The 47,243-nt window shown below is 40.5% G+C and carries 44 protein-coding genes; 14 read left to right on the forward strand and 30 right to left on the reverse strand.

Annotated features, from left to right (window positions below; translation table 11 throughout):
* The first annotated feature begins 407 nt into the window (after positions 1 to 407).
* On the forward strand, positions 408 to 560 hold the full coding sequence (locus L1068_RS19585) for a hypothetical protein (protein ID WP_157813512.1): 153 nt from the start codon (positions 408 to 410) through the stop codon (positions 558 to 560).
* A 42-nt stretch (positions 561 to 602) separates the two neighbouring features.
* Here the strand turns inward: L1068_RS19585 and speD are convergent, their stop codons facing one another.
* The 10 genes from speD to rpe form a co-directional block, all read right to left on the reverse strand.
* Positions 603 to 1,415 (reverse strand): adenosylmethionine decarboxylase, encoded by an 813-nt coding sequence (gene speD, locus L1068_RS19590; protein WP_010562122.1) that lies wholly within the window; start codon positions 1,413 to 1,415, stop codon positions 603 to 605.
* 97 nt (positions 1,416 to 1,512) lie between these two features.
* On the reverse strand, positions 1,513 to 1,917 hold the full coding sequence (locus tag L1068_RS19595; RefSeq protein ID WP_237131576.1) for an OsmC family protein: 405 nt from the start codon (positions 1,915 to 1,917) through the stop codon (positions 1,513 to 1,515).
* Between the two features lie 91 nt (positions 1,918 to 2,008).
* On the reverse strand, positions 2,009 to 2,347 hold the full coding sequence (locus L1068_RS19600; RefSeq protein ID WP_237131577.1) for a DUF3802 family protein: 339 nt from the start codon (positions 2,345 to 2,347) through the stop codon (positions 2,009 to 2,011).
* A 319-nt stretch (positions 2,348 to 2,666) separates the two neighbouring features.
* Positions 2,667 to 4,133 (reverse strand): succinylglutamate-semialdehyde dehydrogenase, encoded by a 1,467-nt coding sequence (astD, locus tag L1068_RS19605; RefSeq protein ID WP_237131578.1) that lies wholly within the window; start codon positions 4,131 to 4,133, stop codon positions 2,667 to 2,669.
* A 19-nt stretch (positions 4,134 to 4,152) separates the two neighbouring features.
* The gene (gene astA / locus L1068_RS19610; protein WP_237131579.1) at positions 4,153 to 5,175 is read right to left on the reverse strand and encodes an arginine N-succinyltransferase; all 1,023 of its coding nucleotides are present in this window, start codon (positions 5,173 to 5,175) and stop codon (positions 4,153 to 4,155) included.
* A 60-nt stretch (positions 5,176 to 5,235) separates the two neighbouring features.
* Entirely contained in the window at positions 5,236 to 6,441 is a 1,206-nt protein-coding gene (locus tag L1068_RS19615; protein ID WP_100914196.1) for an aspartate aminotransferase family protein, read from the reverse strand.
* 312 nt (positions 6,442 to 6,753) lie between these two features.
* The gene (locus tag L1068_RS19620; protein WP_237131580.1) at positions 6,754 to 7,914 is read right to left on the reverse strand and encodes an HDOD domain-containing protein; all 1,161 of its coding nucleotides are present in this window, start codon (positions 7,912 to 7,914) and stop codon (positions 6,754 to 6,756) included.
* 11 nt (positions 7,915 to 7,925) lie between these two features.
* Entirely contained in the window at positions 7,926 to 8,510 is a 585-nt protein-coding gene (locus L1068_RS19625) for an aminodeoxychorismate/anthranilate synthase component II (RefSeq protein ID WP_237131581.1), read from the reverse strand.
* Between the two features lie 65 nt (positions 8,511 to 8,575).
* A complete protein-coding gene (trpS, locus tag L1068_RS19630) occupies positions 8,576 to 9,580 on the reverse strand; it encodes a tryptophan--tRNA ligase (protein WP_237131582.1) in 1,005 nt (334 codons plus the stop codon).
* Between the two features lie 96 nt (positions 9,581 to 9,676).
* On the reverse strand, positions 9,677 to 10,351 hold the full coding sequence (gene rpe / locus L1068_RS19635; protein WP_237131583.1) for a ribulose-phosphate 3-epimerase: 675 nt from the start codon (positions 10,349 to 10,351) through the stop codon (positions 9,677 to 9,679).
* A 229-nt stretch (positions 10,352 to 10,580) separates the two neighbouring features.
* Here rpe and L1068_RS19640 point away from each other — a divergent pair, with 229 nt between their 5' ends.
* Entirely contained in the window at positions 10,581 to 10,892 is a 312-nt protein-coding gene (locus tag L1068_RS19640; RefSeq protein ID WP_237131584.1) for a hypothetical protein, read from the forward strand.
* Between the two features lie 11 nt (positions 10,893 to 10,903).
* Positions 10,904 to 11,074, forward strand: coding sequence for a DUF2970 domain-containing protein (locus tag L1068_RS19645; RefSeq protein ID WP_082428583.1), 171 nt, complete (start codon positions 10,904 to 10,906; stop codon positions 11,072 to 11,074).
* Here the strand turns inward: L1068_RS19645 and L1068_RS19650 are convergent.
* From L1068_RS19650 to L1068_RS19690, 9 genes are all read right to left on the reverse strand, one after another.
* Positions 11,071 to 11,907, reverse strand: a complete 837-nt coding sequence (locus tag L1068_RS19650) for a Dam family site-specific DNA-(adenine-N6)-methyltransferase (protein WP_237131585.1) — start codon at positions 11,905 to 11,907, stop codon at positions 11,071 to 11,073. The two genes, L1068_RS19645 and L1068_RS19650, sit on opposite strands and share 4 nt — an antisense overlap.
* Positions 11,908 to 11,984: 77 nt before the next feature.
* Entirely contained in the window at positions 11,985 to 13,247 is a 1,263-nt protein-coding gene (locus L1068_RS19655; protein WP_237131586.1) for an AAA family ATPase, read from the reverse strand.
* Positions 13,237 to 14,316, reverse strand: a complete 1,080-nt coding sequence (gene aroB, locus L1068_RS19660; protein WP_237131587.1) for a 3-dehydroquinate synthase — start codon at positions 14,314 to 14,316, stop codon at positions 13,237 to 13,239. The genes L1068_RS19655 and aroB overlap by 11 nt, the downstream gene beginning before the upstream one ends.
* An 18-nt stretch (positions 14,317 to 14,334) precedes the next feature.
* Positions 14,335 to 14,853: a shikimate kinase AroK gene (gene aroK, locus L1068_RS19665; protein ID WP_010562137.1), complete on the reverse strand. Its 519-nt coding sequence runs from the start codon at positions 14,851 to 14,853 to the stop codon at positions 14,335 to 14,337.
* A 142-nt stretch (positions 14,854 to 14,995) separates the two neighbouring features.
* Positions 14,996 to 17,047, reverse strand: coding sequence for a type IV pilus secretin PilQ family protein (locus L1068_RS19670; RefSeq protein WP_237131606.1), 2,052 nt, complete (start codon positions 17,045 to 17,047; stop codon positions 14,996 to 14,998).
* A 19-nt stretch (positions 17,048 to 17,066) separates the two neighbouring features.
* Positions 17,067 to 17,600, reverse strand: a complete 534-nt coding sequence (locus tag L1068_RS19675; protein WP_237131588.1) for a pilus assembly protein PilP — start codon at positions 17,598 to 17,600, stop codon at positions 17,067 to 17,069.
* Positions 17,597 to 18,202 carry a type 4a pilus biogenesis protein PilO gene (gene pilO / locus L1068_RS19680; RefSeq protein WP_010562140.1) on the reverse strand — a complete coding sequence of 202 codons (606 nt, stop codon included), beginning with the start codon at positions 18,200 to 18,202 and terminating at the stop codon, positions 17,597 to 17,599. The genes L1068_RS19675 and pilO overlap by 4 nt, the downstream gene beginning before the upstream one ends.
* Positions 18,199 to 18,765 carry a PilN domain-containing protein gene (locus L1068_RS19685; RefSeq protein ID WP_054981144.1) on the reverse strand — a complete coding sequence of 189 codons (567 nt, stop codon included), beginning with the start codon at positions 18,763 to 18,765 and terminating at the stop codon, positions 18,199 to 18,201. The genes pilO and L1068_RS19685 overlap by 4 nt, the downstream gene beginning before the upstream one ends.
* Positions 18,753 to 19,832: a pilus assembly protein PilM gene (locus L1068_RS19690; protein ID WP_100914204.1), complete on the reverse strand. Its 1,080-nt coding sequence runs from the start codon at positions 19,830 to 19,832 to the stop codon at positions 18,753 to 18,755. The genes L1068_RS19685 and L1068_RS19690 overlap by 13 nt, the downstream gene beginning before the upstream one ends.
* A gap of 135 nt (positions 19,833 to 19,967) precedes the next feature.
* On the opposite strand from L1068_RS19690, the gene L1068_RS19695 reads away from it, so the two are divergent.
* Complete coding sequence (locus tag L1068_RS19695; protein ID WP_237131589.1) at positions 19,968 to 22,424, forward strand: PBP1A family penicillin-binding protein; 2,457 nt, start codon at positions 19,968 to 19,970, stop codon at positions 22,422 to 22,424.
* A gap of 98 nt (positions 22,425 to 22,522) precedes the next feature.
* On the opposite strand, the gene metL is transcribed toward L1068_RS19695, so the two are convergent.
* Together metL and metB are read right to left on the reverse strand one after the other, a co-directional pair.
* Entirely contained in the window at positions 22,523 to 24,859 is a 2,337-nt protein-coding gene (gene metL, locus L1068_RS19700) for a bifunctional aspartate kinase/homoserine dehydrogenase II (protein WP_237131590.1), read from the reverse strand.
* A gap of 8 nt (positions 24,860 to 24,867) precedes the next feature.
* Positions 24,868 to 26,088, reverse strand: coding sequence for a cystathionine gamma-synthase (gene metB / locus L1068_RS19705; RefSeq protein WP_237131591.1), 1,221 nt, complete (start codon positions 26,086 to 26,088; stop codon positions 24,868 to 24,870).
* A 190-nt stretch (positions 26,089 to 26,278) separates the two neighbouring features.
* Between metB and metJ the strand changes: the two genes are divergently transcribed.
* The gene (metJ, locus tag L1068_RS19710) at positions 26,279 to 26,602 is read left to right on the forward strand and encodes a met regulon transcriptional regulator MetJ (RefSeq protein WP_010562146.1); all 324 of its coding nucleotides are present in this window, start codon (positions 26,279 to 26,281) and stop codon (positions 26,600 to 26,602) included.
* Positions 26,603 to 26,647: 45 nt separating this feature from the next.
* On the opposite strand, the gene L1068_RS19715 is transcribed toward metJ, so the two are convergent.
* Complete coding sequence (locus tag L1068_RS19715) at positions 26,648 to 27,889, reverse strand: malic enzyme-like NAD(P)-binding protein (protein WP_237131592.1); 1,242 nt, start codon at positions 27,887 to 27,889, stop codon at positions 26,648 to 26,650.
* A 398-nt stretch (positions 27,890 to 28,287) separates the two neighbouring features.
* Positions 28,288 to 28,503 (reverse strand): 50S ribosomal protein L31, encoded by a 216-nt coding sequence (gene rpmE / locus L1068_RS19720; RefSeq protein ID WP_010562148.1) that lies wholly within the window; start codon positions 28,501 to 28,503, stop codon positions 28,288 to 28,290.
* Positions 28,504 to 28,714: 211 nt separating this feature from the next.
* Here rpmE and priA point away from each other — a divergent pair, with 211 nt between their 5' ends.
* From priA to L1068_RS19745, 5 genes are all read left to right on the forward strand, one after another.
* The gene (priA, locus tag L1068_RS19725) at positions 28,715 to 30,889 is read left to right on the forward strand and encodes a primosomal protein N' (protein ID WP_237131593.1); all 2,175 of its coding nucleotides are present in this window, start codon (positions 28,715 to 28,717) and stop codon (positions 30,887 to 30,889) included.
* A 14-nt stretch (positions 30,890 to 30,903) separates the two neighbouring features.
* Entirely contained in the window at positions 30,904 to 31,425 is a 522-nt protein-coding gene (locus L1068_RS19730) for an SPOR domain-containing protein (protein WP_100914210.1), read from the forward strand.
* Between the two features lie 131 nt (positions 31,426 to 31,556).
* Positions 31,557 to 32,078 (forward strand): ATP-dependent protease subunit HslV, encoded by a 522-nt coding sequence (gene hslV, locus L1068_RS19735; protein ID WP_010562151.1) that lies wholly within the window; start codon positions 31,557 to 31,559, stop codon positions 32,076 to 32,078.
* A gap of 6 nt (positions 32,079 to 32,084) precedes the next feature.
* A complete protein-coding gene (gene hslU / locus L1068_RS19740; protein ID WP_237131594.1) occupies positions 32,085 to 33,413 on the forward strand; it encodes an HslU--HslV peptidase ATPase subunit in 1,329 nt (442 codons plus the stop codon).
* A 63-nt stretch (positions 33,414 to 33,476) separates the two neighbouring features.
* Entirely contained in the window at positions 33,477 to 33,845 is a 369-nt protein-coding gene (locus tag L1068_RS19745; RefSeq protein ID WP_237131595.1) for a gamma-butyrobetaine hydroxylase-like domain-containing protein, read from the forward strand.
* On the opposite strand, the gene L1068_RS19750 is transcribed toward L1068_RS19745, so the two are convergent.
* From L1068_RS19750 to L1068_RS19760, 3 genes are all read right to left on the reverse strand, one after another.
* Positions 33,835 to 35,715 (reverse strand): methyl-accepting chemotaxis protein, encoded by a 1,881-nt coding sequence (locus L1068_RS19750; RefSeq protein ID WP_237131596.1) that lies wholly within the window; start codon positions 35,713 to 35,715, stop codon positions 33,835 to 33,837. The genes L1068_RS19745 and L1068_RS19750 overlap by 11 nt on opposite strands.
* A gap of 76 nt (positions 35,716 to 35,791) precedes the next feature.
* Entirely contained in the window at positions 35,792 to 36,841 is a 1,050-nt protein-coding gene (locus L1068_RS19755) for an MJ1255/VC2487 family glycosyltransferase (RefSeq protein WP_237131597.1), read from the reverse strand.
* Complete coding sequence (locus L1068_RS19760) at positions 36,838 to 37,347, reverse strand: phosphatase PAP2 family protein (protein WP_237131598.1); 510 nt, start codon at positions 37,345 to 37,347, stop codon at positions 36,838 to 36,840. The genes L1068_RS19755 and L1068_RS19760 overlap by 4 nt, the downstream gene beginning before the upstream one ends.
* Positions 37,348 to 37,671: 324 nt before the next feature.
* Between L1068_RS19760 and rraA the strand changes: the two genes are divergently transcribed.
* Together rraA and L1068_RS19770 are read left to right on the forward strand one after the other, a co-directional pair.
* Positions 37,672 to 38,172, forward strand: a complete 501-nt coding sequence (gene rraA, locus L1068_RS19765; RefSeq protein ID WP_237131599.1) for a ribonuclease E activity regulator RraA — start codon at positions 37,672 to 37,674, stop codon at positions 38,170 to 38,172.
* Complete coding sequence (locus L1068_RS19770; RefSeq protein ID WP_237131600.1) at positions 38,165 to 39,214, forward strand: formimidoylglutamase; 1,050 nt, start codon at positions 38,165 to 38,167, stop codon at positions 39,212 to 39,214. The genes rraA and L1068_RS19770 overlap by 8 nt, the downstream gene beginning before the upstream one ends.
* 37 nt (positions 39,215 to 39,251) lie before the next feature.
* Here L1068_RS19770 and L1068_RS19775 read toward each other — a convergent pair whose 3' ends face one another.
* Positions 39,252 to 41,057 carry a GGDEF domain-containing phosphodiesterase gene (locus tag L1068_RS19775; RefSeq protein ID WP_237131601.1) on the reverse strand — a complete coding sequence of 602 codons (1,806 nt, stop codon included), beginning with the start codon at positions 41,055 to 41,057 and terminating at the stop codon, positions 39,252 to 39,254.
* Positions 41,058 to 41,081: 24 nt separating this feature from the next.
* Positions 41,082 to 42,335: an imidazolonepropionase gene (hutI, locus tag L1068_RS19780; RefSeq protein WP_237131602.1), complete on the reverse strand. Its 1,254-nt coding sequence runs from the start codon at positions 42,333 to 42,335 to the stop codon at positions 41,082 to 41,084.
* Between the two features lie 170 nt (positions 42,336 to 42,505).
* Here hutI and hutC point away from each other — a divergent pair, with 170 nt between their 5' ends.
* Positions 42,506 to 43,213 carry a histidine utilization repressor gene (gene hutC / locus L1068_RS19785; protein ID WP_054981127.1) on the forward strand — a complete coding sequence of 236 codons (708 nt, stop codon included), beginning with the start codon at positions 42,506 to 42,508 and terminating at the stop codon, positions 43,211 to 43,213.
* Positions 43,214 to 43,231: 18 nt separating this feature from the next.
* Here the strand turns inward: hutC and L1068_RS19790 are convergent, their stop codons facing one another.
* On the reverse strand, positions 43,232 to 44,023 hold the full coding sequence (locus L1068_RS19790) for an NAD-dependent epimerase/dehydratase family protein (protein ID WP_237131603.1): 792 nt from the start codon (positions 44,021 to 44,023) through the stop codon (positions 43,232 to 43,234).
* Positions 44,024 to 44,135: 112 nt separating this feature from the next.
* Between L1068_RS19790 and L1068_RS19795 the strand changes: the two genes are divergently transcribed.
* Complete coding sequence (locus L1068_RS19795; RefSeq protein WP_237131604.1) at positions 44,136 to 46,169, forward strand: methyl-accepting chemotaxis protein; 2,034 nt, start codon at positions 44,136 to 44,138, stop codon at positions 46,167 to 46,169.
* Between the two features lie 34 nt (positions 46,170 to 46,203).
* On the opposite strand, the gene L1068_RS19800 is transcribed toward L1068_RS19795, so the two are convergent.
* A complete protein-coding gene (locus L1068_RS19800; protein ID WP_237131605.1) occupies positions 46,204 to 46,863 on the reverse strand; it encodes a transporter substrate-binding domain-containing protein in 660 nt (219 codons plus the stop codon).
* Positions 46,864 to 47,243: the final 380 nt, after the last annotated feature.

A 47,243-nucleotide genomic window follows, 5' to 3' on the forward strand; every position in this document is an offset into this window, starting at 1 on the left:
ATTGGTTAAAAATCTACCAGAAAAACTAGGTTAGCCATAATTTTTTCATTGTCAATTAAAATAGTTCACATGAGTTAGGGTATCATCATGTTAAGTTTATCTGTTGTAACTTTTTAGCACTTTTTCCTATACTAACTCTCGAATATTCGCACCAAACACACATCGTCTAGCTATTTGTGTTTTCAAATCATTTTTATCTGCTTAGTAGAAATATTTAACTACGGCTATCAACCACCTCAACCCGGCAATAAAAACAACAACCCGTTTACATTTGTTTATATTTCAGATGATTAAGATGTAGACGCAGAACAAAAAATGAGCAAGTATAAATTTACTTAGATAACAACTAAGTACTCTTTTCGGGTAGCAGCAAACATTTAGAACAGAATTTATAATAAGGATGCGGAATGATAAGCTTAATTCTATATTTCACACTGCAGTTACAAGCAAGTGGTATTGCTATGGATACAGGCGCAATACTTTCAGATGTTGGTGGTGCGGAAATTATGGCGTCAAATCCAAAAGATAAACCTCAAAGACCAACTAAGCCACCAGAGTAATACTGGATTATTGGAATAAAAAAGGCGCTTTAAGCGCCTTTTTTAAAATGCAGAATCTGCTGGGTAATTTCTACCATAGAATATTTCATGCATTTCGCGCGAAAGCTTATGACGAATTTCCTGCTGCTCAGCTTCAGATAAATCATCTGTTGTAATACCAAATAAATACGCATTTAAATCGGTTTCTTTAAGCATCATTTTGGTATGGAACAAGTTTTCTTGGTATACGTTCACATCAATCATTTGATACGCGTCTTGCGTATCTTCAGTCATAAAGTTCTGAATTGAATGAATATCATGATCAATGTAGTGCTTTTTGCCGTCTACGTCACGCGTAAAGCCGCGTACACGATAATCGATTGTCACAACATCAGACTCTAATGAGTGAATTAAAAAGTTTAACGCTTTAAGTGGTGAGATAACACCACAGGTTGATACTTCAATATCCGCTCTGAAAGTACAAATACCGTCATGAGGATGCTCCTCAGGGTATGTGTGTACACAAATATGGCTTTTGTCTAAGTGTGCAACAACTGAGTCAGGTAATGGACCTGGCTCTTCTTGCTGAGCTGTCGCATCGGCCACTGGCTCTTCAGAGATAAGAATAGTTACACTAGCACCTTGAGGGTCGTAGTCCTGGCGAGCAACGTTTAGAATATTTGCACCGATGATATCAACTACTTCACCTAAAATATCGGTTAGGCGTTCAGCACTGTACTGTTCATCAATGTATTCAATGTATTCTTTACGTTGTTGTGGTGTCTTTGCATAACACACGTCATAAATACTAAAACTAAGGCTTTTTGTTAAGTTATTAAAACCGTGTAACTTTAGCTTTTTAAATGGCTTTGGCACTATAAACCACCCTCAATTGTATAAAATAATCGCGATTTCGCTTTTGAAGAGGGCGGATTTTATATGAAAATCCCCCCGCGAAAAAGTACTATTTTTGCTATTCTTCAATGATCTCGTAACTGTGTGTAATATTGACTGTTTTATCTAGCATAAGTGCTACTGAACAGTACTTTTCAGCCGACAAGCTAATTGCACGTGAAAGATGTTTTTCAGACACATCTTTACCAGTAACTACAAAGTGTAGATTAATTTTAGTAAAAACTCGTGGAGTTGTTTCTGCACGCTCTGCAGAGAGTTTTACTTCAAGGTTGGAAAAGTTTTGTTTTGCTTTATTTAAAATGCTAACAACATCAACAGAAGAACAGCAGCCTGCTGACATTAAAACCATTTCCATAGGGCTTGGCGCAGCGCTATCACTGCCTGTATCAAACACCACATTGTGGCCCGAGTTAGAAAGCCCAACGAAGGTATCTCCGTCGACCCATTTCACATTTGCTTGCATTGTTTACACTCTTGTTTATTAATCTACAAACGATTGTATGTAAGCAACACAAGATAGCAATAAAAAGCGCTAACTAACAGTGTGAATATAGCTAGGAAACAGCTGAATCAAATAAGTTTTTAACGAGCCCTGAAAACTCATCAATAAAGGCATGTTGTTCAATCGTAACAGGTTGATTAATAACGCCCGATAGCACTTCCTGTAGATCGTACACAATACCGTCAACTTCACGCATAATCACACTGCGGTCATCAACACTTAAGTCTTCATGCTGCATGCAAAAATTAATGATTTGCTCAGCAATATCATCTTCAATCAATGCCATTACTGTAGGCGCGCCTGGTCGAACTTCCCCTGGCTTTTCGAACAAGGATAAGTGTTCTGTTAAGTACATGATAAGCTCATCATAACCTTGCTGATCAATTACCATTTATTTATCTACCTACTACGTGTATTTGATATGACTATTTTAAGCAGATTAGTTAAATAAATACTACCCTGCACTTTTTTATTACTTCTAATACCAACTCTGCTAATTATGTGTTTAGCTATTACACTGATTAACTCAAATGTTCGCAACGCGAATTTTTAATGTAGCTAGGCTACATCAATAAATTTCAGCGCAATTCGCTCTTCACCTAAATAGCCAAAAAAAGTAAGCTATTTAAGTAAATTGGTATCACCTTTCTTCCAATAACTATAGACATAAAAAAAGCAGCTTGCGCTGCTTTTATCGTTAAAACTTATTACTAAATTTTAATGCCTGGGCTTAATGTTGCTGGCATTGCTACTTTTTCAAGCTCTACCGAAGCAACTGGGTATGCACAGTAATCAGCTGCATAGTATGCACTTGCTCTGTGGTTACCTGATGCACCAATACCACCAAATGGTGCGGCACTTGAAGCACCGGTAATTGGACGGTTCCAGTTAACAATACCCGCTCTGATGCGACGTAAGAAATGGTCGTAATCAGCTGCATTATCACTTAATAAGCCTGCTGAAAGGCCGTAATCTGTATCGTTACCTTTATCGATTGCTGCATCGAAATCAGTGTAACGGAATACTTTTAGCAATGGACCGAAATGCTCATCATCAGGGAAGTCAGCAATATTTGAACACTCAATAATCGCTGGTGTAACAAAACCTGTGCCCGCAGTGTGTGTCATTTCAATTAGTGACTCACCACCTAGAGCTTGAAGCTCAGCTTGCGCATCCATCATTGATTTAGCAGCGGCTTCTGAGATCATTGAACCCATAAACGGTTGATCTTCATCGTCGTAAAAACCAACTTTAATTGCTTTAGTTGCTTCAATTAGCTGTGACAAAATCACATCGCCTTGTTCACCTGCAGGTAAGAATAACTTACGTGCACATGTACAACGCTGACCGCTCGATACAAACGCTGATTGAATGATATCGTGAACAACTGCTTTAGTGTCTGCAACATCTTTAACGATTAGTGGGTTATTACCACCCATCTCTAACGCTAAAATTTTGCCTGGCTGGCCGCCGTATTGCTGGTGAATTAAATGACCAGTACGCGATGAACCAGTAAAGAATAAACCATCAATACCACGATGAGATGCTAGCGCCTTACCTGTTTCAACTTCACCTTGAACTAGGTTGATTACACCTTTAGGTAGACCCGCTTTTTCCCACAATTGCAGAGTTAACTCGGCAACCATCGGGGTTAGTTCTGATGGCTTAAAGATAACTGTGTTACCTGCAAGCAATGCAGGAACAATATGACCGTTAGGCAGGTGACCTGGGAAATTATAAGGACCAAATACCGCAACAACACCGTGTGCTTTATGACGAATTACAGCACGACCTTGAGGCATCGGGTTTTCAACAGTACCTGTGCGCTCTAAATACGCTTTTTCAGAAATACCGATTTTGCCGATCATTGCGCCAACTTCTGTTGCTGTCTCCCAAAGCGGTTTACCCGTTTCAAGTGCAATGGCTTTGGCAAGCGCATCTTTATTTTCAGCAAGCTGTTCAGCAAACTTTTTAACAATCTCTAAACGCTGTTCAAATGTTAAATCTGTCCAGCTATAAAACGCTTCGCGTGCTGCCTTAATTGCTGCGTCAACTTGATCTGCTGTTGCAGACGTTGCTGACCAAATTACTTCCCCTTTTGCAGGGTTTAACGAGCTGAATTCAGCTCCTTCACCAGCTAACCACTGGCCATTTATAAACTGAGCGGCGTGAGTCATCTCAATTTCTCCTAACTATTTAAAGTGGTGCGATAGTGATCACATCACCTTCTGAAACATGTAGCGCATTTGCAAGTTCAGCAGACAAAGTAACTGTCTCGCTGTTTGCATCCAAGGTCATTGTCGATAGTAACGCTCTAAAGTCAACCAACTTGTGGTTTGACAGCATAAAACTTGTCTCTGAGCCTTGTGCCATATCACCAATTACCACAGTGCGGTTTTGGCAGTCGCGGATTGTTTTGATATTACTAATATCTGCTTCTACCGTTGGCCCTGCATCAAAAATATCTACATAGCCGTTAAACGTGAAGCCTTCGCTTTTTAATAACTCAATTGCTGGACGGGTTTTATCATGTACCTGACCAATTACCGCTTGTGCGTCTTTACTAAGTAAATTTACATAAATTGGGTATTTTGGCATTAATTCAGCAATAAACACTTTCTGGCCAATACCTGTCAGGTAGTCTGCTGTTGGAAAGTCCATTGAGAAGAAGTGCTCTTCTAACCATTGCCAAAACGGGCTTTCGCCGTTTTCATCAGATACACCGCGCATTTCAGCTAATACTTTACTAGCAAAGCGTTCTGCATGCGCATTCATAAACATAAAGCGCATTTTTGATAATAACTTACCATTTCCACCTTGACGGTAATGATCTTGTAGGTACAAAGTACATAGCTCTGTTGCACCGGTGTAATCATTACATAAGGTAAGAATATCTACCGCTTTGTAAACATTAAGTTCACGCGACGAGTGGATCACCTTGCTTAAGTGATAATGGTAAAAGGCATCATCTAAGCCAACTGCCGCTTCAATTGCAGATGTACCGACAACTTCGCCAGTCGCCAAATCTTCCATTACAAACAAATAACCCTCATCCTCAGGATGAGCAACCGATTTGCTAAAGCTTTGCTCTGAACGCGCTATTTTGCGCTTAAGCAGGTCTTCATTTTGTGGCAAAGACGTGAAGCCATGACCTGAATCTTCAGCTATCTTCATTAAAGCTGGATAATCCGAGCTTTTAATCGGACGAACGATAATCATTAGTAGCCCCTATATTAAAATTAAGAAAAGCAGCCAAATGCTGCTTTTCTGTCTTTGCTCTTAGCCTTTAACAACCTGTGCTACTGCTTTTGCAAAGCGAGCCATACCTTCGCGGATATCAGCTTCTGGAATTACCAATGATGGTGTGAAGCGAATTACGTCTGCACCGGCAACAAGCGCCATAACACCGTGCTCAACACCCGCTGTCATAAACTCTTTTGCACGACCTTTGTATTCGTCAGTTAACGCTAAGCCAAGTAGCAAGCCTTTACCACGTACTTCTGCAAATACGTTGTGTTCAGCATTAATTTCAGCAAGTAGCTCTTTGAAAAGTGCTTCTTTAGCCGTTACACCTTCAAGTACTTCTTTTGTGTTTACGGTGTCAAATGCTGCTTCAGCTACTGCACATGCAAGCGGGTTACCGCCGTATGTAGAGCCATGCGTACCCACTTTTAAGTGTTTAGCAATCTCAGTTGTTGTAAGCATAGCACCAATTGGAAAACCACCACCTAGCGCTTTAGCTGTAGATAAAATGTCAGGTGTTACACCTAAGCCTTGGTAAGCGTATAAATCGCCTGTACGGCCTACACCAGTCTGTACTTCATCAAAAATAAGTAACGCATTGTGCTTATCACATAGCGCACGTACACCTTGCATAAATTCGCTAGTTGGGCTTACAACACCACCTTCGCCTTGTAGTGGCTCAAGCATTACTGCACAGGTGTTATCTGAGATAAGTGCTTCTAATGATGCTAAGTCATTGTAGTCAGCATGCGCGATGTCACCAGGTTTAGGACCAAAGCCATCTGAGTAAGCCGCTTGACCACCAACCGTTACGGTAAAGAATGTACGACCGTGGAAACCTTTATTAAATGAAATAATTTGTGATTTTTCAGCACCGAAATTATCAAGTGCCCAACGACGTGCTAGTTTTAGTGCTGCTTCGTTAGCTTCTGCACCTGAGTTTGCAAAATATACTTTATCTGCAAATGTCGCTTTAGTTAGCTTTTCAGCTAGGCGAAGTGCTGGCTCGTTAGCCCATACATTTGAAAGGTGCCATAATTTTTCGCCTTGCTCTTTCAATGCTGAAACAAGCGCTGGATGACAGTGACCTAAGCAGTTAACCGCGATGCCACCGGCAAAGTCGACATACTCGTTATCTTGTTGATCCCATACTCGTGAACCTTCACCTTTCACCGGAATAACCGCTGATGGCGAATAGTTAGGTACCATTACTTGGTCAAATAATGCTCTTGAAACTGTCATTTTAACTCCTCATTAATTTTTCGGTACACAAGGTTTTATTACACTTTTGTGTTACCTAAGCCCGCTAAATCGGGCAAAATTCGGACTGACATTATTCCAGAAAATTCCCCTACTGTCTTCCTTAAAAATAGCTCCAACACCTTTAAATACAAGGGTTTCGGATAATATTTCATGTTATATGAATAACTATTTTGTTTAACACACCTATCTTCTACCAAACTTCACTATGTAAGCTAGTGAATTACTTTGTTTAGTGAAATTTATTCACATTGCATGAATAGGCGTAAAAAATTACGAAAAAAGTAAGGATAATTATCGCTCAATGCGTAATTGCAGATTCTGCAAGCTGGTACTTGCTAATAATTTGAGTTCTTTGCCGCTAAATTGATAATGCGTAAACAACGCTTTTGCTTCGTCGGGTTCGATTAAGGTATGTTTTTGTAAAAACTTATAATAACTGTATGCGCGCCCTTTCAATACTATTTGCGCTAATGGTAAACACTCGTCAAATGGCTTATTTTCGGCGATATCATGCATAGCCTGCGCAATAGGAAGGTATTTTAAGCTCATATGCTCTATCAACTTACAGGACAAACGCGCGCCTTTCTCTACCATCAAATTTCGTAAAAATAAGGCTTCAGGTTTTATTTCTGAAAGCGCGGTATGGCGATCTTTATTACCATTTTCACGCGCTTCACGGGAGTTTTTCTCCCACAGCGCGTCAAATAATCGAAGATAGAGACGAATTAACGCCATATTTCCTAAACCATGAAACATTCCCAGTACGAATGGTTTGTAGCCATCTTCTCCCTTTTCTTCAGCTAAACTACGCGATGCAATTCCCGCAGCCATGCCGGTTTCCCATAGCTTGCGTTTTAACATTTGGAATGGCGCGGTACTGTGAGGTGTCCAGTGCTTTAATGAGAATGTCGGTACAATCAACTTTAAATTTTCAAGGCCAATATAACGCAGCGCAAGCGATGGGTTATCGACTCTTACTGCTTTAGCTGGGTCTTTTTCAGGGCGGTATTGGGGCAAATTAATAAACTTAAGGATCTCCTCACCTAACCAATGTAAATCGGTGATAAGTGGGTCGATACGACCAACCGAGGCTGATTTAACTGCCAAAATGTCTAAGGTTGCAGGAATATTGTCTTGAATTAGAATAATTTCTTTATAAATGTATTCAACATTATCCATGCATTTATCAATTTCATCTTCGATTTGCTGGTGCAGGTCAGCATTTACATCGGCAATAAATTGATGATTACGAGAGTCTTGTTTTTCACGGGCTTTTGCTGCAACTTGCTCAACTTCTAACAGCTTTCGTACCGGTAGAGGCTCACCGTAATTAACATCGAGTGTATGAATATAACCAATTTGCTGCTGTGCAAACTGCTGACCTAACAATAAGTCATGAAATCGACCAATTAGCATTTCTGCTTGCCATTTTTGCTTTGTCGCTTTATTCATGTAAAAAACGATTACCGATACGTAGTTATAAAGTTGTTTAGTAGTGCTAACCCAGATTGCGTTAAAATGGCTTCAGGGTGAAATTGAACCCCTTCTAATGCCAAGTTCTCATTCTTGAGACCCATTATTTCGTCTTGTTGTCCATCTGCATCCACGCTCCACGCCGTAACACTTAAATCTGTTGGTAAACTTTGCTTTTCAACAACTAAAGAGTGATAGCGGCAAACCTCCAATGGGTTTGGCAAATTAGTGAATACACCTTGATTAGTATGGATTATTTTTGATGTTTTACCATGCATTACTTGTTTTGCTCGCACCACATTAGCACCTAACGCTTGTGCGATCGTTTGATGACCAAGGCAAATTCCGAGTATTGGCAACTGGCCTTTTAATCGGTGAACAACATCAAGCGAAATCCCTGCTTCGTTTGGCGAGCATGGGCCAGGTGAAATAACTATATATTGCGGTTTTAACTTGGTTATTTCAGAAACTGAGAGCTCATCATTACGCACCACTTTCACATCAACATCAAGGCGCTGGAAGTACTGCACTAAGTTATAAGTAAACGAATCGTAGTTATCGATCATTAACAACATGGATGCACCTATGTATAGAAAAGCCAGGCTAAACCTGGCTCTTGCTTGGCATTATGTGGCCAAGATTATGGGCGTGGGATCATACCTAACGCATTGTAAACCGATTTAAGCGTTGCTTCTGCACGCGCACCAGCTTTTTCAGCACCAGATTTCATGATGCTGTTAAGCAATGTTTGGTCTTCGCGAATTTCTTTAAAACGCGTTTGAATCGGCTCAATCATACTAACCACAGCTTCAGCTGTGTCTTTTTTCAGGTGGCCGTACATTTTATCTTCGTACGCTGGTACAAGCTCTTCAATCGATTTTCCAGTTGCCACAGAAAGCAAGGTTAATAAGTTTGAAACGCCGGCTTTCTCTTGCGGGTCAAAATAAATGCGTGCTTGCTCGTCTGAGTCGGTAACGGCTTTTTTAAGCTTCTTCTCAATCTTTTTAGGTTCATCTAATAACATGATGTAACCATTTGGATTGTCGTCAGACTTTGACATTTTTTTGGCTGGATCTTGCAGGCTCATCACGCGTGCGCCAAATTCTGGAATGTATGGCTCTGGAATTTTAAATACGTCGCCATATAAATTATTAAAACGTGTTGCGATATCGCGCGTTAATTCTAAATGCTGCTTTTGATCTTCACCTACTGGCACCTGATCCGCTTGATACAACAAAATATCTGCAGCTTGTAATACTGGGTAGCTAAATAGACCGACATTAATGTTATTCGCATTTTTAGCTGACTTATCTTTAAACTGTGTCATGCGATTAAGCTCACCCATTTGTGCATAACAGTTTAACACCCAGCTAAGCTGTGCATGCTCAGGTACTTGTGATTGTACAAATAGCGCTGATTTTTCAGGATCAATGCCACACGCAGCATAAAGCGCAATGCCATCTAATACACGTTGCTTTAACACTTCAGGTTCTTGACGAACTGTAAGCGCATGCAAATCAACAAGCATAAAGTAACAATCATGATCTTCTTGTAATTTAAGCCACTGGTTAATGGCACCGATATAATTACCAATTGTCATACCGCCGGTGGGCTGAATGCCACTTAACACTACAGGCTTTGTCATGATTTTCCTTTACTAATTTAATTTACAAATAAGGCCGACAATTTTAAATGCTTCAAGATTGGAAGCAAGCATTTGTCGACCTGAATTTCACATTTTTTAAGATTTTACGTGAGACAGTTGTTCACGCATTTGCTCGATTATGTGCTTGTAGTCAGGCTGATTGAAAATTGCCGAACCTGCAACGAACATATCTGCTCCCGCCTCTGCAATTTCAGCGATATTATTCACATTTACACCACCATCAATTTCTAAGCGAATATCGTAGCCAGATTGATCGATCAACTTGCGAACTGCGCGCAGCTTATCAAGCGTATTTGGAATAAATTTTTGTCCACCGAAGCCCGGATTAACTGACATTAATAAAATAACGTCTAGTTTATCCATAACATATTCTAGACAACTTAGCGGTGTTGCTGGGTTTAGTACTAAACCTGCTTTGCAACCATGTTCTTTGATTAATGAAAGTGTACGGTCTACATGCTCGCTTGCTTCTGGGTGAAATGTAATTATGCTTGCACCTGCATCGGCAAACATTGGAATAAGTGTATCAACTGGCTTTACCATTAAATGCACATCAATCGGCGCTTCAATTCCGTAATCACGTAATGCCTTACACACCATTGGTCCAATTGTTAAATTGGGTACGTAGTGATTATCCATCACATCGAAATGCACCACATCAGCTCCAGCTTTTAAAACATTGTCGACTTCTTCACCTAGACGCGCGAAATCAGCTGACAGAATAGAAGGTGCAATTAAATACTGCGACATAACACTACCTCAAATTTTTTTGTTAACACATTGAACGGGAAGAGAGAATTGCTCAATTATAAGCAGTACATACTGTAACCTATTTTTTCTTAAAATTCACCTTTACAAATGGTTAACATTTATAACATAATTTGAGATGGAGTAGTTGTATTTTGCGTTAAATTACCGTTGTTTTGTCCCTAAAACTTGGTTAAGCTTTAGTCATGTTACTAATAGGAAGAGGCAGAACATGATGTTTAGCAAATGGATAAAACACACGGTGTTGGCAACAACTATTACGGTGTTTTCTGCAGCTTCGTATTCATTAATTGCAAAAAGTAACACCACATCACACGGCTGTAACTGCCCTCCAAAACTCCAAGTCGCGAGTACTGGATATTTCCCAACTGGTAGCTGCCAAGCTCGAGCCGCGAATCAAAGCTGGTTTTCTTGGTTCATTGGAAAAAGTCGCAGTTCTCAATTTCATTATCTAGACTTACTTGAACTGCTTGAGTCAGGCAAAAAAGAAGCACAAGCGAATTATTCAACGCACATAAGATAAGGATCGTTATAATGCAGTATTTACAAGCCGTTTTAGCTGCATTATTTGGCGTACAGAGTAGCAAGCGACAACATCATCACTTCAAAAACTTATCGGTAAGGTACTTAATTGTGCTTGGGATTGTACTAACAGTTGCCTTTGTTTTAACAATTACGTTTGTTGTTCAGCTGGTTGTGAGTTAAATCTCGTAGTCCACGTCAGCTTTATATAACGCCATTAATTCACCCACTTTATTACGCTTATTTCCTTTCGGACTAATTGTGCGCTTTACTTGGATCACATCAAGGCTCGCTTGCGCGTAAATTTTACGTGTCCATAACGTGTCATGGTTAGAGATTAAAACGGAATTACCTTGGTTAAACGCCTGAGTTTCAGCTAGGTTAGCAAGGTTAGCTTGATCGTCTAGATCAAAGCCGCCTTTAGCATAACTAGTAAATGACGCAGTTTTGCTTAAGGGAACATAAGGTGGATCGCAATAAATAACCGCATTTTCCGGAATAGCTTGAAATACTTCTTCGTAGTTTAAGCACGTAAAAGTTGCTTGCTGCGCTTTTTCTGCAAAAAAATACAATTCGTTTTCAGGGAAATAGGGGCGTTTATATTTGCCAAATGGTACGTTGAATATGCCTTTTTTATTATAACGGCAAAGACCGTTGTAGCCGTGACGATTCATATATAAAAATAGAATCGCACGCTCATAGGCATCTGATGACGCATTGAATTGTTTACGATACTCATAATAAACATCAGCATCATTATTTACATCAACAAACAATTTCCGCGCATCGGCAATAAACTCATCTGGATTATCTTTTAATTCATTATAGAGATTGATGAGATCTGCATTAATGTCATTCAAAATATAATGCTTAAATTGCGTATTTAAGAAAACAGAACCAGCACCAACAAAAGGCTCAACTAACGTATCTGCTGTTGGTAAGCGCTTAGAAAGCTCTTCAACTAAACTGTATTTGCCGCCTGCCCATTTTAAAAATGCGCGTGTTTTTTTGTTCATGCTAGCTGGTATTTATTGTTTATAATTCACGTCGAGGGCAGCTATTCTACACTAGCTCACACTAGTAAACTATGGCTTTAGTTATTTGCTTGAATTTGCTGTTGAATTTTACCTACTGATTTGACAAACGCGCCCTGGTTTAAAAGCGTTGCTGGTAGCTCTACTCTCGCTTTTTGTGCTTTTGCCATTGAGCTATATAAGCCATAGGTTAAACCATGTAGACTCGCTTGATTGCTCTTTATTTCAAATATATGTGTGTTATCTAAATTCAGGTTTTCAACTGTTTGTGATATCACTTCTAGATCGCGCACCACCATAAGCTGAATTGTAAAATAATTTGCTGGCTGTGCAATAAACCACTCGTTACCGGTTAAGCTTTTTGGCTGCTGCTCTGGCTGCTGCTCTGGCTGCTGCTCTGGCTGCTGCTCTGGCTGCTGCTCTGGCTGCTGCTCTGGCTGCTGCTCTGGCTGCTGCTCTGGCTGCTGCTCTGGCTGCTGCTCTGGCTGCCCAGAAGTTTTGTCGGGTTTAGCTGTTAAGTCAACAGGTTTAGATAATGAAACATCTTCAATAGCAATTGCAGTTGTCGGTGGATTGCCAACTGAAGCAGCTTGAATATTCTTTTTATCAAAAAAGTACCAAGCTAAGGAAGTTAACAGTCCAATCAGTATTAATATGCTAATCAACAAAAGGTAGACTCTATACTGCCTGCTGCGTTTTTGTATCGCTACCTGTACCTCGGAGTTATCTTTTTTCCAAGCTAATAGTAGCTGAGGATTACCATTAGAAGCTTCAATAAATGCTTTAAAAATAGGTTCATCAACACTTGGTAAATCACTAAAATACATTTTCATCAGGGTTAGACTTTCAATCTGATCTAATGCTTCAATATGCATGTTAATCGCATCAGCCACTGGAAGCTGTCGAGTTGAAGTTAATAAAATACGAATCTGACCTTGGTAAGATTCGGTTAGTTGGAACAATTCATTTGCAAAATCATCACTGATAAAGTGAGCATCATCAATAACAATCAGCAATGGCTCTATCGATTCACCTGTTAACCCAATAAAGTTTTCAACTATAGTCAGATCATAATCGATCAATGGATTCGAAAAGCTTTGCTCAATAACTTGCCCGATTAGATGACGGTCTTGCGCACTGCGCGTTGCTTTAACATAAGCTTTGTTATGCTCTGTAAATTTTTCGGAAATGAATGTCTCAGCAAGATAACTTTTTCCAAGTCCAACTTCTGAAATGAGACAGATAAAATTATTACCGTAGGCAAACTGCAGTTCAACTCGATCAACAAGTGCTTGCCTACTGGGCAATATTTTAGTTTGCATGCAGCTTAAATAACTCTTCTAGCTCTTGCGGTGTAACATCATCAACTAGCTCACTGCCGCCAAATTTGCTTGGAATAATGAATCGAATGACGCCTTGCTTGTTTTTCTTATCTTTAACCATGTGTTTTACAAAGTCAGCACACGACATTGAAGCTGGTGCGCTGACCGGCAATTCAAATTCTGCAATCAAGTTTACAATGCGTTTCAATTCTACCTCAGATAGCTTGCCTCTTAGATATGCTAATTGGGATGCTAAAACCATACCAGTTGCAACTGCTTCGCCGTGTAACCAGTTACCATATCCCATCTCTGCTTCAATTGCGTGACCAAAAGTATGACCAAGGTTTAGCAATGCACGTAAACCTGCCTCTTTTTCATCTTGAGCAACGATTTCGGCTTTTATTTCACAGCAACGATAAATAATTTGGCTTAATTGTTCCGAGTTATGTGCTTTTATTTCAGCGACGTTATCTTCAATGTATTTAAAGAAATCAACATCGTAAATTAAACCATATTTAATCACTTCTGCGATACCTGCAGCGAATTCTCTGCTTGGTAACGTATTAAGTGTGTTGTTATCGATATAAACCACTTTTGGTTGGTAAAACGCACCAATCATATTTTTACCGAGTGGGTGATTAACCGCTGTTTTCCCGCCGACCGATGAATCCACCTGTGAAAGTAGTGTGGTTGGTACTTGGATAAAATCAATTCCACGCTGATAACATGCAGCGACAAAACCAGTAAGATCACCAATCACACCTCCGCCAAGCGCAATAAGGCAAGTATCACGGCCACAATTATGCTCTAACAGAAAGCGATTAATGAATTCAAAGTATTCTAGAGATTTAAATTGCTCACCATCGGGAATGATGCAAGAGAGAAAGTCATGATTTGGTAGTTGGGATGTGAATTTATCTAGATAGATAGGAGCGATTGTTTCATTTGAAACAATCACTACTTTACGACCTGCCAAAATATTGTATAAATTTGGACTGTCAGTAAGATTGTTTTGTGCAATATAAATCGGGTAGCTGCGCTCACCCAAATTAACTGATAATTCAAGCATGCGCATCCCCTTTTATATTTAGAAATTTATCTTTTCGATAATTTGATTAGCAACTACTTTTGCACTTTGTTCATCAGTACGAACAACAAAATCTGAAACTTCAACGTAAAGAGGGTTACGCTCATCAGCAAGACGAACTAACACATCTTTAGGTGCTTCTTCAGTTTGAAGCAACGGACGTTTCTTATCGCGTTGTGTACGCGCTAGTTGTTTCTCAATTGGTGTCTCTAAGTAAACAACAATACCACGAGCAGATAACTTATTACGTACATCTTTACTAATAATAGAGCCACCGCCTGTTGCTAGTACGATCCCTTGCTTTTCTGTTAAGTCGGAAATAACAGATTCTTCTCTGCGACGAAACCCTTCTTCACCTTCAATATCAAAAACCCAAGCGATATCCGCACCTGTGCGACGCTCGATCTCTTGGTCTGAGTCAAAAAACTCTAAATGAAGTTGGTCTGCAAGGTGACGACCAATAGTGCTTTTACCTGCGCCCATTGGGCCCACTAGAAATATATTACGTTTTTCAGCCATATCTTTTAGTACAAACGAACTCTAAAATTAAAAAAAACCCCGCTTATTAGCTGGTCCCCAAAAGTAAGGCAGGGATTATCTCAACAAACAGGCAAGGTTTTCAAGTGTTATACATTAAAAAGGGCCATTCAGCCCTTTTTAATTACAAAGAATCATTAAGAATTTTAGGAGTTACAAAGATAAGCAACTCTTTCTTCTCATTAAATTCACTATTTGATTGGAACAAGTAACCAAGATAAGGAATATCACCTAATAGAGGAACTTTCTTAGTGTTACTCACAATCTGCTGTTGATAAATACCACCCAACACAATGGTTTGCCCATTATCAACAAGTACTTGTGTACGGATTTCTTGCGTATCAATCGCAACAGCTGGGCCTGTTGGCGTTTGCACCGTATCACCACGCGTATCCTGAGTGATAACAAGATCTAAGATAATCTTATCATCAGGTGTAATTTGTGGTGTTACCTCTAAGCTTAATACAGCTTTTTTGAACTCTACCGTTGTTGCACCACTTGAAGCTGCTTGAACATAAGGAATTTCAGTACCTTGTTCAATGCGTGCTTCTTTTTGGTTTGCCGTGGTAATACTTGGGCTTGCAATGATTTCCGCTTTATTTTCTTGTTCTAGCGCCGATAGTTCTAGATCAATTAGCGTGCCATCTGCAAGTTTAGCTACGTGAATACCAATACTACCTGCTGGGTTAGCAATTGGTAAGTTAACATTCAAGCGGTCGCTTAACGCTGGAATAATACCGTTACCGATGCTATTTGCCCCTTCAAGCGTACCTGAAACACCATCAGAATTTTGCTGGTCGCTAAAGCCCCAACGAATGCCAAGATCTTCTTGTACGTTGTCGCGTACAGTTACCATGCGAGATTCAATTTTAACCTGCTTAACAGGAATATCTAGATTCTCGATCATGCGGCGAACACTTTCGATACTAGCTGCAGTATCTTTAATTAACAGTGTATTTGTACGCTCATCCACTGAAACAGAGCCACGACTCGATAAAATGCTGTTGCCTTCGAACTTAAGTAGTTCAGAGAAGTCTTTTGCCTTTGCGTAGTTTAATTGAATATATTCACTATACAGAGGTTCTAATTCAGCAACTTTTTGCTTCACTTCTAACTCTCGAGCTTCACGCGACGCTAGCTCTTCTGTTGGTGCAACCATTAAGATTGAACCATCCATGCGCTTATCAAGGCCCTTCATACGAAGTACTACATCAAGCGCTTGGTCCCATGGTACACCATCTAAACGCAGTGTAATGTTACCTTCAACTGAGTCACTTGTTACTAAGTTAAAGTTGTTATACTGCGCAATAATTTGCAGTACTTGACGAATAGAAATATCTTGGAAGTTAAGCGACATCGGCTTACCTTGGTAATCTTTACCGTCACCTAAGAAGCTGCGCTTTGATTCATCTTTTTCAACTGTTAACGTAAAGATATTATCCAATTGTTGATAGTTATAATCAAAGCCAGTTGTTGTATCAATAACGATACGGCTATTAATACCATCTTTAAATGTTTCAACGGTGCTAACTACCGTACCAAAATCCATAACATCTAACTGATAAAGAAGATCATCAAGGATGTCTGTATTGTGGAACTCAGCAACAATTTTACCCGCCTTTTCGCTTACATCGATAGCTGCCATGTTTTCTTGTAAGAAAATCATAACTCGAGCCTCACCACTTTCACCGCGACGGAAATCAATTGCTTGAATTTTGTTGATATAACTTGAGCTGTCTTCAACTGCTGACGTTTCAGCTACATCTTGCGTTGGGTTATCGCTCACATGTAAATAGAAAAGGTTCTTGTCTACGCGTGTTTGATAAATTTTAAGATAATCTAAAAATACAGTTACTTTAAAACCATCATTCTCAAATGCATGAGTAACACGTTTAACACCGGCTTTGTTGATCAAAACTTCTGTTAAGTTTTCCTCAAAGTCAGCTTCATCGAAGAATAGTTCAATACGAGCAGGCTCAGAAAAAACCTGAATTTTTGGTTCTACATAGATTTCTTCATCAAATACGAATTCGATTTCTGTTTCGCCATCGAGTAATGGGTTATAGCGCACATCATATAGCAGCGGAACAGCCGACGCCCCAAATGAAAGCACCAATAAACCTGCTGCTAGTAAAGTTGAAAAGCCTTTACGAAGTAGACCTACTGCTAATCGCATATTATTAAACCCTTTATTATTAACTTGACGCATTGCTACCTGCCTCCACGATTTCCACTTTCGTCAGGCGTTCTTTCCAACATCCTGCACCATCAGGTATTAATTCTAGCAGCTCAATAAAGCCATTTTGTACCTGAGTTACCTTGCCATTAAATAGTCCCATTCGCTCACCAACACCAATTTCATGCAATGAGTTATCAGGAGCTGTAATAAGTGCTAACAGCTCTGTTGCTGAGCCAATTGTGCCACGCATTTGTAGATTTTCTAACGGGAAACGCTCTAGCGCATCCTTTCTACGACGAGGATCAGGGTGCAAGCAGTTTTGAACTTGCAATAATCGATCCTGAATAACCTCTGGTTTTGGTGCTACAAAAGGGCTTCGCTTTTCGCTGGCAGTGTAAGCAAAGTGGTTAAAGTTCTTAATTTCAGGAATTGGCTCTACGTTATTATTAGTATTAGCACGCACCTGATTAATAAATTCTTGTTGTTCTGTTAAATCATCAAAGCAGCCACTAAGAATTAGAGGCAAAGCTAAAATAGCTAATTTTTTCATTCGCGCTCCCCTTCGTAGCGGTAGGTCTTAGCAACAACGCTAAACTCTAACTGCTCTTGTTGTTCTCCACCTTCAATTGTGAAGTCATGTAAGCTGATAATACGAGGTAACTCAGCTACTTTACTTACAAACTCACCAAAATCATGGTAACTACCTACCACTTCAATTTTAATTGGTAACTCAGTGTAGAACTCTTTTTCGATCTCTGGCATCCATTCAACTTTGTGGAACGTTAAACCGCTTGATGTTCCAATGTAAGATAAATCTTCAATTAAGCCAGGTGTTTCACTTGAAGTAGGAAGACGTTTCAAAAGCTGTGAAAACTTCTCTTCCATTTCAACCATTTGTTGACGATAAATTTCTAACTTACTAGCTACGTCATACTTTTGACGATAAGAAGCTCGCAATTCTTGTTCTTTCTGTTGCGCTCTTTCATAGGCTTCAATTTCACTTGAAACCAACATTGAATATGTAAAAAATGCAACTAAGCCTGCTGCGATACAACAAACGATCACTTTAACAGCAAGTGGCCAACTACCAACATTCTCTAGGTCTAATTCATCTAAGTCGATTTCATTTAGCGATTTTAAATCGATATTCATTTTTGAACCTCGCTAATTTCTTCGAACGGTTTAACTCTAAATCTTAAGTTGAAATCGTTAAGCAAGCGCAGTTCTTGGTCGCCTGCTTCAATCACTTGCATAATTGCATCTTCAAATAAATATGACTCTTCAAGCTTACGTAACATTGCAGATACACGGTTATGAGATTCACTTTTACCTACAATTTGAAGCGCACGGTCGCGACGTTCTAAGCTTGTTAAGTAAACGCCTGAAGGAACTACCAGTGCAACCTCATCCATAATCTGTGTACCAAGGTTTCGGTTACTCTGTAACTCTTCGATAAGGCGCATGCGTTGCTGCAAACTAGCTTTTCGCTTATCTAGCTCATTAATATCTTTAATTCGCTGATCTAGTAGAGCTATTTCTGAAGTAAGGAAGTTATTACGAACATTTTGGCCATCTTTTAATGCACCATAGAACATACTTAGTGCAAACATACTACCAAACGCAACAATAACAACGAGCACAAGAATCGTAACAAACTGCTTTTGTGCTTCCTTGCGCGACGCATCACGCCACGCCAAGAGGTTTATATGTGGCATGGTGAAAAACTCCTTAGTGCTAAGCCCGTCGCTACTGCTAACTGTGCTTGGTTCTTCTCTAAAGATTCACGGTCCACGCCAGGTGCTAGCTCCATTTTCTCAAATGGATTCATAATGACGGAATGAATACCTAACTCATCAATCAGTAGCTTATCTAAGCCAGAGATTAACGAGGTACCACCAGATAATACAATATAGTCAACTTGGTCTTTGCCACTTGTGGTTAAGAACATTTGAATAGCACGACGAACCTGTTGCAAAAATGATGTTTGGAACGGTGCTAATACTTCAAACGTATAGTTTGGTGGTAAGTCACCTGACGTTTTTGCAAGTTCCGCTTCATCGAAACTCTTATTATAGTAAGAAACAATACTTTGAGTATATTGTTCACCACCAAAAACCTGATCTCGGGTATAAAGTGTCTCACCATTCTGCGTTACGCTGATAAGCGTCATCGTTGCACCTACATCAATAAAGGCAACGACCTTGTTTGCAGCGTCTTCTGGCAAGAAGTCGTAGCACAGTTCAAGGTTACGACTTAACGCATATGCTTCAACATCAACAACTTTAGGCACAAAACCACCTGACTCAACGGCTCCAGCACGCGCTTCAACACTTTCAGTACGCGCAGCTGAAAGTAATACGTTTACTTTTGATGGATCAGCATCGTTCACGTCAAGCTTTTCAAAATCTAGACTCACTTCATCAAGTGGATAAGGAATTAAGCTGTCCGCTTCAATTTCTATTTGAGATTCTAATTCAGCATCCGTTAAGGCTACATCCATAAAAATAACTTTCGTGATAACCGCCTGACCAGATACTGCAGTTGCCGCTTCTGAAATGTTTTTGGGGAGTTTTTTACGAATTTTATTAATTACACGACCAACAGCTTCAATATCTTGGATCGTCCTTTCAGCCATCGCCCCTTTAGGCATTGGCTCGACAGCAAACGCTTCAAGTCGATAATGAGTGTCTTTTTGGCTTAATAGCACGGCTTTAACCGAGTGAGAGCCAATATCAATACCAACCATCAGAGGCTGTGGTTTTTTAAACAGTTGACCTATCATAAACCTAACGCTAATCCTTTTTTTTATAATTATAATAACTTTATAAAATCTAGCGAAAAAATTTTATTCAAAAATTAATCAGGATATACTACCAGTGTTATCTTGTAATTGGGAGTCCATTCTCGGGAATTTTCTGTGGCTTTTATAAAAAACTTTTTACGTTTTATTATCATATGTACCATTCTTGGTACTTTTGCAGTAGTTATCCTTTACTTTTACGTAAAGCCCGAACTACCCAGCGTTGCCGTTTTAAAAGACGTGCAACTTCAAACACCTATGCAAGTATTCACCAAAGATGGCCAATTAATCAACCAATTTGGTGAAAAAAAACGTATTCCGGTTACGATAGATCAAATTCCGCAAGATTTTTTAAACGCCATACTCGCGACTGAAGATAATCGTTTCTACGATCACCCTGGCATCGACCCAATCGGCATTGTCCGCTCTGCAATCGTACTAATTACAACAGGCGAAAAGAAACAAGGTGCCAGTACCATTACCATGCAAACGGCGCGTAACTTCTTTTTAACGCGCGAAAAAGCATACATGCGAAAAATAAAAGAAATTTTTATTGCGTTGCATATTGAGAGCCTAATGACAAAAGATGAAATATTGGCACTTTATCTCAATAAAATAGAACTTGGTCATCGTGCATTTGGTGTTGGCGCAGCAGCGCAGGTTTACTACGGCAAAAATTTAGATCAACTTAATTTGCCACAGCTTGCGATGATTGCTGGTTTACCAAAAGCCCCTTCATCATTAAACCCTATAAGTAATCCAACTCGAGCAAAACACCGCCGCAATGTTGTTCTTTCTCGTATGTTAGTTGAAGGATACATTTCACAAGCACAATTTGACGAAGCAAGTAAAGCGCCAATAACAGCGAAAAAACATGGTGCAGAAATCGAGTTTTCTTCACCTTATATTTCAGAAATGATTCGAGCAGACATGGTTGCACGCTTCGGGTTAGACGGCGCGTATAACAACGGCTATAAAGTTTACGCAACCATCACAGCTAAAAACCAAGCGGCTGCGCAAAAAGCGTTAATGGATAATATTCATAACTATGACCATCGCCATGGTTTTAGAGGAGTTAACATTTATTTATGGAACTCCGAAACTGACGCTGCTTGGCAACGCAATGAAATCCTCTCTTATCTCGAATCAGTAAATGAAATCGGATATTTAAAAGCAGCTGTTGTAGAGCAAATTGATGAGCAAAATGCTTATGCAGTACTTAAAAACGGCAATTCAATCACAATTCCATGGGACGGATTAAAGTGGGCTCGTCCATACATTTCACATTCACGCCAAGGAAAGCCACCTAAAACAACCTCAGATATACTCTATCCTGGGGCGTTCGTTTGGCTACAGCAAAATGAAGATGGTCAATATAAACTATCTCAAATGCCCGACGTGAGCAGTGCAATAGTGTCTCTTAATCCTCAAACCGGTGCAATTGAGTCACTTGTTGGTGGTTATAGCTTCGAGTTATCACAATACAACCGCGCAACCCAAGCAAAACGTCAAGTGGGTTCAAACATTAAGCCATTCCTTTATTCAGCTGCAATTGAGCACGGCTACTCATTAGGCTCAATAATTAACGATGCACCAATAAATAGCTGGAACTCCGCACAGCGCATAGCATGGCGTCCAGAAAATAGCCCACCTAATTACGATGGCCCAATTCGTGTGCGTCGCGCATTAGCACAGTCTAAAAACGTGGTTGCAGTTCGCCTGTTACGAGGCATAGGCGCACGCGAAACAGTTGACCATTTACTTAAATTTGGCTTTTCGCCTGAAGACATTAAACCACATGAGGCACTTTCACTCGGTGCTGCTTCGTTAACGCCTTTAGAAGTGGCACGTGGTATGGCAACGTTTGCCAATGGCGGGCATTTAATTGAACCTTATTTTATTGACCGTATTGAAGATGCCGAAGGCAACATCGTATATAAATCTCAACCGTTAGTAGTTTGCAATCAGTGTAGCGCTGAAGAAGTGCGTGATAGCTTTCATTACGCACCTCGCGTAATTAGCGAACAAAATGCCTTTTTAATTGCCGACGCGATGAACACTGCAATCTATGGAGAACCAGGTTGGGTTGGCACTGGTTGGCGTGCAAAAAATTTAAAACGTAATGACTTATCAGGTAAAACCGGTACTACAAACGATATTGTAGATACTTGGTTCTCAGGCTTTAACAGCCAAGTAATTACCACTGTATGGGTCGGCTTTGATGATGCCGGCAAGCGTTTAGGCAGAGTAAGTTACAACAATAATTTAAGTCGCAATCAATTTGCAGGCGGTGAATCTGGTGCACGAACGGCGCAGCCTGCATGGCTTGATTATATGCGTGAAGCACTAAGAGGTATGCCTAGTACACCTATTGAACAACCTGAAGGGCTCGTCTCTGTGAGAATCGACCGTAAATCAGGATTACTAACTAAAAAAACCGATAACTCGTCACGATTTGAGTATTTTATAAAGGGAACAGCACCAACGCAGTATACTCAGCAAGAAGTACAGAATTTATTTGACCCTTATACAACAACGACTGATTCAGGAAAAACAACTGAAGAGCTATTTTAACGGTATCAATTCATTTATATAAATCAGTTTAAATAAAACAAAAAGCCGCTAACACTGTTAGCGGCTTTTTAATATTAATTACCCTGAGTTAAGGTTAATTACTCTGATAGCTTATGGCAAAGCCAATATAAATCAGAATGCACTCCCGCAGCGGTAACTTCACGCCCTGCTCCAGGTCCTTGAATAATCAATGCGTTGTCAGCATACCAAACACTATTGATCACAAAAATGTTATCGCTCGGAGTTAGTGTTGCAACCGCAGCTGATGGAGCAACAGCTTTTAACCCCACTTTTGCCGTAATAGGTGAGGTTGTGGTATCAAGCTCAGCCACATACCTAAGCGTTTTACCTTCTCTTTGTGCATCTAGAGCGAGCTCTTCCACAAATGTATCAAGTGACTCACGTTTTGCTAATGCATCTTGCCAAGACCCTTCGGCAAGCTCTCCTGGCATCCACGCCGATAACTCAATGTCGTCTAGTTCAAGTGATAAACCAAGCTCTCTCGCCAAAATAAGTAACTTTCTTTGCACATCACGACCAGAAAGATCTTCACGCGGATCAGGCTCGGTAAAGCCCAGCTCTCGTGCTTGCTCAACTAAATCTGAGAACTTTTTATCGAGCGAATAATTTGCCCCTAACCAAGACAATGTGCCCGAGAACACACCACTAATTTTAGTGATTTTATCGCCTGAGTTTTGCAGGTCTTTTAAAGCAAAATTAATTGGTAAACCGGCACCTACACTTGTGTTGTAACGCCATAGTAAATTTTTCTCTGTCTGCAAGCGGCGTAAATTTTCATACCAATTTAGCTCTGCGGTGCCCGCATATTTATTTGCTGAAATAATATGACAATCGTGCAACGCAAATTCAGGGTATAACTTACTAAACGCTTCACTTGCCGTGATATCAATCACCACTTTATGACCATAATCAAGCTCTTTAATAAACTCGATAATCTGCTCAGGTGACGACGCTTTTGCATTATTTTTGAAGTTTGCACTGGCTGTTGCCAGCTCGATACCCTGGCCATTTAACAAACTCGTACTTGAGCGCAATAAGCCTACTAACTTAACTGGTAACAAAGTATTTAGACGCGCTAACTGGTCATTAAGCTGTGATAAAAACACCTCTCCAACATTACCAATACCCGCCACAATCACAGCTAATTCTTGTTTAGCGGTGATCAATTCTTCATGTAATAATGACAGCGTATCGCTTTCAAGCAACTGGTCGCCAAGTAAAATAGCAAAGCCATTTTGACTCCACGCACCACGTAATGTCATGCTTTGCTTCTCTAATAATGCTTTTGCACTTTCAAGTAACTGCGATTCACTGCCGGCCTCGCTCACGATTGCCACACCAGAAACATTCGATTCAATAAGCACCGCATCTTGTAAATAATATGACGCAACTTGCTCGCCAAACTGACTTGGTACAAGCAGTAACGTATTTCCCTCTACCTCAAGCGGCTGAAGCGGATGCTGCAGAATAATGCTTAACTCTCGAATGCTATCTTTATTGTTATGAGTAAGTTGAAATACATCAACACTGGCTAGTGTCGTTAAAAAACGTTTTGCTTTCGCTTGTTCGTTAGCAACCACTTGCGTGCCATCACTATGGCTATCGTAGCTACTACGAACGACTAATTTAATATCGCTGTCTTTTAATGGTGTAAGCGTTTTAGCATGCAATACAGGGTTACCCAATCGCGCTAATTGTTGTGCTTGCTGCTGGCTAATTTTATTGTATTTAACCGCCTTCTCTACTTTACGTGGATCGGTACTGTAAACGCCTTGAGTATCTGTCCAAATTGTAACACTGCTGGCATTAATATATTTACCAAGCAAAGTCGCACTGTAATCGCTACCATTTCGGCCTAGCGTCACCGTGTTACCCACTTCGTCACTTGCGATAAATCCTGTCACCACATTAAGTTGATCGCTCTTTAATGCCTGACAGCGTGCAGTATTTTCTTGATGCTTAAGATTATTTTGTGCAACAACAAATAGCTTGCGGCTATCAAAGTGAGTCGCAGCAACCCCTTGCTTATTTAAATAATGCGCAAGTAATCGGGCAGACCACAGCTCACCGTGAGCAAGCAACCACGCCTGCTCTAACTCTGCACAGCCAGCACGTTGAGAGATTGCATTAATATCATCAATAAAGTGAGCATACACTTCACTTTTATCACCTAGTAATTCAGAAATCAGTGCGCATTGGTGATCTTTTAGTAACGCAATTACCTCGCCAACACCTTTATGATCTTGATTGTGATAACACGACCACAAGCGCACAAGCGTGTCGGTCGTTTTACCTGCTGCAGATACAACAATGGCATCGCCATACGCTAGTTGCTGACAAATATTGGCAACTGCATGGTAGCGCTTAGCACTGCTTAGGCTTGACCCACCAAATTTATATACTTGTTTTGTCATTTAAATAATCACCACAATGCAGGTCGTGCAGCGCAGCATTGAGTGCTTTTTTCTCCACCAGCAGCGACATCTTTGTTAATTGTTTTTGCAAATGCTTGTTCAAGATCTGCGATTAAATCTTCAACATCTTCAATACCAACAGAAATACGAATTAACGTATCGTTTACGCCCGCTTTAATGCGTGCTTCAGGCGCCATGCCGGCGTGTGTCATGGTAGCCGGGTGGCAAATTAAGCTCTCTACACCACCAAGTGATTCAGCAAGGCTAAACTGTTCTACACTCGTTAAAAATTTAGCCGTATCTTCAATTGTGCCTTTAATACTAAAGCTCACCATGCCACCAAAACCTTTTTGCTGTGCTTTTGCTAAGTCATGTTGTGGATGACTTTCAAGGCCTGGGTAATAGACTTTCTCTACATGCTCACATGTCTCTAAGTAACGAGCGATGGCAAATGCGTTTTCTTGGTGCTGTTTAATACGCACATTTAAAGTACGAATACCACGCAGCGTTAAATACGCATCAAATGGCGCACCTGTAATGCCAATATTATTTGCCCACCAAGCGAGCTCTTCACCTAACTCCGCAGTGCGTGTGATAACCACGCCACCAACAACATCTGAGTGGCCATTGATGTATTTTGTGGTTGAGTGGATAACAATATCTACACCAAATGAAATTGGGTTTTGTAATGCAGGAGATAAAAACGTGTTGTCAGTTCCCACTAACGCCCCTACCGAATGAGAAACTTCCACTACTTTGGCAATGTCAGTTAAACGTAAAACTGGGTTACTTGGCGTTTCAATCCACACTAGCTTAGGTTTAATTGCTTTAATCTGCTCATAGCAAGACGCTTGTGTAAAGTCGACAACCGCTACTTTTAATAAACCGCGTTTTTCAAGGCTCGTGAATAAACGGTAACTGCCGCCATAGCAATCATGAGGAATTAAAATGGTGTCTTCTGGTGTTAAGATTTGTGTGCATAAGTGAACAGCAGCCATACCTGTTGCAGTTACAATCCCCTTTTTACCACCTTCTAGCTTAGCAAGCGTATCAGCCAAAATATCGCGATTAGGATTACCGCTACGGCCATAATCATAATCACGCTTTTTATCAAAATCGGCGAACGAATAAGTCGTCGATAAATATAACGGTGGAACAACCGCACCATGATGCTTATCTGCGGTAATGCCATTGCGAACAGCAAGGGTTGTTTGTTTGTTCTGCTTCATAACTCTGCCAATTAGATGTTTAGACGTCTAAAAGGTTAAACCACTAAACAGTGGAAGTCAAAACTTTTACACGTCTATATAGCCAAATAAATGATATTTGACTATATATTTTAAAACGATAAAATTTTGCCTCTTAATATACAGGCTATCGTCAAAATTAAATCGTAACAGATATAGGCTAGTACACTTTATGGCAACTGAATGGAACGGTGAATATATTCACCCATATGCAGAACACGGTAAAAAATCAGAACAAGTGAAAAAAATTACCGTATCTATCCCACTTAACGTATTGAAAGTACTGACAGACGAGCGCACTCGTAGACAAGTAAATAACTTACGTCATGCAACCAATAGCGAACTACTGTGTGAAGCATTTTTGCATGCGTTTACAGGTCAGCCATTGCCAGACGATGAAGATTTGAGAAAAGATAACCCTGAGCATATTCCGCAGCGGGTAAAAGAAATTCTTGCTGAACGCGGCTTACCAGTTCCAGAGCTTGAAGATGAATAAAAAAAACCTCAGCAATTGCTGAGGTTTTTTTTGCTTTTAATCAAGTTAAAGCATGTAGTTTTCTGGCATTTCAATCTGCGCAACGCCCGACTCAACCGCGGCTTCAGCAACAGCACGCGCTACACGCGGAAGCAAACGCGGGTCCATTGGCTTAGGAATGATGTAATCTTTACCAAATTCAAGATTTGATTCACCAGACGCTGACAATACCTCTTGCGGTACTGGCTCTTTAGCAATTTCGCGAATCGCATTTACCGCCGCAATTTTCATTTCGTCATTAATCGCTGTTGCGCGCACATCAAGCGCACCACGGAAAATAAACGGGAAGCACAATACGTTGTTAACTTGGTTAGGGTAATCTGAACGACCTGTAGCCATAATTAAATCATTGCGCGCAGCATTCGCCACTTCCGGTTTAATTTCCGGATCAGGGTTAGAACACGCAAATACTACTGGCTTATTTGCCATCAGCTTTAAATCTTCAGGAGCAAGTAAGTCAGGACCTGAAACACCCACAAATACGTCTGCTTCTTCAATAACATCTTGTAAGGTGCGCTTATCTGTATTGTTTGCAAATAGCATTTTGTATTCATTTAGGTCTTCACGACGCGTATGAATAACCCCTTTTCTATCAAGCATATAAATGTGCTCACGTTGTGCACCACATTTAATTAACAGCTCCATACACGCAATTGCTGCTGCACCTGCACCTAAACATACAATTAATGCATCTTTTAACTTTTTACCTTGGATCTCTAACGCATTCAGCATGCCCGCCGCAGTTACAATCGCGGTACCATGTTGGTCATCATGAAATACTGGCACACTGCAACGTTCAATAAGCGCTTTTTCAATTTCAAAACACTCTGGCGCTTTAATATCTTCTAGGTTAATACCTCCAAAAGTATCTGCAATATTTTCTACAGTATTAATAAAGTCTTCGGTAGTACGGTGCTTAACTTCAATATCAATTGAATCTAAACCAGCAAAACGCTTAAATAATAACGCCTTACCTTCCATAACAGGTTTTGATGCAAGCGGCCCTAAATTACCTAAACCTAAAATTGCAGTACCGTTTGAGATAACAGCGACCATATTACCCTTTGCAGTATATTTGTATGCATTGTTCGGATCTGCTGCGATCTCACGAACCGGTTCAGCAACACCAGGACTATAAGCTAATGCAAGATCATTAACTGTCTCTGCTGGTTTGGTTAATTCGATGCTGATTTTTCCAGGAACGGGTTCAGAATGGTATTGTAGCGCTTTTTCTCTTATGTCAGACATGCGTGCCTTATCCTACGATGTTAAAAGTGAGAGATACTGGTTTAATAGTACGGCATTTAGAGTAAATAGAAGTTAAATGCGGTTATATCTTAACCTAAGACCATAGTTGAATTTACAACAATAGGCTTGTGGATATTTTCTGCTAAATCATTACCAGATTGAAGTTAATTCAGATCCGACCAGATTCACAGCCATCTATTTTTTACACTCGACAGATACTATTTTGCCAACAGATAGTAAAAATAATGAATATTGAAGCTATCTATAATCCAGTATATAGCCATCTATTTAGAATAAAAAGACATAGAAAAACCATATAACATGACAAAAATTCATATTAAATTTTAGATACAAAAAAAGCACCCTTAGGTGCTTTTTTGAAAGAACTAAAATAGCTCTTATTTTTTGCTTGAAAGCGCGCCAAAACGCTTGTTGAAGCGATCAACACGACCACCTGTATCAAGCACTTTTTGCTTACCAGTGTAGAACGGGTGACACTCTGAACAAACATCTAAGTGGATGTCTTTACAAAGAGTTGAACGCGTTTCGAATTTGTTACCACAAGAACAAGTAGCATTGATTGCTTCGTACTTAGGGTGGATACCTTCTTTCATAGTAAACCTCTAATTAGGCCGCATCGCTCTCCAAACCCGAAGTCTGGCACCATACGTTGTTAAACAAAAATATATAGGGCGCGAATTCTAGCCAACTAACATATCAATAGCAAGATCTTTAACCATCTTCAGATAAATTTTGTTTAACACTAGCCGCAAACACAATGCCATGATTTAATTTCCACAAATGCGCTCTAAAAATAAAAGTTGAATGACTACGCCTGTTGTTGCAGAAATTGCCTTAAATATACCGCTTTACCGTAACTTTGATTACCTCGTAGAACCTCAGTTTCAAACTAATATTGCGGTGGGTTGTCGTGTTGCAGTTCAATTTGGTCGTCAGCAACTTATCGGCATTGTTGTTGCGTTAAAATCAAATAGTGAATTTCTCGATAAACTAAAACCTATTTCACGTTTAATTGATAACAACGCGATTATTGATCGCCATATGATTAGCCTGATCGAATTTGCGAGTCATTATTATCAAAACCCGCTTGGAGAGTGCTACCAAGTTGCACTACCAACTCTGTTAAATAAAGGCGAAGCACTTGATAAGTCTGCGGTGCCCATCATTAAACTGGTCGATGAAAATGCATCAGTGAATGGTAAAAAACAGCGCCAACTAATCGAGCATTTAGTTGATTCGGGCAGTACGCCAGTTACCGAATTGAGTGCGCTCGGGTTTAGTAGTGCAACCGTTAAATCACTGCTGGAAAAAGCGATTATTGAGAAAACGGTTGAATATAATCGTGATTGGCAATCAAAACCTATCGCAATCGGCGATAAACCCAAACTTAAGCGTGAACAAGCTATTGCACTTGCAGCAATTAATCAAGCTACAGGCTATACGTGCTATTTGCTTGAAGGTGTAACTGGCAGCGGAAAAACAGAAGTTTATCTGCAAGCTTTAGAAAAGCCATTGCAACAAGGTAAACAAGCGTTAGTACTGGTACCCGAAATTGGCTTAACGCCACAAACCGTTAACCGCTTTCGTAGGCGCTTTCCTAATGTGCCTATTATGCTTTGGCACTCAGCAATGACGGATAATGAACGCCTATCAACTTGGCGTGCAGCACAAACTCAAAGCGCTGCCATCGTAATTGGCACCCGCTCTAGTGTGTTTTTACCATTTGCCAAACTTGCGATAATTATTGTTGATGAAGAGCACGACTTGTCATTTAAACAGCAAGATTCTCTGCGCTACCACGCCCGTGATTTAGCTTGCTTCCGCGCTGCTAAACTTGCTATTCCACTAATTTTAGGTAGTGCAACGCCGTCGCTCGAAACGATTCATAATGCCACAAATAATAAGTACCAATTGCTTACATTAACTGAGCGAGCACAAACACAAAGCGATAATCAGTATGTGCTACTTGATATGCGAGGGCAGCATCAGCAGTCTGGTCTTGCGCTTGCAACGCTTGATTACATCAAAAAAGAGCTTACTAAAGGTAAGCAAATTATGGTGTTTTTAAATCGTAGAGGTTTTTCGCCTAGTCTTATTTGCCACGAATGTGGCTGGTTAAGCCAATGCCAACATTGTAGCGCCAATGCCACCTATCACAAACATATTCGCAATTTAATTTGCCATCATTGCGGTGCGCAAGAGCATGTGCCAACACAATGTCCAAGTTGTGGTAGTACGCAAATTATCCCTGCAGGACAAGGTACAGAGCAAGTTGCTGAGTTTTTAGCTGAGAGCTTTCCAGACACCCCAATCACCCGAGTTGACCGCGATTCAACCCGCAAAAAAGGCAGTTTGGAAAGCGTATTGCACGACATAAACAAAGGCGAACCACGCATTTTAATTGGCACGCAAATGCTCGCTAAAGGACATCATTTTAGTGAAGTGTCGTTAGTCGTCATTATGGATGTCGATAGCGGACTCTACTCTTACGATTTTCGCGCTACAGAGCACCTAGCCCAATTAATTACCCAAGTTTCAGGTCGCGCAGGGCGTAGCGGTGAAGCCGGCACGGTATTGCTCCAAACGCATTTTCCAGAACATCCGCTATTACAAGACTTAATTAATAATGGCTACCAAGACTTCTCCCGTTATGCTTTGCGTGAACGTCAAGAAACCTTGCTCCCCCCCTACACTAGTCTTGCAATCATTCGTTGCGAATCGCATAAGCTAAACGACATCAATAATTTTTTATACGACCTTATTCCAGAACAACTGCCTTCTGGTATACAATTGCTCGGACCTGTTCCTGCAGCACTTGAGCGCATTGCAGGCAAATACCGCTACCAGCTCCATATTCAAGGTAATGAGCGCAAGAAATTGCACTTATACCTACATCAACTTGTTAGCTACATAAGTCAAAGTAAGCTAGCAACAAAGGTCCGCTGGAGTATCGATATCGACCCAGTTTCAATGGCATAAGAAAATAGTAAACAATGGCCCAAAGAGATTACGTAAATAAAAAACGTGCCCCTAAAAAAACAACCCCAAGCAAACGCCCTTTTCCTGTTGCTGCGTTAGTAGCCGCGGTTGTTTTAGTGTCGGCCGGTATTTATGGCTTGTACTTTATTACCACTAATAGCGATGTAAAAGCATCGCAGCAAAAAGTTGCCAAAGAACAGACAAAAGCACCTAAGCCTAAGCCGAAAAAGCCCGATTTCATCGAAGAAATTGAAAATGCCAACATTGAAGTTGAAGTTACAGAACAAGAACAAAAAGGCCCCTACTATATGCAATGTGCATCGCTACGTAATCGTGATGATGCAGAAGCGTTAAAAGCACAAATTGCGTTTAAGACCGGCCTCATTGCCGATGTAGACCGTACAGAAGGTAAAAATGGCGTATGGTATCGCGTAAAAATAGAACCGTTTGCCACCAAGCGTCTTGCTGAAAGTGCGAACAACCAAATTAAACGTGCGCGCATTTCTCGCTGTCGCATTTATCTAATGCCTAAGTAACACAACTAACACAAATTAAAGCTTGGTAGTTTTGTTTTGCTACCAAGTTCCCTCGCCAAGCCTTGAAATCCTTTGTTTACTCCCCATATCAATAACAATTGAAATTAACAGATTAAACCTAAGGTTTATTTATGACTACGATAGTTTCTGTGCGCCGCGAAGGCAAAGTAGTGATTGGCGGTGATGGCCAAGTTTCACTGGGCAACACAGTAATGAAAGGCAACGCAAAAAAAGTGCGTCGTCTTTATAACGGTAAAGTACTTGCCGGATTTGCGGGCGGTACAGCCGACGCTTTTACACTATTTGAACGTTTTGAAACTAAACTTGAAATGCATCAGGGCCACTTAACCAAAGCGGCTGTTGAAATGGCCAAAGATTGGCGAACTGACCGCGCATTAAGAAAACTCGAAGCGCTACTAGCCGTCGCAGATGAAACTGCATCACTGATTATCACAGGTAATGGTGATGTAGTGCAGCCTGAGCATGACCTAATCGCTATTGGCAGTGGCGGCAACTTCGCCCAAGCATCAGCAACCGCATTACTTGAAAATACTGACTTAAGCGCACGCGAAATTGTAGAAAAAAGCCTTAAAATTGCAGGCGATATTTGCGTTTTCACGAATAACTTCCAAACCATTGAAGAACTGGGGTAATTAAATATGTCTGCAATGACACCAAGAGAAATTGTACATGAGTTAGACCAGCACATTATTGGTCAAAACAAAGCTAAAAAAGCCGTTGCGATTGCCCTTCGTAACCGCTGGCGTCGTATGCAACTTGACGAAGCGCTGCGCAGTGAAGTAACGCCAAAGAATATTTTAATGATTGGCCCAACGGGTGTAGGTAAAACTGAAATTGCACGCCGTTTAGCAAAACTAGCTAACGCGCCATTTATTAAAGTTGAAGCAACGAAATTCACTGAAGTAGGTTACGTTGGTAAAGAAGTTGAAACCATTATTCGCGATCTTGCTGATATTGCAGTGAAGATGACACGTGAACAACAAACCGAAAAGTACAAATTCAGAGCTGAAGAAGCCGCGGAAGAGCGCATTTTAGATGCCTTATTGCCACCAGCAAAAGATGCATGGGGCCAAGCGCAAGATTCTGAAAATAACGCAACACGTCAAGCATTTCGCAAGAAATTACGCGAAGGTCAATTAGACGATAAAGAAATCGAAATTGATGTTTCTCAAGCGCCTGTTGGCGTTGAAATTATGGCGCCTCCAGGCATGGAAGAGATGACTAATCAGCTACAAAGCATGTTCCAGAACATGGGTGGCGAAAAAAAGTCTAAGCGTAAACTAAAAATTAAGGACGCGTTTAAGCTACTTACTGAAGAAGAAGCTGCAAAGCTAGTAAACCCTGAAGAGCTAAAAGAGCAAGCTATCAACGCTGTTGAGCAAAACGGTATTGTGTTTATTGATGAAATAGACAAAATCTGTAAGCGCGGTGAATCATCAGGTCCAGATGTAAGCCGTGAAGGTGTTCAGCGCGACTTACTACCACTTGTTGAAGGTTCAACAGTAAATACTAAACACGGCATGGTTAAAACTGACCATATTCTGTTTATTGCATCAGGTGCGTTCCAAATGGCAAAACCATCGGATCTTATTCCTGAGCTACAAGGCCGTTTACCAATTCGTGTAGAACTAGAAGCACTAACATCATCTGATTTCGAGCGAATTTTAACTGAACCGCACGCATCGCTTACAGAGCAATATCAAGCGCTAATGGGCACTGAAGGTGTTAACGTTGAGTTCCGTGACGACTCAATCACTAAGATTGCGGAAGCTGCGTGGCAAGTAAACGAAAAAACCGAAAACATTGGTGCACGTCGATTACACACAGTAATGGAACGACTAATGGAAGAAATTTCATATGATGCGAGCGAAAAATCAGGTGAAAGCCTGATTGTAGATGCAGCCTACGTTGAGCGTTTCTTAGGTGAATTAGTTAAAGATGAAGATTTAAGTCGTTTTATCTTATAATTTGACTCGTCTTTTATAACAATAGAAAAGGCGCTCATTGGCGCCTTTTTATTTGGGTATTTTATGTTAGTTTCTAAATTGCATTATCACCGTGTTTCAAACTTGCTCGATGTGTATTTTGAGGGGCAAACTCAGCACACATTTACACCCGAATTTTTACGTGTTAATTCGCCTTCTGCAGAGGTGCAAGGTCATGGCAAACCGATTTTAGTAACCAACAAAAAAGACGTTACCATACAAGCGATAGAGCAAGTCGGTCACTATGCCGTGCGCATTATCTTTAATGATGGTCATAATACCGGGCTTTATAGTTGGGATTATTTGTTTCACTTAGCTCAAAATCATGATGCGCTATGGCAAACATACTTAGCCAACTTAAAACAAGGCAAAGCGTCTCGCGACGCCTTGATCCCAATTAAGATTACACATTAAATTTTTCAATTGCTCTGTGCAGTACTTCAGCCTGAGTCGACACTTCTTCACTGGTTTGCGCATTCGTTTCTGAATGCGCTGCCGCTTGCTCCGCAATATCACGAATTTTAATAACGTTTTTATTCACTTCAGACGCCACCTGATTTTGCTCATCTATTGCCGTGGCAATTTGTGTGCTCATATCCATAATCGTTTGTACATCTTCACTAATCGAGTAGAGCAAGGTACCCGCTTGTACTGCTTGCTCTGAACTTGAACTCCCCTGCGTTTTACAGCGTTCCATTACACTTACAACCTCTTGCGTGCGCTGTTGTAATGTCGAGATAATACTTTCGATTTCTTGTGTTGAATCTTGCGTTCTTTGTGCCAGTGAGCGTACTTCATCAGCAACTACCGCAAAGCCGCGCCCTTGCTCACCTGCACGCGCCGCCTCAATTGCCGCATTAAGTGCAAGTAAGTTAGTTTGTTCAGCGATACCACGAATAACATCAAGCACAGAGCCAATTGTTACGGCATCTTGCTCTAGTTGAGTTACAACATCAGACGCATGAGTAAGTGAATTAGTCAATTCAGAGATACGCGCTACTGTAGAGTCAACCTCTTGCTTACCTTGCATTGCACTTTCGTTAGTTGACTCTGCTTTTTTAGCTGCAGCCTCAGTATTGTGTGAAATATCTTGAATTGTTGCCTGCATCTCAGTCGCGGCTGTGGCTACCATATCCGCTTCATGTAATTGTTCACGCATACCTTCACTGGTTTCAGCTGTGGTATTGGCAAGGTTTTCTGTTGCCGAATTTAGAATGCCGAGTGCTTGCTTGACCTCAAAAATAAGGTTTTTAAAGTCATTAATAAAGGAGTCAAAATCACCTGTCATTCGTGCAATTTCGTCTTGACCTGCACTTTGCACACTGCGCGTTAAGTCATTAGTGCTCCGGATAGTATGAATAATGTCGCAAACCTTATTTACAGGTAAAATAATTGAGCGACTAGTCATATAAACCAATGTCATTACAACAATCGTTGACAATACAAATATAATTATAGCCACAGTTGAGGTAAAGTCGGCGCTTTGTTCAATAGCCTTTTTTGTCTCAGCAATCATTTGATCGACCAGTATATCGCTTTTCGCTACACTGGCGGCCATTTTGCCCAAGGCACCTGACTCTAGGTCTAGCCCTAGCGCCTCTTGTGCTGATACTAAAGCTGAAAATTCCCGCTGATAAGTATCTAATAGGGTTGAGAGTTGCGATTGATAACTCGAATCTAGGTCAGCTTGCTGGATATTTCCTTTAAATTTATCAATATTGTTGTTAAAACGCGTTAAGTATTTTTTGTCGAGGCGCAACATAAAGTCTTTCTCGTTGCGGCGTAACTGCAACATATCGGCGAGTAACTGATAGTTATTCTGCTGCTTTAACAAGGTTTCAACTTGATGAACTGCAGCCCTTAAATTACCATAAGCTGCATCTTTCGGGTGCAAACCAATGCGTCGTTGCAGTGCCACCACCTCGTTAAAATCGGCATTGTATTGGTCGATTATGCCGTTCAACTCAGCTAATGTTTTGTTTGATATATCAAGCTCTTGCAGTAGATCATTTAAGTTGCTCGATTTATTTTTCAGTAACTTAAACTCATTATCGAACAGCTCTAGCGATTCGACGTTTTTATAAAATAAAAAATTCTTTTCATGTTTACGCAAAACTCCTTCATGAATAGCCAGCTCTTCTGTTAACTGAATCGCTGTATTCAGTTTAAGCATCACTGATGCTTCATAAAGAATCACTAGCAGCAATATAAACATTGCTGCACCCACAAAAAAAGCATTTAACTGTAGCCGAGCTTTAATTGTTAAGCGTTGTAGCAGCTCCATATAAACCTCTGTTTCATATAATTTTTAGAAAGCTTATAAAAGTATAGATGCTATATAAAATTGTGCTAAAAGTAGATTAGCTTGCAAACATAGGAAGCTGAATGTTTTGCCATAAGTTATCTGATAAGGCTTTTACATCACTTGCACCCGCTGCTATCCAGTCGGTTAACGGACTAGGATCACTTGGAAAATTAATCGCTTGTTTGTTATTAACCGAGAGCCAATCGTCCACTACATCGGTATTTAAACAAGACATACTAGTAGCAAGCCCAGCATTGACTAAGGTAAATGCATTTGACGCTTGCTCAAATTGGCCATCGAGCGGTTTTAGTAGTAACTTTTTACCATAACGCAGCGCTTCGCTTGATAACTCAAAACCCGCGTTACCTATCGTGCCAGAGGCAGAGACCAAATCATTTAAAAAACCAACCCGGCACGGTGAGCGCAGATGAATGTGGTGATTAATGCTTTTATTACTTAACTGTGGGTGATAGCAATAAAATTCGTATTCTGGAAAATGCTGTAATAACGCAATGATCTTCTTTGGATCTTCAAAAGGTAAATAAACCAAGATCTTATTTTCAATAAAGTTGTCTTTTTGCCAGCTTTTAACTGGCTCGATAAATGGCGGAATAATATTTTGATGATACGGAAACCAGTGAACGCCCAAGTAACAATCAGCAGGTGCAAACAACTTTAAACCCAAACGCGTTAACAAGGTCGCCCCTTGCGACGGTACTTTGTTTGATAAAAAAGAGGCTTGGTGACTAATGCCAATGCAAGGTACTTTAGCAAGTTTCGCTGCCCACGCTGAGATGGGCTCAAAATCATTAATAACTAAGTCATAGCCCGATAAATTAAACTTTTTAACATCGTGAATAAATTGACCAACGCGAATATTTTTAAGGGTTTTGAGCTTATTTACACACCCGTTTTCGATGGCAAAAGTAAAACCATCTCGTGTTTGGTAGTCATTAAAGTCAGACATATCAAAATACTTATTTGCAGGTCGGCCGCTAAAAAAGTAATCCACTTTAATACTGCTTTTTGCGAATGACTTAGCCATTGCCCGAGCACGTGTAATATGCCCATTACCAGTACCTTGAATGCCATATAAAATTTTCATAATGAAGCTCCGAAAATACCTACAAACGCAAACCCTGTACCTAGTATAGCGCCTACGATAATGTCGCATGGATAGTGCACACCAAGCATTACGCGTGACAATGAAATGCCAACTGCCAAAAATAATACGTAACTAAATTCAGGAAAATACCAAGTAATAACGCAGGCAAACAGCCATGCAGCGGAGCTATGGCCTGATGGCAAACTAAAACGGTCACTTGGCACCACAAAGCCTTCGACAATTGACTGGCTAGGCCTTTCACGCTTTAAGGTATTTTTCAAAAAGAAGTAAACGGGTCGCTCCACTGAAAACCCTAAAACCAAAGCAAATAATGCTAACTTACTGGTTTCAGTATCAATCAAATAGCATGCTGCCCCAACAAGTAAATACAAAAAGCCATCCCCCAATTTTGACACCGCTTTTATGACGTATAACCTGCGTTTAGACGCTTGGTGATTAAACAATTTAAAAAATGCTTTTCGGTCTAACTGTGAAATGGTTTGCATAGCAATTCTCAATTGCAAGGAGTTAGTTTGACTTTAGATTCACTAAGTAACAATCAGGTGACAGTTTCACGTAATTAAGATGGAAGTTTGATGACCTATTTATGACAGCCAATAACAGAGGTTATTTGTCGGAAGTTATATTCAGTTTAATTCATTGCGGGCCATTTATAGAAACCTAAACATCAATAACTTAAACACACTGACTACAACCCACAATAAAACCTAACGAGCATAGATAAATCATTTACAAAACCATACGAGATCAATTGTATTAATCATGCTGCAGGGTATACTGAGAAAACTATTTAAGCCCTTGGAGCTAATATGGAAATCAATACATCAGACCTGTGTGATCAGTTTGCTGATAGCATCGACGTACTAGAACCTTTGTTTGTTAATTTTGCTGGCGCAACTGCTTTCGCTGGTCAAATTACCACAATAAAATGTTTTGAGAACAATCAACTTGTCCGAGAGACTTTGTCACAGGATGGTTCTGGCAAAGTACTGTTAATCGATGGAGGCGGCTCTACGCGCCGCGCATTAATTGATATTGAACTTGCTGAACTTGCACTTGATAACAACTGGGAAGGATTGGTTGTTTACGGCAGTGTTCGCCATGTTAGCGACCTTGAAGAGCTTGATATTGGTATTCAAGCAGTAGCATCTATTCCAGTAGCGGCAGACAGCGAAGGTTATGGCGAATTAGGTGCTCCGGTTAATTTTGCAGGTGTGTCTTTCTTTGAAGGAGATTACATCTATGCCGATAGCACGGGCATCATCCTTTCTGCTGAAGAGTTGTCGATTGATTTAGACGAAGATGAATAAGCTTAAGATATATACCGAGCAAAGCATTGCTGATTTATGTCAAGCGCGCGCAGGTGAGCAGCGCGTTTGGCAAAGTATTTCGTTTATTAATCAGCAACAATCAATTGAAAATGCACTCGCCGATGCATCTGCCTATGGTATTAAATACGTTCTTGTTGGTATTCCGGAAGATATTGGTCCTCGCGCCAATTTAGGTAATGGTGGTGCCGAACTTGGTTGGCAGGCCTTCCTGAGTAAGTTCTTAAACTTGCAAGCAAACCAATTTATTGCCAGCAATAAAGTACTGTTACTTGGTGAAGTCGATTGTGCCGATATTATGAAACGCGGTAATGGGCTGAGTAACAAAATACCAGCCGAACTCGATACACTGCGCACACTGTGCGGTGAAATTGATGATATCGCCAGCCCAGTATTACAAATGATTTTTGATGCGGGATTAGAGCCAATCGTGATAGGTGGTGGACATAACAATTGCTACCCTATTATCAAGGCACTAAGTGAAAGCAAGCAACAAGCCTGTTGCGCCATAAACTTAGACCCTCATGCTGACTTTAGAGCCACTGAAGGCAGACATAGTGGCAACGGCTTTAGTTATGCACACCAGCAAAACTATTTACGTGACTATCACGTAATCGCTATGCATGAGTTAAAGAACAATCAAGCCATCATTGACCGTATGCATGATGCTGGGTTCTCTTATGATTCTTATCAAGCGATTAAGGTAAGACAAGAGCTTAGCCTGAACGAGGCAAATAAAGCCGCGCTTGCACGAATGCAAGGCTATCAATTGCCTATGGGGATTGAGGTCGATGTTGATAGCATTTCTTATATGCCTGTCAGTGCCTTTACCAATTGTGGTTTGGCAGTGTATGAAGCTGAGCAATTTGTTTATCAATTAGCGCTAAATCCATACACCCGCTACTTGCACCTTTGTGAGGCTGCACCAAGCGAGCATGCTAGTGGTGTAAACCAAGGAATGAATGAGGCCGGACAAATCTTAGCTGCACTTGTTGCCAGCTATTTAAGTGGTCGTGAAGCTTAACTAGCTTACAAAACAGATTTACAAATAACATGAGCGCCTAATAAGGGCGCTCACCGTTGGCAAGACGTTTTTGCCACTGCTTTAACCATCCCAACAAGCCTACATTCGGTAATGGTCTTGAGAATAAATAGCCTTGCGCAGCATGGCACTTCATACTATTGATATAGGTATATTGAGTTTCAGATTCGATCCCCTCACACACCACCTTAATACCTAAGCTATTACTCATATCAATAATGCCGCTTAATAAGCTGCGCGTATTTACATTTTCCGTTAGCTCTTTAACGATTGAACCATCAACTTTGACATAATTTAACGCAAGACGAGGCAATCTAGATAATTGCAATGGCTCAATACCTAAGTCGTCTAAACACACCGCAATGTTATTTTCTTTAAGGCGTCGTAAAATCGATTCACCAAAATCAGGCAACCCCATAAACACATTCACTGGCGCTTCGATAATAATATCGCCTTCGGTTAACCTGTGCTCTACCAGCACATCAGCAAGGTGATCAATAAACTCATCTTGCAGCAATTCTTTACCAAATAAATTAACGCTTATCGGTACATTAATCTCTTCAAGCTTAATTGCTAACGCTAATTCTGCCGCTTTCTCTGACACCCAACGTGCAATCGGTAATGTTAATCCCGCGGCACTAATTTCATCAATAAAGTGTTTTGCCTCTAAAGTACCAAACTTTGGATGATGCCAACGCAACAGCAACTCGATAAACAAAATTTGATTTGTTTCGATATCAATAACCGGTTGAAAATAAAGCTGAAAATCTTTATCAAAATCAAGCACTGATAAATCAGATAGTAGCTGTCTACGTTTGTCTGCTCGCTCTGCTATCTCTTTTTGGAAGGTAATTAACCAATCTATTTCTGACGTAAATTCGATTGCTAAATGCGCTTGTGCGAGTAACTGCTGTGCTGTTAATTGTTTTTTGTCTTCAACAATCGCAGCTCGTAAAGAAAGCTCTGAATCGATGTTGTCAACTTGCGTAGGTTTGTTGTGCACTACGTCGTATATACGGTGAATTAAACGCTGATGAATATGCGCTTCATTCGTAGTATCAACGGCAAAGGCAAAATCAACCCCACCTAAATAACAAAGCTGCACGTCTTCATTAAATAACGATAACGACAGTACATCACCGGTATTTAATTCATCATTAATTTTTTTGCCGAGCTTAGCAATTAATAAATCACCAAAGTCATGGCCCACCATACGATTAATTTGACCCAACCCCTCAAGCTTAATTAAAACCAAAACACGGTTGAGTGATTGAACTTGCCAATTGTCATAGCCATTTAGAAATAAGCTGCGCTCAAGTAGCAACTGTTTGTCGTTATGGGCTTCATTGGTGTGCAATTGCGAAGACAAGGCTATTCTAAGGCGCTTTTCACGTCTAAAGTAGGTATCAAGGTTGGCAAAAATATAGTGAAATACAACTGCAACAGGTGGCCAAGCGCCACTTAAGTAATCTGTAAAGAAAGCGACTGAAAAGCCAAGGAATAGCAATAAACTAACAACGTTTAGCCATAGCGCCATACGCTGTGCCTTTTTTTGCTGCGAAAAATAGCATTCAGCTAACAAAATCAAGGCGCAAATAATAATAGCAACAAGGTTATGGGTTGAAAGAAATGCCAGTGTTGCCACACCAAGCAAAATATCCAACACACGATTTACTGCGTTGCCAGCTTGCAGAATCGCTAATAACCAGCTCACAAGCAACATCCCAGCCACTAAACTAGGAAATGTAAAGATGCTCGTTTCTGTTGCTGCAAACAATGAAAACGAACTAAGCGTTAAACCGCTCGCTGCTATTACTTTTTTCATACGCCTCTCATAGGAAATAGCTTCCTACTTTAATTGCTGACCATCTTTCCATAGTCCCTTCAAAGGGTTGACGCCATATTGATACGATAACTGCGCCGGAGAATCAATATCCCAGAGCACAAAATCAGCGTTTAGTCCTACTTTAATTACGCCTCGGTCCGTTAACCCCAACGCGCGAGCTGCATTAACCGTAACGCCCGCAAGTGATTCAGCAGGAGTTAATCTAAATAATGTACATGCCATGTTAAGCATTAATTGTACCGAGCAAATGGGTGACGTACCAGGGTTGAAATCGGTGGCAATAGCCATAGCTACTTTATGTTTACGCAGCAGCTCAATAGGTGGTAATTGTGTCTCACGTAAAAAGTAAAAAGCACCTGGTAGCAGCACTGCGACTGTATTAGCTTGCGCCATTGCCACAACACCCGCCTCATCAAGAAACTCAATATGATCCGCCGACAACCCGTTATACTCTGCAACTAATTGGGCACTTTTCAAGTTTGAAAGCTGTTCTGCATGAAGTTTTACAGGAAGATTAAGCTTTTTCGCTGCATCAAATACACGGCGAGTTTGTTCGTTTGAAAAACCAACCCCCTCACAAAACGCATCTACAGCATCGGCTAAGTTAAGCTCAGCCACTTTTGGCATCATTTCATCACATACTAAGGTAATGTAATCATCAGCTTTATCTTTATATTCTGGCGCTAATGCGTGCGCACCAAGAAACGTTTTTTGTACATCAATTGGGTGGTGTTGATTCAGTTGCTCTGCGACTTCGAGCATTTTAATTTCACTGTCTAGATCTAAACCGTAACCTGACTTAATTTCAACTGTAGTAACACCTTCGTTCAACAATGCATTTAAACGATCTTTTGCGCTAACAAATAGTGCTTCATGATCAGCCTCTCGTGTCGCTTTTACTGTTGAGATAATGCCACCGCCTTGCGCTGCAATCTCTTGATAGCTTGCACCATTTAAACGCATTTCAAATTCGTTAGCACGATTACCAGCACATACAATATGAGTATGGCAATCAATCAAGCTTGGCGTAATCCATTTACCGTGACCATTTACTACAGGGGTTTGCAAACTATCAAACTCCGGAAAATCCGTTGCATTTCCACACCAAGCAATTTTGCCTCCTTTAATACCCAAAGCAGCATTTAGCACCGTGCCATAGGTATCGTCTATTGCACTGTCCATGGTTGCTATATGAACATTGGTGATCACTAAATCAAAACTCTGCTTCGCTGCCGTATTTACATCATTGGCTGTCATAACTAACTCAAATTACATCTACTCTTAAAAATGAAAGTCTACCAAGAAGACTTGTATATACAATACAATTATGCCATCTTCATTGTATCTTTTATCAACTATAGCTTGATTACTCGTTAATGCTTAGGTAAAAGGCTTAAAACAATTGAATAATCAACAACACTGTTACTATGGCACAACCTAAATTCGCGCAAATAAAACAATACATCATTGGCAAGATAAAATCAGGCGAATGGGCCGAGAACAGCCGGGTAGCGTCAGAAAATGAACTCGCCGAGCAATTTAGTGTAAGCCGTATGACAGCAAGGCGTGCACTTAGTGAGTTAACAGACGCTGGCATTCTGAGCCGCACACAAGGATTAGGGACTTTTGTCGCAAGTTTTAAATCACAGTCTAACTTGCTAGAAATTCGTAACATTGCCGATGAAATCAAAGAGCGTGGCAGTGAACATAAGTGTATTCCTGAAATTTTAGAATCAATGCCCGCAATTGCACCGATCGCAATTGCTTTAGGCGTTGAACAAGACAGCCTAGTATACCGTTCGGTGCTTGTGCACCTTGAAAATGGCACACCAATTCAAGTCGAAGAGCGTTTTGTAAACCCAGCATTTGCGCCAGGGTATCTGCAGCAAAACTTTGAACAAGTAACGCCGCACGAATATTTATGCGAAGTGGCGCCACTTACCGAAGCGCGTCATACCGTTGAAGCAATAATGCCAAGCCCTCAAATCAGCCAATGGCTATCGCTGTTTAATGAAGAGCCTTGTTTACAAGTTATTCGTCGCACTTGGTCATCAAATGGTGTTGTAAGCTTTACTCGCCTTATTTCACCGGGCAGTAAATATCGCCTTGGCGGGCACCTGACATTTAAACGCTAAGAAATACCGCGGATTTTATTAGCAGTGTTTTAGGGCCTTAAACAAGTTATCGTATTTAAACTGAAAGCCCTGCTCTACAAGTAAATCACTTGAGATAATACGCTCTTCTAAATTATTATTTTCAAAGTTCACGCCTTCAACTTCGAGTAATTTAGTAGCCTCTGCGTAAAACGCCTGCTTGCTCGGATGATGTGGCGTTACTAAATTAACAATCGACGAAGTAAGGTTATGCGTCGCAACAAATGATAAACCAGTGACTGCATCATCTTGATGCAGCATATTTACTAACGCATTGGCGCTTGATGATAATGTTTTGCCACTTAAAAAACGCCCTGGGTGACGCTTTTCACCCATAAGCCCACCTAAGCGAACAATAACATAATCCAGACCACTATCAGCCACTTGTTGCTCATTTTCTAATAGTCGCGATTGCTTTTCAGCTGATGCATCAAACGCACTTAGCTCGGTATAAGTTTGAGCTTTAGTTGGATAAACACCGGTTGTAGAGCAAAATACAAAGCGTTTAGCCTGTTGTGCTTTAGCCAATGCTAAACTCTCAGTTAAGTACTGAGAATATGCGCGCTGAGCCTCAATAGTACGACCAGGTGGCATACAGAAAAACCACACAGCATGCGGCATATCTACCTCACAAATACCTTTCTCTAGGTTTAATTGCGCCCAGTTGGGCTTATTTTTAGCTTGGCGACTTGTTCTAACAACCTGCCAACCATCGGCTTCAAGACTATTAGCCAAAGGCTGCCCTAGCCAACCTGCCCCCACTACAACGCCATTATTTGAATTATTAATCATTACTAGATAGAGTCTAAGAACAAAATCCGATTATATAACAATAATGTTGCGTCTGCTTACGTGGTTCTGTATCGATAAAAATTCAACTGTTTAGCCCTCAGGAAGTATAAGAATGTTAAATAATTTGTCCTTGAGAAAGAAAATCCTATTACTAATTGGCGGTACAATTACTGTGCTGCTTATACTCTCAGCCTTTTATTTTGTTAGCCATATTTCAAACCTATCACGCGCCTCCGTCGAATCTGAGGCGAAAAGCTATTTAAAAACCGAAAAACTTAATATTGAAGGCTTTTTTTCGCAATATGGTCGCGTTGTAGAAACCTTTGTTACTAATCCACATTTAGTCGAATGGTTCGCAAATTGGACCGAGCGAGGTGCTGATTATCAAAGATCGCAAGGATACAACACCATCAACCAAGACTTCATCAGGATTAGTGGTTCTGATAGTAATATTCTTTCCGCTTTTTTTGCCTCTGCGAATACTGGCGCTTACTTCAAAGAAAATGAGCGTACAACACAATACAACGGCGCTGAGTACTTTGCATATAAACGCGGTTGGTGGCAAGACGCACTAAAACATGATGGCTTATATGTTGGTCCTCTCGCTATTGATTTAACCACAGGTAACGTATCAGCCGTAGTGCAACAAACTGTTTATGACAGTAATCGAAAACTAATTGGTGTAGGTGGAGTAGACCTAAAACTTAACAACATTGCAGAAATGATTGAACAAATACAATTTAACAATGTTGGCTATGGCTTTTTACTCGATCATGAACAGAAAGTTGTACACTTATCAAACCGCACAAAACACACACTATCGGTGATTGAAGATGAGTCTCGTGGCATTTCAAAAGACGACTTATCTGCTCTTGAATCACAAATGCCAAACACCACTGGTTTTACCGCTCTCAACAGTCAAATGAAACAGCAGAAATCGGGGCATAGCCAAGTAACACTTAATGGTGAAACTTACTTTGTTGTATACCAACGATTAGAGCTAAGTAAACCAAGCTTAAATTGGTATTTAGGTTTGCTTGTGCCTGAAAGTTATATTAATACGCCTGTAAAAAAAGCTGCATGGGCCACTACATCAAGCGTAATTATTATTCTAGCTATTATTATGGCGATGATTTTTTTCGCTACACAAATGATTGTTAAACCAATTTCAGCGCTAACAGAAACCATGCAAGATATCGCTTCAGGTGAGGGCGACCTAACCAAACGCATTAGCGTTGATAGCCAAGACGAAGTTGGTCAATTAGCAAACCATGTTAATACCTTTATCGATAAGCTACGAACGTTACTCATTAATACACGCGATCAATCAATTCAACTTGATAGTGCCTCAGCGGAATTAAGCCGAGTATCTGAAGAAACTCACCAAGAAATTCTGCAAGAAAAAGACGAAGTAGATAATGTCAGCACCGCGGTAACTGAAATGGCAGCAACTGTTTTAGAAATATCACGCAATGCTCAGCAAGCCAACGAGGGCACCGATTCAGTAAACCAGTTAACGAGCAAAGGTGTGACCCTTTCAAATACTGCGCAACATGAAATGCAGTCACTCTCTGAGCATATTCAGAATGCAGCTGAAGTTGTGTCAGGGTTGGAGCAAGAATCGAATAATATTGGCAGCGTAGTTGATGTAATTAATAGCATCGCGGAACAAACTAACTTACTCGCCCTTAACGCCGCTATAGAAGCAGCCAGAGCGGGTGAACAAGGTAGAGGCTTTGCGGTAGTGGCAGATGAAGTAAGAACGCTTGCTAGTCGTACTCAAGAGTCAACTGATGACATTCGTAATATGATCACTCGCTTACAGCAAATCGCAGTGCAAGCAACGCAAATGATGGAACAAGGAAAAGAGCAAGTATCACGCTCAAGTGACAAAACACAACAAGTGCTACAAGCCTTCACCGATATTTCAACATCGGTGAGTTTAGTTCAAGATCAAAACCATCAAATTGCAACCGCAACAGAAGAGCAAACTGTCGTCGCTGAGGATATTAATAATAACTTAAGCTCAATTAACTCGTTAGTTAACAATACATCACAACATGCCAATGAGTTAGCAAGAGAAGCACAGATATTACGGAGCCTTGCTGGTAATTTAAATAAAACAGTAAACGAATTTAAATTATAAAAGGCACGGCGGAGCGCGTTACGCGCTTCGTCATTTACTCCAACTTACCAAGATACTTTTCCACAACCTTACGATAACCGTCATCAAGCAAAAATATAGCTAATTCTCGATTAAACTCATCTCGAAGCGACTTATCCGAAAACGCTGCACTTGCGGTTACCGATGGAATCAACGCGTGTTCTTCAAATATAGAAAGATCTCTCTGTTTATCAACAAAGCGATAAAAGTAATAGAAAATATACTTATCTAGCACAGCATAGTCATAACGCCCCTTTCTAATTAACTCAGGGATCACCTTCATGCTAGGTGATTCAAAGTAGTTATTTTGCTCACTAAGCAATTCAAACTCTTTACCAAAATAGCCTGGAGCACCTTGAAAAGTAATAATCGAATGACCTTCCAAATCACTTAAATATTGCGGTGTTAGTTTATTATTTTTTAACGAAAATACCGTAGGCGCATACTTAACAATAGGATGAGAAACGTAAAACCGCTCCTCATCGCTTGTCGCAAAAATAGGTGCCATAGCTACATACACACCAGATTTAACTAACGACTCAGCACGGCCTAATGGCACAAAATGAAACTTCACATCGTAACCTAGACGCGTTAAAACCGCTTTTACAACATCTAGGTCAATCCCGCTATTTTGAGCGTCATTAATAGTATGTGGAGGCCCTTCACTGCTTAACACAACAATTTGCTGTGCAGTTGATGTAAATGAACAAAATAATAAAAGGAGTGATAGAACTCTTAGCATACAGAATTATAAATAAATTATTATGTTAGGTTAGATGCTTAAGTATGAAGTGAAATCCATAAAACGCAAAAAGCCCGCTCATTGAGCGGGCTTTGATGTACATGGATGTACGAATGTCGATAAGCTTCATGGATGAAGGGCTTTTATCGACCATACTTAATTAGGCGAATTACAACCGAAACGAAGTTTCGCAGTGTAATGAGGTGAGGTCATGGAAGACCGATGTAACCTAGCTTCATGGATGAATGATAGTGCTGTGAGTTCATTAACCCAAAATACAAAAAGCCTCAACATATGTTGAGGCTTTCTTTAAA

Origin of the sequence: Pseudoalteromonas sp. MMG024, from assembly GCF_021654175.1 — a bacterium.
Classification (GTDB): domain Bacteria; phylum Pseudomonadota; class Gammaproteobacteria; order Enterobacterales; family Alteromonadaceae; genus Pseudoalteromonas.

Coding starts and splice junctions, on each gene's coding strand:
- L1068_RS19640 (WP_237131584.1), top strand. CDS start 10,581: ATGATGTTTAGCAAATGGATAAAACACACGGTGTTGGCAACAACTATT.
- L1068_RS19755 (WP_237131597.1), bottom strand. CDS start 36,841: ATGAAAATTTTATATGGCATTCAAGGTACTGGTAATGGGCATATTACA.
- L1068_RS19715 (WP_237131592.1), bottom strand. CDS start 27,889: ATGTCTGACATAAGAGAAAAAGCGCTACAATACCATTCTGAACCCGTT.
- pilO (WP_010562140.1), bottom strand. CDS start 18,202: ATGAATATCGATTTAAAATCGCTAAATGAAATCGACTTAGATGAATTA.
- L1068_RS19600 (WP_237131577.1), bottom strand. CDS start 2,347: ATGGTAATTGATCAGCAAGGTTATGATGAGCTTATCATGTACTTAACA.
- L1068_RS19775 (WP_237131601.1), bottom strand. CDS start 41,057: ATGAAAAAAGTAATAGCAGCGAGCGGTTTAACGCTTAGTTCGTTTTCA.
- aroB (WP_237131587.1), bottom strand. CDS start 14,316: ATGCTTGAATTATCAGTTAATTTGGGTGAGCGCAGCTACCCGATTTAT.
- L1068_RS19795 (WP_237131604.1), top strand. CDS start 44,136: ATGTTAAATAATTTGTCCTTGAGAAAGAAAATCCTATTACTAATTGGC.
- L1068_RS19685 (WP_054981144.1), bottom strand. CDS start 18,765: ATGCCACATATAAACCTCTTGGCGTGGCGTGATGCGTCGCGCAAGGAA.
- L1068_RS19790 (WP_237131603.1), bottom strand. CDS start 44,023: ATGATTAATAATTCAAATAATGGCGTTGTAGTGGGGGCAGGTTGGCTA.
- L1068_RS19645 (WP_082428583.1), top strand. CDS start 10,904: ATGCAGTATTTACAAGCCGTTTTAGCTGCATTATTTGGCGTACAGAGT.
- hutC (WP_054981127.1), top strand. CDS start 42,506: ATGGCACAACCTAAATTCGCGCAAATAAAACAATACATCATTGGCAAG.
- L1068_RS19675 (WP_237131588.1), bottom strand. CDS start 17,600: ATGAAAAAATTAGCTATTTTAGCTTTGCCTCTAATTCTTAGTGGCTGC.
- L1068_RS19760 (WP_237131598.1), bottom strand. CDS start 37,347: ATGCAAACCATTTCACAGTTAGACCGAAAAGCATTTTTTAAATTGTTT.
- metL (WP_237131590.1), bottom strand. CDS start 24,859: ATGACAAAACAAGTATATAAATTTGGTGGGTCAAGCCTAAGCAGTGCT.
- L1068_RS19625 (WP_237131581.1), bottom strand. CDS start 8,510: ATGTTGTTAATGATCGATAACTACGATTCGTTTACTTATAACTTAGTG.
- L1068_RS19585 (WP_157813512.1), top strand. CDS start 408: ATGATAAGCTTAATTCTATATTTCACACTGCAGTTACAAGCAAGTGGT.
- metJ (WP_010562146.1), top strand. CDS start 26,279: ATGGCAACTGAATGGAACGGTGAATATATTCACCCATATGCAGAACAC.
- trpS (WP_237131582.1), bottom strand. CDS start 9,580: ATGACAAAGCCTGTAGTGTTAAGTGGCATTCAGCCCACCGGCGGTATG.
- L1068_RS19745 (WP_237131595.1), top strand. CDS start 33,477: ATGTTAGTTTCTAAATTGCATTATCACCGTGTTTCAAACTTGCTCGAT.
- L1068_RS19770 (WP_237131600.1), top strand. CDS start 38,165: ATGAATAAGCTTAAGATATATACCGAGCAAAGCATTGCTGATTTATGT.
- priA (WP_237131593.1), top strand. CDS start 28,715: ATGACTACGCCTGTTGTTGCAGAAATTGCCTTAAATATACCGCTTTAC.
- rpmE (WP_010562148.1), bottom strand. CDS start 28,503: ATGAAAGAAGGTATCCACCCTAAGTACGAAGCAATCAATGCTACTTGT.
- L1068_RS19620 (WP_237131580.1), bottom strand. CDS start 7,914: ATGAATAAAGCGACAAAGCAAAAATGGCAAGCAGAAATGCTAATTGGT.
- hslV (WP_010562151.1), top strand. CDS start 31,557: ATGACTACGATAGTTTCTGTGCGCCGCGAAGGCAAAGTAGTGATTGGC.
- L1068_RS19670 (WP_237131606.1), bottom strand. CDS start 17,047: ATGCGATTAGCAGTAGGTCTACTTCGTAAAGGCTTTTCAACTTTACTA.
- L1068_RS19690 (WP_100914204.1), bottom strand. CDS start 19,832: ATGATAGGTCAACTGTTTAAAAAACCACAGCCTCTGATGGTTGGTATT.
- L1068_RS19615 (WP_100914196.1), bottom strand. CDS start 6,441: ATGACAGTTTCAAGAGCATTATTTGACCAAGTAATGGTACCTAACTAT.
- metB (WP_237131591.1), bottom strand. CDS start 26,088: ATGAAGCAGAACAAACAAACAACCCTTGCTGTTCGCAATGGCATTACC.
- L1068_RS19655 (WP_237131586.1), bottom strand. CDS start 13,247: ATGCAAACTAAAATATTGCCCAGTAGGCAAGCACTTGTTGATCGAGTT.
- L1068_RS19730 (WP_100914210.1), top strand. CDS start 30,904: ATGGCCCAAAGAGATTACGTAAATAAAAAACGTGCCCCTAAAAAAACA.
- hslU (WP_237131594.1), top strand. CDS start 32,085: ATGTCTGCAATGACACCAAGAGAAATTGTACATGAGTTAGACCAGCAC.
- L1068_RS19650 (WP_237131585.1), bottom strand. CDS start 11,907: ATGAACAAAAAAACACGCGCATTTTTAAAATGGGCAGGCGGCAAATAC.
- astA (WP_237131579.1), bottom strand. CDS start 5,175: ATGATTATCGTTCGTCCGATTAAAAGCTCGGATTATCCAGCTTTAATG.
- aroK (WP_010562137.1), bottom strand. CDS start 14,853: ATGGCTGAAAAACGTAATATATTTCTAGTGGGCCCAATGGGCGCAGGT.
- rraA (WP_237131599.1), top strand. CDS start 37,672: ATGGAAATCAATACATCAGACCTGTGTGATCAGTTTGCTGATAGCATC.
- hutI (WP_237131602.1), bottom strand. CDS start 42,335: ATGACAGCCAATGATGTAAATACGGCAGCGAAGCAGAGTTTTGATTTA.
- L1068_RS19750 (WP_237131596.1), bottom strand. CDS start 35,715: ATGGAGCTGCTACAACGCTTAACAATTAAAGCTCGGCTACAGTTAAAT.
- rpe (WP_237131583.1), bottom strand. CDS start 10,351: ATGTCGCAGTATTTAATTGCACCTTCTATTCTGTCAGCTGATTTCGCG.
- astD (WP_237131578.1), bottom strand. CDS start 4,133: ATGACTCACGCCGCTCAGTTTATAAATGGCCAGTGGTTAGCTGGTGAA.
- L1068_RS19595 (WP_237131576.1), bottom strand. CDS start 1,917: ATGCAAGCAAATGTGAAATGGGTCGACGGAGATACCTTCGTTGGGCTT.